We start from the raw sequence: 54,556 nt of genomic DNA, 5'->3' as shown, positions 1-54,556 counted from the left end.
AGCAGGAAGGGCATGGTCTCGTTCTTCAGGATGGCACGCAGGTTCAGGCCGATGCCCAGGGCGGGCAGCAGGCCGCCCACCACCTCCAGGGCGTGGAGGATGTTGGTGCCCTGCACCACGTTCAGGAAGCTCTCCATCAGAGGCACGCCGGCCATGAGGATGACCACGGCCACGATGACCTTGAAGACCAGCATCATCACGGCGCTGGGCAGCCAGTTCATGAGCATGACGCCCTTCTCATCGCCCTTGGCCGCATAGCTGTCGGCCCAGTGGACGAAGAAGGAGTCGATGGTCATCTTGCCGACCCACCAGATGGTGCCCAGCAGGCCCAGGGGAACGGCGATGGCCAGAGCCACTTCGGTGCTGACGTTGGTGGCGATGGCCAGGGCGGTGCCGATGTAGCCGGCCACGGCCATGTCGGAGGGCATGGAGCCCCCTACGTTCAGGTGGCCCAGATAGATCAGGTTGATGGTGGCGCCGATGATGGTGCCCGTCACGGGATCGCCCATGACCAGGCCCGTCAGGAAGCCTGCCACAATGGGACGCTGGAGCACGTAATATCCTTCACCGAAGAACCAGGGTGCGTCGGAGAGATAGTAGAGCACTCCGATAATCAGGGCTTGCAACCAACTCATAACAAATGACCTCCTCTTTTCATTCGCTCAGAATCCGGGACAATCTATCAGTACGGCAGGCAACGCCCTCCTTTCGTCCCCCGCCGTCGGTTCCCCGCGGAGTTTTCATGGGCGCGCAGGAGAAAATACAGGTGTTACAGCTTGACCTTGTCGATCTCGATGCACTTGCCGTCGGGCACGATCTGGCAGAACACCCGCACCCCCTTGGCGGCGATGGCCTGGAGCTGTTCCAGCTCGGCGGGAGAGACCTGGATGTTGCGCAGGATCATCTTCCGGCCGGCCACATAGCCCATGCCGCCCAGGTTGAGCTCCTTCATGGGGGCGCCGCCCTCCAGCAGGCGCTGCATCACATCGGGGGTCTTGGCCAGCACGATGGTGCGCAGTTCGGGGGGATCGTTGGCGATGGCCTCCAGGGCCTGCTCCACCGTGTAGATGTGTACGTCGTAATCCCGGGGGACCGCCATCTTCATGACCTGGCACAGGAACTGGTCCTGGGCGGTCTTGTCGTCCACCACGAAGATCCGGGTGGCCTGATAGACCTTGCTCCACCCCGTCATCACCTGTCCGTGGATCAGGCGGTCGTCAATGCGGTAAAATACCACGCTCATACGGTTCCCTCCCTTTCTGCGATCACCTGCTCGGCGTTGACAAAGCCCTCCCGTCCGGCCTCGGTGGCCGCTGCGATGAGCTCCCCGGCCTCCATCTCTTCCCGGAGGGTGAGCAGCTCCAGCAGGGCGGGCAGATTGTAACCCGACAGGGCGTGCACATGGTGCTTCATCACCATCAGCATGGCGGTGTTGGACGGCGTGCCGCTGGGCAGGTCGGCCAGGATCAGGGTGTGATCCGGGTCTCCGAAGGCGTCGATGGCCTGCTCCAGCTTGAGGGAGAAGGTCTCCACCGTGTCGCCCGGGTAGAGGCCGAACACCTCCAGGTTCTCCTGGGGGCCCAGGATCATCTCGGCCGCCTCCCGCACACCGGCTGCAAAGGCGCCATGGCTAATCAGAATCAAATTGATCACGCTGTTTCGTTCCTTTCCGCTTCAGGGATACGGTCAATCCCCGCTCAAATCGATGAGGACCCGGTAGGTCTCCGGGCTGGAGGCCCGCTCAAAGGCGATCTGGCAATCCTCCATGGCATAGCGCTCGGTGATGAAGGGCTCCACATCGATCAGATGATACCCCAGAAGCCGGGACGCTGTCCAGAAATGTCTGGCGGTGGGGCTGTAAGAGCCGGTGATGCGCTTTTCACTGTAATGGATCTTGTTGGGGTCGATCTGGATGGGTCCGCTGGGATGGAAGGAGCCGTAATATACCATACGGCCCCGCTTGGCCAGACATTCCAGATAATCCTGGGCCAGAGAGAGCACGTTGACGGTGTAGAAGCACACGTGGGCGCCCCGGCCGCCGGTCAGCTCCAGGATGGTCTGGATGGGATCGCACTGGGTGGGGTCCACCACCACGTCGGCCCCCATCTTTTTGGCCATCTCCCGCCGGGCGGGGTCGGGCTCCATCAGGATGGTGCGGGCGCCCCGCTTCTTGCACAGCACATTGTGGAGCTGGCCCATGATGCCGCCGCCCACAATGACCACGTCCTCGCCGAAGTCCACCTCGCCCTGGTCCAGGCTGCCCAGGCAGCAGGCCAGCGGCTCGGCAAAGGCGGCCACCGAGAGGTCGGCCTCCTTGTCCGGCAGGGCATAGACCCGCTCGGAGCCGATAGCCAGGTACTGGGCGAAGCCTCCCGTGCCGGGGATGCCGTCATAGAACCGTTTTTTCGCGTTGCCGGTACACTCGTTGTCATGGCCCCGGTAGCACTGCTCGCACTGTCCGCAGCTGTCGAAGGTCTTGACCACGACCTTGTCCCCCACCTTTACGTTGGCGAAGGTCCCCTCGCCGATGGCGGCCACAGTGCCCGAGATCTCATGGCCGGGCACGAAGGGAAGGGCCACGTCGCCGCCGGAGAAGATCCGCTGCTCCCAGGTGCAGATCAGCGCCTTCTCCACCCGCACCAGCACCTCGCCGGCGGCGGGGACGGGGGTATGGAGCTCTTTGACCTCCGCCTTGCGGGGCTCGGTCACGACGATGGCTTTCATGGTTTCCGGAATCATGTCGCTCCCCTCCTCTCTTACAGGCCCTGGATGTCGGCGGCCCGCTTGCCGTTGTGGACCAGATCCACCAGCGCCCGGGTCACGGCCTCGGGGTCGGGATGCTTCCACACGTTGCGGCCGATGGCCACGCCGGCCGCACCCACCGAGATGGCCTGCTCGATGCAGACGAAGAGGTCGGAGAGCTGGCTGGTCTTTTCCCCGCCCAGCACCACCACGGGCTGGTAGGAGGCCTCGATGACCCCCCGGAACTCCTCGGGCGTGCCGGTGAAGGTGGTTTTGATGATGCTGGCGCCGTACTCACAGCCGGTCCGGGCGGCCAGGCGGACGTTCTCCACCGTCTTGGGCACCTCATTGCCGAAGCCGCCGGGGAGCATCTCGGCCATGACCGGCATCCCCCAGGCCCGGCCCTGGGCCGAGAGCTCTGCCACGTTCTTCATGCAGTCCTGCTCGGTGGGAGTGCCGGGGAAGCCGTTGCAGGCCACCGCGTCGGCGCCCAGGCGCAGGGCGTCCTCCACCGAGAAGAGCATCCGGGGATGGCCGTTGGCGGCGCTGGGGATGGCGGAGTAGCCGCCGTCGCAGCGGAGGATCAGTCCCACATGGCGCAGTATGTCGGCGTACTTGCTGGCGATGCCGTAGGTGGTCAGCACGGCGTCGGCGCCGCCGGCCACGATGGCCTCCAGGATCTCACCGGTCCGGTCCAGGGCGGGGTTGACGTTCATCCCCATGCCGTGGTCCATGGCCACAATGACGGTGCGGCCGTCTTCCCGGAAAATCTTACCCAGTCGTCTCATAGTCACATTCCTCCTATTCCCGTCTCCCGGGGAAGGGCTCCTCCCTTCCCGCGGTTTGTTTACAGATTTTCCTCACAGATCTGCCGGAGCTGAGGAAACACCGTCTCCTCGTCCGGCCCCTCTACGGTGAGGGTAATGGTATCGCCCTGCTGAATGCCCATGCCCATCACTGCCAGGATGCGGCTGACATTGACCCGCTTATCGCCCTTGCAGACCTCGATGACCGACTCACACTGCTTGGCCAGCTTGACGAACATTCCGGCGGGGCGGGCGTGCATGCCCAGACTGCTTTTGACCGTATAGACATATTCTTTCACTGTGATTCCCCGTTTCTTTCCAATCAGAGGCCCCCGGCGGTCTTCTTCCGGTTGGTAGGACCAACCTAAGGGCTGCCTTGGTTCACATGCCCTATTATAACTGGCACTTTCCACCAAAACAATGTGGTCTGACACCAATTTGATTCGTGCAATTTTGGGAAGCGTTCACAAAAGCGACGGAAAACACCCGGTTCTTCTCTTGCCTTTTCAGTGAAAAAGACTATAATGATTGGGTGTCAAACCGGCCGTATAAAGGGAAAACGTGCCCGTCCGGCCTTTTTTTACCCAGACAGAGGAGGTACCAGCCATGCACCGAACACCCACCGCCCCCGACCCATCCCTGGATTTTACCCTGGGAGACCTCCTCCAGCTCAGCGCCATGGAGGGGGCCCTTCTGCGCGCCGGTGCGGATCAGACCGGCCGCGCCATTCTCCGCGCCAACGTGATCGAGGGGGCACAGCTCTCCGACTGGGGCGAGGCGGGGGACTGTATCATCAGCTCGGGCTATGCCTTCCGAGGGCAGGATGAGCTGCTGCTGACCCAGCTGCGGCGCATCCGGGACAAGGGGGTGGCCGTCCTGTGCCTCAAGCCCACCCGCTTCCGCCAGGGACTGCCCCAGGCCGTGGTGAAGGAGGCCCAGGCCCTGGACTTCCCCCTGGTGGAGCTGCCCATAACGGCCATCTTCTCCAACATCGTGCAGGAGAGCATGGAGGCCCTCTTCCAGCGGGAGACCCACTCCTTCCAGGTCATCCAGGACAAGATGGAGCGGCTGCTGGGGGCCTTTCTCCGCTCGGACGACCCGGAGCAGACCCTTCTGGCCGTGGAGGAGGTCATCGCCAACCCGGTGATGATCTTTGACGAGGAGAATGAGCTTCTGGTCTCCCCCCAGAGCCGCTCCCTCCTGCTGGAGCCCCTGCAGGACGACATCATCCGCCAGCTCTACAAGCGCACCAACCGCCACACCCTCACCATCCGGCGGGAGGGAAAGAGCGAACAGGTCCCCGTCCACTTCTTCGACATCGGCGGCCCCACGGGCATCCGCATCATCATCCCGGAGTACTACGGCCCCCTCAGCCCGGTGGACCAGCAGGTCATCAACCGGGTGCGCCACCTGCTGGCCGCCGAGATGAAAAACGCCCTGGCCCTGAAGAAGCTGCGCCGGAAGTACAAGCAGCAGTTCGTGGAGAACTGGCTCTTCGGCCGCCTGGGGGACGCCATCCACATCTGCGTTGCCGCCCAGAGCGACGGGTATCCGGTCCGGGCCGACCAGTCCTACTATGTGGCCATCGTCAACCTGAACACCACCCGCTCCGCCGGGCGTTTCCGCAGCCAGGACGTGAACGTGATCCGCCACATCATCCGCAATCTGGACTCCAACATCATGTTCACCGTGCTGGAGGGGAAGCTCATCCTGGTGGTGGAGGACCGCCCCGACGCGGCGGCCTCCCTGCGGGAGCTCTCCCTCCTCACGGAAAAGCTCAACTACATCATGGACAAGGGGGACATGAGCTTCTGTCTGAGCAGCGCCTATCCGGTCCAGGACCTGCCCAAGGCCTACCAGCAGGCCCGCACGGTGAGCAGCATCAGCCAGCGCTGCGGCATCCGGGATCACATCATCACCTACGACAAGCTGGGCATCCTCTACCTCCTGGCCCTCCTGCCCGAGGACGAGGCGGTGGAGCAGTATCAGAACAAATTCCTCCGCCCCCTCCGGGAGTACGACGCCAGCCACCGCACCGCCCTGCTGGAGACCCTGCGGGTCTATCTGGAGGCCGGGTGCAACACCCAGAAGACCGCCCAGCTCCTCCACAGCCACTACAACACGGTGGTCTACCGGGTGACCCAGATCGAGCGGCTGCTGGGCCTGCCCATCCACGACGTGGAGACCCAGCTCCAGCTCCGGGTGGCCTACAAGCTGGACCAGCTCCGCTCCGCGCCCCCCGCCGAAGGATAGCAAAACCGCCCCCGGTTCCGCTTTTGGGAACCGGGGGCGTCAGCGTGTCGAAGAACTTCGACACGCTTCTCAAAAATGCAGGCCCCTTCATGCACTCGCTTGCGCTCGCACACTTGCGGCCTGAGCAGAGTGTTTTCCGACGTACACGCCGCCGGAAAACACGATTTTGACTTTTTTCCGCCGTCTGCGGACGGCGGAACTCTGCGAGGCTCTTGCAGCGCCAATCGCAGATGTACACTTTTTTGACAGTCTGACGCCCTCTGTTCCACTCATGGGGAACAGAGGGCGTTTCCATTTCATCTTATCATCTTATTTCATGCTCTCGTCGGCAAAGCAGGCCCGCTTCAGCCCCAGGATGGGGGCGGCGCCCGACAGGGTGGTGCCGAAGAAGACCACCTCTTTGTCCAGGTCCAGGTAGTCCACGATGGTGCCGTTGCACAGGGTGCTGCCGGTGCAGAGCACCAGATCGGCCCAGGCCACCGTCTCCTCCCGGCACTTCTCTCCCGAGAGCACGGGGCAGCCGTCCTTCTCCTTGCCGATGTTGTCCGGGTTCAGGTCCAGCACCCGCAGGGGGAACCGCTGGGAGAGGGCCCCGATGAGGGCGGGCTGGAAGCCCACCAGGGCGATCCTGGGGGTGCCGTAGGTCTCGGCCACCCAGTCGGCCATGTGCCGGGCGCAGAACTCCGGGCCGCCGTCCTTGCAGTGGACCGTGTTGTCGGCCCGGCCCAGGGCCTTCATCACCGCGTTGAGGGAGGCGATAAAGAGCCCCCGGGCGTGGGGATCCCCCTCCAGATCCAGGGACAGGATGTCCCGGAGGGTGCCCTCAAACCGGGCGGGGGCGTCGGTAAAGGCCTGTCCCATGGCACCCCGGAAGGTGGCCATGAGCATGACCTCCTTTCCGGTGAGGATGGGGAAATCGGTGCGCTGGGTGTGGCCGATGGCCTCCTCGGGGGTGAGGCCCCGGGCGTTGATCTCCACCCGCTCGGCCTCCATTCCCTCCTCCGCCAGTACCCCCTCCAGGGAGCGGCGGAGGGTCTCATAGAGCTCCTTTGACGTCATAGATAGTCGCTTCCTTTCCGTCCGGCCAGGCGGCTCACCCCCTGCACCGACAGGGAGAGGAGCAGGAGGAGGAGCGCCGTGGCCAGCGCCTGATCATTCTCGCCCGTGGAGATGTGGAGATAGATGCTCCCGGGCAGGGTTTCCGTCTTCATCCGGGTCACCCCCACCAGCATGAGGGTGGCCCCAAACTCCCCGATGCCCCGGCTCCAGGCCAGCAGCACCGCCGAGGCGAGGCTTGGCACACACAGGGGGAGGGTCACATACCGGAATGCCTGCATCCGGGTGGCCCCCAGAGTCTGGGCGGTGAGGGGGAGCTCCGGGTCCACCCGCTCAAAGGCCTCGGCGGCCAGGTGGATCACAAAGGGCAGGTTGATGAGCAGGTGGACGGCCACGATCCCCTTGGGGTCAAAGACGATGCGCAGCCCCAGCTCCTTGAGGGCCTTCCCGGCGGGGGAGGACCACACCGTCAACAGGCACAGACCCAGCACCAGATACGGCAGAGACAGGGGGAGCTCCAGCACCGCCCGGGCCAGTCCCCGGCCGGGCAGCTCCCGGCAGGCGAGCAGGTAGGCGCAGGGGATGCCGATGAGCACGCACAGCAGGGTGGACACCGTGGTGGTCCACAGGCTCAGCCACAGGGCAAAGCGGGTCTCCCGCTGCCCCAGGGCCTCCCCCAGGTGGGGCAGTCCCCCGGCCACCACCGCCCACAGGTTGACCGCCACATACCCAGCACCGCCAGCAGCGGCACCAGGCTCACCCACTCCAGGGGGTGAAAGGGGGTCTTACTCCGCCAGCTCATAGCCGCAGCCGGTCCAGATGGAGCGGGCCGTCTCCCCGGCCAGGAACTCCTCCAGGGCATCGGCGGCCTCCGGGTCGTCCGAGCAGGTCAGCCGGGCGGCGGGGATGGTCTTGATGTAGGCTTCCATCTCCTCGCTGGGCACGATCTCGGCCTCTCCCTCCTTCACGTTCTCCTTCCACACCACCACCGCGTCGCACTCATCGGCGGCCAGGGCGGTGGTCATGGCGGGGGCGGTGGTGGTCTGGGAGACGATGTCCACCTGATCGGTCAGGCCGAAGTCAGCAAAGACCTGCTTGGCGATCTTTCCGATGGGGGTGGCCTCCGGGTCACCGATGACCACCCGCACCCCCTCCCCGGCCAGGTCGGCGGGGGAGGCGATCCCCTTGGGATTGCCCGTCTGCACCGCGATCACCGGGATGTGGCGCACCAGGGGGGTGGAGTCCTCCACCAGCTCGGCCACGGGCTTGACCTCCTGCTCCGAGCCGGCAATGAAGAAATCTCCCTCCTGGGCGGTGTTGATCTGGGTCTGGATCTGGGCGGCGTTGGCATAGGTCACCTCCACCGTGCAGCCGGTCTCCTCCTCAAAGGCCTGGGCGATGGCGGAGAAGGGCTCCTTCATGCCCGCCCCGCAGAAGATGAGCAGGCTGTGCCCCTCCAGGCTCTCCCCGGCGGGAGAGGCCGTGGGCGTGGCGGCCGGCGTGGCGGGCACGGCGGACGGCGTGGGGGACGCGGCCTGGGCGGTGAGGTATTTCAGGATGCGCGCCCGGGCGCTCTTCACCGAGAGAGCATCGATCTTGTAGTATTTCTTCATATTCTGGTTGCCCACGAAGAAGAGGAGGTTCTCCAGCAGGGCCAGCCGCAGCTCCACCGGCAGCCCCTCCCCCCGCAGCTCCTCCCAGGGCACCCACCACACCCGGCAGGGCTCTTGGGTGTAGACCGTGTAGGGACAGGTGCGCCGTGGGGTGCACAGCACCTCTCCCGCCACCAGATAGCCGGGCAGGAGCTGCTGGTAGAGAAATTCCGCCCCGTTCTCCTCCAGCTTGGCCGCCCGCATGGTCCCCTCCAGCAGGATCCCCAGGCGGGCGAGGGTCTCCCCCGCCTGGATCACGATGCGCCCGGCGGGGAGCTCCTCCACGTTACCCGCCAGCCGCTCCAGGGCCGCGCCCGCCGCGCCCCGGAACAGGACGCACTCCTTCAATTGCTCCAGATCCTCCACAAAACCGCCCTCCTCCGGCGTTTGGATAAAACAAAAAGCGACTTGTCGAAACAAGTCGCTTTTCTGTATGGTTGCGGGAGTAGGATTTGAACCTACGACCTCCGGGTTATGAGCCCGACGAGCTACCAAGCTGCTCTATCCCGCGATATGGTGCCGGAGACCGGGATCGAACCGGCACGGGATTTGAGTCCCACAGGATTTTAAGTCCCGGGCGTCTGCCAATTCCGCCACTCCGGCGTTCCAGTCTCGTGCACTTCCTGAGTGCTCAATTAGAATACCACACCCATCTGTGGATGTCAAGCTTTTTTTCCAACTTTTTTTCCGCCCCCCTTAGACACATTTTGAAACGGGAAACGCATATACTGGTCTGTACGTCCCATGGACGCCCGATTCCAGACCCAGAGAAAGGAGGAGCCCTCATGCCCGATCCCGATCCCCGCCCCGTTCCGCCCGCCGCCCCGCCCAGGGAGGATGTGGACGATCTCATCTTCCGTACCGAGCCCACCGGGCCGGACTGGCTGGTCAGCCAGCGCTGAATAAGGTACTCTTTTTGCGGATTATTCACAGTTTTACTTTACATCTCGCTGTTTCTTGTATATAATAGGAAAGCTAAACCATCATCAAATAGTGAGAGTGTGTATCATGCTTCAATTTGACGAATATAAGGTAAAACTGAATAACATCGTGCCCGACCTGGACGATCTGGACCAGGCCCTGGGGCTGGAGGCCGCCGCCCGTGAGGTGGAGATGCTCGAGTCGGAGAGCGCCTCCGACGGCTTCTGGAACAACCTGGAGAAGGCCCAGAAGGTCCAGCAGCGCATCTCCCAGCTCAAGGGCAAGCTGGAGGGCCAGGAGCGCCGCCGGAATGAGTGGTCTGACCTGATGACCCTGTGCGAGATGGGCAATGAGGAGGAGGACGACTCCCTCCTGCCCGAGCTGGAGGAGGGCTTTGCCAAGCTGGAGGCCGACATCGAGGAGGCCCGCCTCTCCTCCCTGCTCACCGGGGAGTATGACAACTCCAACGCCATCCTGACCATCCACGCCGGCGCCGGCGGCACCGAGGCCCAGGACTGGGCCCAGATGCTCTACCGGATGTACACCCGCTGGGCCGAGCGCCACGGCTATGCCTGCAAGACCATGGACTATCAGGACTGTGAGGAGGGCGGCATCAAGAGCGCTACCATCACCATCTCCGGCGAGAACGCCTACGGCCATCTGAAGAGCGAGCACGGCGTGCACCGTCTGGTGCGCGTCTCCCCCTTCGACGCCCAGGCCCGCCGTCAGACCTCCTTCTCCGCGGTGGAGGTCATGCCCGAGCTCCCGGACGACGTGGAGGTGGACATCCGTCCCGAGGACATCGAGATGCAGGTCTACCGCTCCTCCGGCGCGGGCGGCCAGCACGTCAACAAGACCTCCTCCGCCGTGCGCCTGATCCACAAGCCCACCGGCGTGGTGGTCTCCTGCCAGACCGAGCGCAGCCAGTTCCAGAACCGGGACAACTGTATGCGGATGCTCCGCTCCCGCCTGGTGCAGCTCAAGATGGAGGCCCATCTGGAAAAGATCTCCGACATCAAGGGCGTACAGCTCAAGATCGAGTGGGGCAGCCAGATCCGCTCCTACGTCTTCATGCCCTACCAGCTGGTGAAGGACAACCGCACCGCCTATGAGACCAGCAACATCAACGCGGTCATGGACGGCGACATCGACGGTTTCATCAACGCCTATCTGAAGGCCAGCGCCACCGGCAACTGGGCCACGAAATAAGCAGACAAATCCCCCCATCCCCGCTCCTCCTGGGAGCGTTCGGGATGGGGGGATTTCGTTTTTATTTCCTATCCGCGAATGGTCGGATCGAGCTCGTTCAGGATGACGCCGTCCCATGAAGCCCTTGCCGAACATTCTCTGTCATAGTACATCCACCTTTCTCTGCTTTTTATGAGGATAGACGAAACATATTTCAACTGGTTCCATTTTTGCAGGGGATTCGTATGGATGAAGGAAGCCCTCCCCATGGCGAAGAATCCTGAGGCATTTTACGCTGCGCCATAACCGGAAAAACAGCGTGTGGACTGCCCTGTTTGGGTACGCTCTCCCCCGCCGCGCAATGCGCGGCGGGGCTTTTTTCTGCCACCCGTTACAGCTTTGGGAAAAAGATAGAAAATTGTATTGGGGAGTGCTTGTATTCTCGTTACCAGTTTGTTACTATTAGAGATGTCGAAGGGTCCCGGTAAGATCCGGGGCACAATAAGACGAAAGGTGGAATGTCTGAAATGAAACAGAGCAAGAAGCTTCTTTCGCTGTCTCTGGCGGCAGCCATGACCATGGGTCTGGCCGCGCCCGCCATGGCCGCGGAAGAGACGGTCAAGCCTGAGGAGGGCAAGATCGTCATTCTCCACACCAACGATGTCCATTGCCAGATCGACCAGGCAAAGGGCGAGGACGGCGCAGTCACCAATCTGGGCTACGCCGGCGTGGCCGCCTACAAGGCGGAGATGGAGGCCCAGTACGGCGCCGAAAACGTCACTCTGGTGGACGCGGGCGACGCCATTCAGGGCGGCCCCATCGGCACCCTGTCCAAGGGTTCCTACATCGTGGACATCATGAACCAGGTGGGCTATGATCTGGCCATCCCCGGCAACCATGAGTTCGACTACGGCATGGAGAATTTCCTCACCCTGGCCAAGGACAAGGCCGAGTACTCCTATCTCTGCTGCAACTTTACCGACCTGAACGGCAAGGCCGTGCTGGACGCCTACAAGCTGGTGGATTACGGCGACGTGACCGTGGGCTATGTGGGCATCGACACCCCCGAGTCCTTCACCAAGTCCACTCCCACCTACTTCCAGAACGACAAGGGCGAGTACATCTACAGCTTCTCCCAGGGCAATGAGGGCAAGGACCTCTACGCCGCCGTGCAGAAGGCTGTGGACGACGCCACCAAGGCCGGCGCCGACTACGTGGTGGCCCTGGGCCACCTGGGCAACGAGGGCTCCACCGACGTGTGGACCTCCAAGTCCGTCATCGCCAACACCACCGGCATCGATGTGTTCATCGACGGCCACTCCCACGAGACCTATGACGAGACCGTCAAGAACAAGGACGGCGAGGAGGTCACCCTGGCCCAGACCGGCACCAAGCTGGCCAACCTGGGCAAGGTGGTCATCGACACCAAGACCGGCGATGTGACCACCGAGCTGGTCTCCGGCTATGACAAGCAGGACGCCGACACCGCCGCCTTCGTGGCCAAGGTGAACGACGAGTTCTCCGGCGTGCTCCAGAAGGTCGTGGCCAAGTCCGACGTGGCCCTCACCACCAAGGACCCCGCCACCGGCAACCGCGCCGTGCGCAACGCCGAGACCAACCTGGGCGACCTGTGCGCCGACGCCTACCGCGTGATGCTGGGCGCTGACGTGGCCTTCGTCAACGGCGGCGGCGTGCGCGCCGACATCGACGCGGGCGACATCACCTACGAGGACATCATCAATGTCCATCCCTTCGGCAACGAGGCCTGCCTGGTGGAGACCACCGGCCAGGACATCCTGGATGCTCTGGAGATGGGCGCCCGCCTGTATCCCGAGGAGAACGGCGGCTTCCTGCAGGTCTCCGGCCTGACCTACACCATCGATCCCTCCGTCCCCTCCGGCGTGGTCCTCAGCGATGAGGGCGAGTTCGTCAAGGTGGAGGGCGCCTACCGGGTCAACAACGTCATGGTGGGCGGCGAGCCTCTGGACGTGAACAAGACCTACACCCTGGCTTCCCACAACTACATGCTCAAGAGCGGCGGCGACGGCTTTGTGATGTTCAAGGACGACAAGCTGCTCAAGGACTCCGTCATGATCGACAACGCCGTGCTCATCAACTACATTGTGGACGAGCTGGGCGGCGTGGTGAGCGACGCCTACGCCGATCCCAAGGGCGACGGCCGCATCACCGTCAAGGAGGGCACTGCTGTGCAGCCCGCCCCCACCTTCACCGACGTGGCCGAGAATGCCTGGTACGCCCCCGCGGTCTCCTATGTGACCTCTGAGGGCATCATGAACGGCACCAGCAAGACCACCTTCGGTCCCACCGGCACCGTGACCCGCGGCATGGTCTATCAGACCCTGTACAACATGGCCGGCAAGCCCACTGTGACTGAGCCCGCCACCTTCACCGACGTCTCCGGCAAGTGGTATGCGGACGCTGCCGCCTGGGCCGAGGACGAGGGCCTCACCACCGGCGTGAGCAAGGGCGTCTTTGGCGGCGAGAGGGCCATGACCCGCCAGGAGCTGGCCAAGGTCTTTGCCGACTACGCTGCCCAGAACTGCATCCTGCCCACCGAGAGCGCTGACCTGAGCACCTACTCCGACGCCGACGCCGTGGCCTCCTGGGCCAAGGAAGGCGTGGAGGACGCCGTGGCTCTGGGCATCCTCTCCGGCAACAAGGGCAAGCTCAATCCCACCGGCACCGCTCAGCGCGCGGAGCTGGCTCAGATCCTCAAGAGCTTTGACGCGCTGGAGCCCACCTACACCGAGACTGTGGTCTCCATCCCCGTGGCGGCTCAGGACGGCATCCCCGCCCATGACATCCCCGCCACCGTCACCATGCCCACCGCCGCCTCCAAGGACGCCAAGGTCCCCGGCGTGGTCATGCTCCACGGCACCGGCTCCAACCGTGAGGAGGCCGGCAACGGCTACGCCATGGCCGCTCCCGTGATGGCCACTCAGGGCATCGCCACCATCCGCATCGACTTCATGGGCAACGGCGAGTCCAAGGCTGACTATGTCAACTACAACAACACCTCCGCCGTGATCGACGCCAAGGCCGCCGCCGACTACCTGGCCGGTCTGGAGACCGTGGACGCCTCCAACCTGGGCGTCATGGGCTGGAGCCAGGGCGGCACCGACGCCCTGCTGGCCGCCGAGGCCCATCCCGACACCTTCAAGGCCGTGGTCACCTGGTCCGGCGCCCTCTACCTGGGCATGACCGAGGACGAGGACTTCCAGGCCGCCTACGAGACCGCCAAGAAGGACGGCTACTATGAGCAGACCTACGACTGGCGCGAGCCCCTGCACATCGGCGAGCGCTGGTACAAGGAGATCGCTGAGACCGACATGCTGAAGGTCACCGCCGGCATCAAGGCTCCCATCCTGGCCATCAACGGCAAGAACGACACCACGGTCACCCCCGACAACGCCGAGAAGATCGTGGAGGCCTCTGCCAACGATGCCAGCGAGGTGCTGCTGGTGGACAACTGCGACCACACCTACAATGTGTTCTCCGGTGACTTCACCGCTCTCTTCCAGACGGTGGACGCCACCATCGCCTTCTTCCAGGCTCAGCTCATCCCCGCCGCTGCGGACGCTGCCGCCTGATCCAACTGCATCTTACCCAGTCTGCGGGGCCGGCCGAAGGGCCGGCCCCCTTTTGTCCCCACTTGATTAACGGAAAGGTATGTGAATCAGCCATGAAAAAAACGCTCACCCTGGCCCTGACCGGCGCCCTGGTCCTCTCTCTGGCTGCCCCCGCTCTGGCAGCGGAAACCTCCGCCTTTACCGATGTGGCGGAAAAAGCCTGGTATGCTGACGCGGTCTCCTATGTGACCGCCGAGGGCATCATGAGCGGCACGGGCAAGACCACCTTCTCCCCCGCCGCCACCGTGACCCGCGGCATGGTCATCCAGACCCTCTACAACCTGGCGGGCACTCCCGCCGTGGACGCCAAGACCTCCTTCACCGATCTGGACGGCAAGTGGTACGGCACCGCCGCCGTCTGGGCCGAGCAGGAGGGTCTGGCCGCCGTCCCCGCCGACAAGACCTTTGCCGGGGACCGGACCATCACCCGGGCCGAGCTGGCCGTCCTGCTCTCCCGCTATGCCGCCCTCACCGGCGTCTCCAGTGAGGAGGGGGGCATGGCCATGCGGGAGGCCCCCGACTATGACCAGATCCCATCCTGGGCGCTGGAGGGGATGAGCTTCTGCTACTACGCAGACATCCTCAAGGGTGACAGCCGTGGGTACCTCAACCCCAACGGGGCCGCCCAGCGCGCCGAGCTGGCCCAGATCCTCATGCAGTTCTCCTCCCTCACCCAGACGGAGGCCCCCGATCCCATGTCGGGCGCCGTCCGGGAGATCGAGAAGTACGGCCATGCGGTGCTGGACATCTCCATCGCCGACTTTGAGAAGGCCGGCTTTGCTCTGGGGGACACGGTGGACGTGGTCTTTGACAACGGCTACACCCTCTCCGGTATCCCCTACTTCAACGGCTACTACGTGGACAAGGGAGAGGCCATGCTCCGGGCCTATCCCGGCGATACCTACCTGGCCGTGTGCATCAACTACGGCAAGCTCAACGAGACCGCGGGCGTGCAGGTGGGCAGCACCGCCACCATCTCCCTGGCCCAGAAGGGCGCCGAGAGGGACACCCAGGAGCTCAACTCCCTGGTCTACACCGATGAGCGCTCCGACTACTCCAGTGACGCCGTCTTTGCCAACTTCCGGGCCGTCACCGTGGGCGACATCGCCGAGGGTGCTCTCTACCGCTCGGCCAGCCCGGTGAACAACGAGCACGGCCGTGCCTCCTATGCCGACGCCCTCATCCAGAAGGCCGGGGTCAAGACCGTCCTCAATCTGGCCGACCACAAGGAGGACATCGACGGCTATCTGGCCGCGGAGGACTTCGCCTCTCCCTACTACAAGAGCCTCTATGAGGCGGGCAGCGTCATCCCCCTGGGCATGCCGGTGGACTACTCCTCCGAGAGCTTCGGCGCGGATCTGACCGCCGGACTGGCCAAGCTCTCCCAGCAGCCCGGCCCCTATCTGGTCCACTGCACCGAGGGCAAGGACCGGGCCGGCTTCACCTCCGCCCTGCTGGAGTGCCTGATGGGCGCCAGCCTGGACGAGGTGGTGGCCGACTACATGGTCTCCTATGAGAACTACTACGGCGTCACCCAGGCGGGCCAGCCGGAAAAATACCAGCTCATCGTGAAGAACAACATTCTGGATATGCTGCGCACCATCGCCGGTGTGGAGAAGGACGCCGATCTCTCCGGCGTGGATCTCCAGGCCGCCGCGGAGGACTACCTCACCGGCTTCGGCATGACGGCCGAGCAGCTCACCGCCCTCAAGACCAATCTCTCCACCCCCGCCTCCCACTGATGGAACCAAGATGTATGGAAATGAAAGGTATGTGAAACAGCCATGAAAAAGCCTCTTTCTCTGGCGCTGACCGGCGCCCTGGCACTCTCTCTGACCGCCCCCGCTCTGGCGGCTGAGGTTGCCTCCTTCACCGACGTGGCCGAAAACGCCTGGTACGCCGACGCAGTCTCCTATGTGACCGCCGAGGGCATCATGAGCGGCACCGGCAAGACCACCTTCTCCCCCGCCGGCACCGTCACCCGCGGCATGGTCTACCAGACCCTCTACAACCTGGCCGGCAAGCCCGCCGTGGCCGAGAAGGCCACCTTCACCGACGTCTCCGGCACCTGGTACGCCGACGCCGCCGCCTGGGCCGAGGACGAGGGCCTCACCACCGGCGTGAGCAAGGGCATCTTCGGGGGCGAGCGCTCCATGACCCGCCAGGAGCTGGCCAAGGTCTTTGCCGACTACGCCGCCTCCAAGGGGGTCAATGCCGCCAATGCCGATCTGAGCACCTACGCCGACGCCGACGCCGTGGCCGCCTGGGCCAAAGACGGCGTGGAGCGGGCCGTGGCTCTGGGCATCCTCTCGGGCAGCCAGGGCAAGCTCAATCCCACCGGCACCGCCCAGCGCGCCGAGCTGGCCCAGATCCTCATGACCTTTGACGGCCTCACCGCCGAGACCCCCGCCGAGGACTACATTGCCGCCCACGCCGCTGACTTCTTCCTCACCGGCAAGACCGAGTATGCCATCCAGGGCATGATGGTCTCCAAGGACACCTCCTTCCACAACGATCTGGAAAATGTGGACTACACCGCCACCGACGACGGGGTGAGCGTGGTCCTCAAGGGCACCGTGGGTGAGCAGTGGATCGCCAAGCTGGACAAGGTCCTCAAGACCTACACCAAGGCTGACGGCTCCGCCCTCACCGCCGAGGACTTCACCGGCAGCAAGGACACCTTCATCGACCTCAAGACCAAGGCCGAGCCCGACACCAACTTCGCCTGCTTCGTGCCCGCCGACGTGCGCCTCACCGTGAACACCGCCTGGGGCGATGTGCTCCATGTGAACGATCCCTCCTCCGAGCACGGCTACGGCGACTATCTGGTCTGCCCCAACAAGGACGGCAAGCCCGACTTCTCCGACGTGTGGGTGGTCAACGGCGCCGTGTTCGGCAGCACCTATGACGTGAGCCGCGGCCCCGTGGTGGGCCGTGTGGCCGCCGTGGAGAAGTACGGCAACCTGGACCTGGACATCAAGCCCGAGGCCCTCTACACCGCCGGCCTGGAGCTGGGCGACGTGCTGGACGTGACGGTCAACGGCGTGAGCCTGGCCATCCCCTTCTGCACCGCCTACAGCGATGTGAATACCGGTGAGACCGTGGTGCGCGACAACCAGGAGAGCGACCTGCTGGTGGTGGCCATCAACATGGGCAACTTCGCCGAGACCTACGGCGTGGACGAGGGGGATGTGGTCTCCTTCGCCCTGGCCGAGAAGGCGGGTTACCTGGGCCAGTATCAGGCCCATCAGCTCCAGCGCACCAATGAGCGCAAGGACTATTCCTCCGACGAGGTCTTTGCCAACTTCCGCCCCGTGGTGATGGGTGACATCGCCGAGGGCGTGCTCTACCGCACCAGCAGCCCCGTGAACCCGGAGATCGGCCGTGCCTCCTATGCCGACGACCTCATCGAGAAGGCCGGTATCCAGACCGTCATCAACCTGGCCGACGATGACGCGGCCATCCAGGGCTACTTTGCCGCCGAGGGCTTCGACTCCCCCTACTACAAGGGCCTCTATGAGGGCGGCCATGTGATCGCCCTGAACATGGGCGTGGACTACAAGTCCCAGGACTTCCAGTCCAAGCTCAAGAGCGGCCTGGAGTTCCTCATCGCCAACGAGGGTCCCTATGCCTTCCACTGCAACGAGGGCAAGGACCGTGCCGGCTTCACCGCCATCCTGCTGGAGTCCCTGATGGGCGCCACCCAGGAGGAGATCGTGGCCGACTACATGGTCTCCTATGAGAACTACTACCACGTGCAGAAGGGTTCCGAGCAGTACAAGCTCATCGCCCAGGTGGCCGAGGGCATGCTCCGGGATATGGCCGGTCTGGAGAAGGACGCCGACCTCTCCAAGGTGGACCTGTCCAAGGCCGCGGAGGACTACCTCCTGGGCATTGGCCTGACCGCGGACCAGATCACCGCCCTCAAGACCAACCTCTCCACCCCCATCGTCGGGTCAAAGTCCGTACCGTTCCCCCAGGCCTAACGGCCAGGGCTCACTTCACTCCCTTGCCCCTCCTCTCCCAAACAAACCCGCTTCGCTGGGCTTCGTTTGGGTTCCCGGGCGGGCCACTCACTTGCAGCCTTAAGGGCCGCCCCGCTTGTTGTGGGGCGGCCCTTTTCTCCCCTCAAAAATGGGGGTTCCCCTTTGGGGCAGTTTGTAGTATGATGGCATTGTAACCAAAGTCACTTTCGAATATTGTTTATTTTTCAGACAGATAATACAAACCACAGGACAAGGAGGCTTATGCTATGGTCATCGGCGTGGTGAAAGAGATCAAGAACCGGGAATTTCGAGTGGGCCTGACCCCGGGCGCGGTCAGCTCCTTTACCCGGGCGGGGCACCGGGTGCTGGTGGAGCGGGGGGCCGGACTGGGTGCCGGCTTCTCCGACGAGGAATATGTGCAGGCCGGGGCCGAGCTGACCGACGGCGCCGCCCCGGTGTGGGCACAGGCCGGGATGATGGTCAAGGTCAAGGAGCCCATCCCCAGCGAGTACGGCTATTTCCGTCCGGGCCAGATCCTCTTCACCTACCTCCACCTGGCGGCCGACCAGCCCCTCACCCAGGCCCTGCTGGACGCCCAGGTGAAGGCGGTGGCCTATGAGACCATCGTGGGCCGGGACGGCTCCCTCCCCTGTCTGGCGCCCATGAGCGAGATCGCCGGGCGGATGTCCATTCAGGAGGGGGCCAAGTACCTGGAGAAGACCTACGGCGGCCGGGGCGTCCTCCTCTCGGGGGTGCCCGGGGTGGAGCGGGGCAATGTGGTCATTCTGGGCGGCGGCACCGTGGGCGCCAACGCCTGCAAGATGGCGGTGGGCCTGGGGGCCAATGTGACGGTGCTGGACGTGAATCTGGCCCGCCTGGCCTACCTGGACGACATCTTCCCCCGGCAGATCACCACCCTCTTCAGTACGCCCGATAACATCCGCCGCTCCATCGCCCAGGCCGACCTGGTGGTGTGCGCGGTGCTCCTCCCCGGCCGGGCGGCCCCCAAGCTCATCCGCCGGGAGGATCTGGCGGTGATGAAGCCGGGGGCGGTGCTGGTGGACGTGGCGGTGGACCAGGGCGGCTGTGCCGAGACCACCCACCCCACCACCCACGACGATCCTATCTTCACGGTGGACGGCGTGGTCCACTACTGTGTGGCCAACATCCCCGGTGCGGTGGCCCGCACCTCCACCCTGGCCTTGGTCAACGCCACCCTCCCCTACGGTCTGGCCCTGGCGGAACGGGGCGTGGAGGAGGCCTGTCGGGCCGACGCCGGCCTTCTGGCGGGCGTGAACTGCTATGCCGGACGGTGTACCTGCCGGGGCGTGGCGGAGGCTCTGAACCTGCCCTACACCCCGCCGGAGACCCTGTTCTAAATTTTGGTCCCCCGCTTCTTTCCCGAGGCGGGGGACCCTTTTGTTTTTCCTGCTCTTGCCAAGGACAGGCCTTCATGCTAAAATGAACTCGTTCGTTTATCCCTTTCACCGCTTCCCCTCTCCGGGGCCGGTGCCGCTCCTATCCATCCCACGACCGAACCGAAAGGGGAAATCCGCCATGATGTACTACATTGAAAGTCCCAGCAACGACCCCCACTTCAACCTGGCTCTGGAACAGTATGTCTTTGACCAGCTGGACCAGACCCACGACTATTTCATGCTTTGGCAAAACGACAACGCCATCATTGTGGGCAAGCACCAGAACACTCTGGCGGAGATCAACGCCGCCTATGTGAAGGAGCACAATATCCACGTGGTCCGGCGGCTCTCGGGGGGCGGCGCGGTCTATCACGATATGGGCAACATCAATTTCACCTTTATTGCCGACACGGGGGACGCCTCCAAGTTCGACTTCTCCACCTTCTGCCGCCCGGTTGTGAAGGCCCTGCACAGCATCGGCGTCCCGGCGGAGATCAACGGCCGCAACGACATGACTCTGGACGGGAAGAAGTTCTCGGGCAACTCCCAGTACATGAAGCACGGCCGGGTCATGCACCACGGCACCCTCATGTTCCACTCCGATCTGGAGGTGGTGAGCCAGGCTCTGGCGGTCTCCAAGGACAAGATCGAGTCCAAGGGCCTCAAGTCGGTGCGCAGCCGGGTGACCAACATCAAGCCCTATGTGCAGGAGGACATCACCACCGCCGACTTCTTCCGCATCCTGCGGGAGTTCATGTTTGAGGAGTATCAGCTCCAGCCCTACGTCCTCACGGAGGAGGACCTGGCCGCGGTACGGGAGCTCCAGCACCAGGTCTACGACCAGTGGGATTGGAACTTCGGCCGCTCTCCCGCCTGCCAGATCCAGAAGGAGCGGCGGGTGGAGGGCTGCGGCAAGCTGGAGATCCACATGGACGTGGCCCGGGGCGGGGACATCACCGCCCTCTCCTTCTACGGGGACTACTTCGGCAACGGGGACGGCCAGGAGCTGGCCGGACGGCTCATCGGGGTCCCCCTGGAGGAGTCGGCCCTCCGCGCCGCCCTGGAGGGTGTGGACATCGGCCACTACTTCAACGCCATGGATCTGGATACCTTCCTGTCCATCCTGCTCCAGTAAGCCCCACGGTCGGAGGATTATGCGCATCTCACACCGGAAGCCCACGTGAAAAGGAGGCAGCGCCATGAAACACATTCGATCCATCCTGTGTCTCTTCCTGGTTCTCTTCGCTTTGGCTGCATGCAGCCCCGCAAGGAAGGACCCTCTGCACCTGGGGATCAACGCGGTCATCACCCGGATCGACGCCGCAAATGAGACCATTACCGTCCGGGACAGTGACGAAGGCGGACCTTTGGGAGAGGCCTGCTCCATCGACTGCTCGGAAATCTTCCTCATCTATTGCAACTATGAGACCGGCGATGTGAAGGACATCTCCTTTGCGGATTTACAAGTTGGGGACGAGGTCCTTCTGAGTGTCCGAGAGTCGGTCCTGGATGCCTTCCAGGCCGGGGAAGGCGGGGAGAGCACCCTCCAGATCGAGCAGCTGCAATTGGGTACACAGAGACTTGAATGATGCGCAAGTTCCGGCAACAGAACGCAAACCTCCCCTGCCTATCGGGCAGGGGAGGTTAATCTGTGGGTAATGTGCATTTCTGCGCTTTGTCCGCAGCGCCTCGCAGAGTTCCGCCGTCCGCAGACGGCGGAAGAAGGTCCAAATCCGTTTTTTTGAGGACATATGCCTCGAAAAAACACTTCTCAGCCCACAAGCGCGCGCGCTTTGCGCGTGCGACGCAGGGGGCTGCATCCCTTCTCAAAAATGCCTGCATTTTTGAGAAGCGTGTCGAAGTCTCTCGACACGCGAAAAATCCCCTGCCCGATGGGCAGGGGATTTTTTCAGCTCTCTTACACCAGCTGGACGATCGCCATCTCGGCGGCGTCGCCGCGGCGGGGGCCGATCTTCACGATACGGGTGTAACCGCCGTTACGCTCGGCGTACTTGGGGCCGATCTCGTCGAACAGCTTCTTGGCCACATCCTCCTTGGTGATGAAGGCGAGGGCCTGACGGTAGCTGGCCAGGTTGTTCTTCTTGGCCAGGGTCACCATCTTCTCAGCCAGAGGGGCCACTTCCTTGGCGCGGCTCAGGGTGGTCTTGATCTGACCGTTCTCCAGCAGGTAGGTGGTCATAGCGCGCAGCATAGCCATACGCTGATCGGTGGGACGGCCCAGTTTACGATGTCCGGACATATCAGTCAACTCCTATCGGTATTTCGCGCGGCGAAATCCAGTGTAAATTCGTCCTGAGGGACCCTTGGGTCCCGCCGGGAAGCGCCCCGCCGGAGCGGGGCATCACCATTGGCGTATCCGGGAGGGGACGTTACATGCCCCCGGACTGCTTCCCTGATCCGCCTGTTTGTCAGGCTGGAATCAGTTGTTCTCCTCGCTGGCCAGGGACAGACCCATCATGGCCAGCTTGTTGATGACCTCTTCCAGGGACTTGCGGCCCAGGTTGCGCACCTTCATCATCTCGTCCTCGGTCTTGGAGATCAAGTCCTCGACGGTGTTGATGTTAGCACGCTTGAGGCAGTTGAAGGAACGGACGGAGAGGTCCAGCTCCTCGATGGTCAGCTCCAGCACCTTGTCGCGCTGCGCCTCGCTCTTCTCCACCACGGTGGACTTGGAGCCCATGGTCTCAGAGAGATCGGTGAAGAGGACGAAGTGATCGCACAGGATGCGGGCGCCCAGGCTGACAGCGTCCCGGGCGGTGATGGTACCGTTGGTCCACACCTCCAGGGTCAGCTTGTCAAAGTCGGTCTGATCGCCCACACGGGTGGGCTCCACGGTGTAATTGACCTTACGCACCGGGGTATAGATGGAATCCACCGGGATCAGACCGATAACGGTCTGAGCAGGCTTATTCCGGTCGGCGGGCACATAGCCGCGGCCGTGGGAGAGCGTCAGCTCCATGTTCAGGCTGGCGTCGGGACCCAGGGTCGCAATGTGGAGGTCGGGATTGAGGACCTCCACCTCGCCGTCGGCCTTGATATCCCCGGCGGTGACTTCGCACTCACCGCTGGCCTCGATGTAGACCGTCTTGACGCCTTCGCAGTGGAGCTTGGCGATGATGTTCTTCACGTTGAGAACGATCTCGGTCACATCTTCCTTGATGCCGGGGATGGTGGTGAATTCGTGCTGCACACCGGCGATCTTGATGGAGGTGACCGCCGTGCCAGGCAGAGAAGAGAGCAGGATGCGGCGCAGGGAGTTACCCAGCGTGGTGCCGTAACCGCGCTCCAGGGGCTCGACCACGTACTTGCCGTAGGAGCCGTCTCCCGGATTCTCTACACATTCAATGCGCGGCTTCTCGATTTCTACCATGTGTTACCCTCCTTTTCGCAGCGGCGGGCCGGGCAGCCCGCCGCCTGGTTTTACAGCTCACCAATAATCGAGGGTACGCGCTCTCTTACTTGGAGTACAGCTCGACGATCAGGTGCTCCTCGATGGGCAGATCCACGTCCTCGCGGACAGGCATCTTGGTGACGGTGCCCTTCAGGGAGTTCTTCTCGCGCTCCAGCCACTGGGGCAGCAGCACGGCGGGGGCGTCCTCGCCGGTCAGGCGCTTGAACTTCACGGAGGAACGGCTGGCCTCGCGGACCTCGATCACATCGCCGGCCTTCACCAGGAAGGAGGGGATGTCCACGCGCTGACCGTTGACGGTGAAGTGGCCGTGGCTCACCAGCTGACGGGCCTCACGGCGGGTCATGGCGAAGCCCAGACGGTAGACCACGTTGTCCAGGCGGCGCTCCACCAGGACGAGCAGGTTCTCACCGGTCTTGCCGGGCATACGAGCGGCCTTCTCATAGTAGGAGCGGAACTGCTTCTCCATGATGCCGTAAACGAACTTGACCTTCTGCTTCTCAGACAGCTGCAGAGCGTACTCGCTCTTCTTCTTTCTCATCTGGCCGCCGGGATTGCGGTTGCTCTCCTTCTTGGCGTAGCCCATAGCGGCAGGAGAAATGCCCAGCGCACGGCAGCGCTTGGCGATAGGCTGCATATTCTTTGCCATTTGTACTTCCTCCTTCTCTTACACGCGACGACGCTTGGGCGGACGGCAACCGTTGTGGGGGATGGGAGTCACGTCCTTGATCAGGGTGACTTCCAGGCCCACGGCCTGCAGGGCGCGGATGGCAGCCTCACGGCCGGCGCCGGGGCCCTTCACGTAGACCTCGACGGTCTTCAGGCCGTGCTCCATGGCAGCCTTAGCGGCGGTCTCGGCAGCGGTCTGGGCGGCGAAGGGGGTGGACTTACGGGAACCGCGGAAGCCCAGGCCGCCGGAGGAGGCCCAGGACAGGGCGTTGCCGCCCATGTCGGTCACGGTAACCATGGTGTTGTTGAAAGAGGAGCGGATGTGCACCTGGCCCTTCTCAACGTTCTTCTTTTCGCGGCGCTTGCGCACCACTTTCTTGCCGTTCTTAGCAGCAGTAGCCATTGCTTATCCCTCCTTACTTCTTCTTGTTCGCGACGGTACGCTTGGGACCCTTGCGGGTACGGGCGTTGGTCTTGGAGCGCTGACCGCGGACGGGCAGGCCCTTGCGGTGACGCAGGCCACGGTAGCAGCCGATCTCGGTCAGGCGCTTGATGTCCATCGCCACATCGCGGCGGAGGTCGCCTTCCACAGTGTAGTTGTGCGCAATGCACTCGCGCAGCTTGGCCTCTTCCTCGTCGGTCAGGTCCTTCACGCGGGTGTCGGGGTTGATCCCGGTCTCAGCCAGGATCTTATTGGCGCTGGTGCGCCCGATGCCAAAGATATAAGTGAGGCCGATCTCGATCCGCTTATCCTTCGGCAGGTCAATGCCAGCAATACGTGCCATACTGTTTCAGCACCTCCTAATTAACCTTGTCTCTGCTTATGCTTGGGGTTTTCGCAAATAACCATGACTTTGCCCTTGCGCTTGATGACTTTGCACTTCTCGCACATGGGCTTCACGGACGGTCTAACTTTCATTTTAGTTACCTCCATCTGGTAGCCTGATGGCCCCGGCGGGGTGGGGGCAAGGCCCCTCGACTGCCGGTCGTTGTTCGGTACATGCGCGGACATGGGATCATGTCGCCGCGCGTTGTCACGCTATGGCGCCCGTTCGGGGCGCTTCGCGCTTCTTGTCACGCTATGGCGGCTGCGCGACGCCACACTGCTTACCGCTCCGCGAAAAACACCTTGCGCCGTTGGCGCAACTGCTTTTTCGCCTGCGCGGTGCGCTGTGCGGCTGCTACGCACGCCTTCGCGCTTCGTTGTTTTACTTGCTTCGCCAGGTGATTCTTCCCCGGGTCACGTCGTAGGGAGACATCTGGACCGTCACCTTGTCGCCGGGCAGGATGCGGATGAAGTTCATCCGCAGCTTACCGGAGATGTGGGCCAGAATGATGTGGCCGTTTCCGATGTCCACGCGGAACGTGGTGTTGGGAAGGGACTCAACCACGACGCCCTCCACTTCGATCATATCGTCTTTTGCCAAAGCGTCATACCCTCCTTGATACAGCTCGGAAAGCGGCCAGCGCCCTCCGGAGTGCTCTGTCGGAAACCGTCTCGCCCAGGTGCACGCGCTGGATGGTGGGATTGAGGAAGGCTCCCCGGTTCTCCACCGAAACATGGCCCAGCTTCTTGCGCTTGGGTTTTGCGATTTTCCGTCTTTTACCGTCGGCCAGAAGGAGGAAGGAATCCTCCATTCCGACCACACAAAAGAGCTCGCCCTTGTCGTGACCAGCGGTGGACCGCACGATCCAGCCGGTATAATCGTACATAAGGCTCACTCTCCAGGACAGGTGAGCACTTCCGGCTCCCCGTCAGTGATGAGAATGGTGTTCTCATAATGGGCGGCCAGGGAGCCGTCAACGGTGACGGTGGTCCACTTGTCCTTCAGGACCTTGACGCGCCAGTCTCCGGCGCAGACCATAGGTTCGACCGCAAGGGTCATGCCCGGCTGGAGCCGGGGGCCATGGCCGGCGGGACCGAAGTTGGGGACCTCCGGGGCCTCGTGGAGCTTCATGCCCACGCCGTGGCCCACAAAGTCCCGCACCACCGAGCAGCCGTTCGCTTCCACGAACTGCTGTACGGCGTGGGAAATGTCATAGACGCGGTTGCCGGCCTTGGCCATCTTGAAGCCCTCCCAGAAGCTCTGTTCGGTCACTTCAATGAGGCGCTTTGCCTCTTCGGAGATCTCTCCGCAGGCAAAGGTAGCCGCACAGTCGCCGTGGAAGCCGTCGATGCAGGCTCCCACGTCCACGCTGACGATGTCGCCCTCCTGGAGCTTCCGGTGATCCGGAATGCCGTGGATGACGACGTCGTTCACCGAGATACAGGCCGAACCGGGAAACCCGCCGTAGCCCAGAAAAGAGGGCTTGGCGCCCTGGCTCTCGATGAACTTGCGCACCGCGGTGTCGATCTCCAGCGTGGTGACGCCGGGCCGCACCAGGGTGCCGGCCAATGCGCGGGCCTGGGCGGTAATCCGCCCGGCCCTGCGCATCCGCTCGATCTCACGGGGGGACTTGAGGGAAATCATTTCCATCCGAGTCACTTCCCCAACAGTTTCATAATGGCCTCGTTGGTGGCCTCGATGCCGCCCAGATCGGGAACGTTCTGGAGCAGGCCCTTGGCCTGATAGTAATCCTTCAGAGGCTCGGTCTCCTGATGATAGACCTCCAGACGGTGCTTGACCGTCTCAGGCTGATCGTCCTTCCGCTGCTCCAGCGCGCCGCCGCACTTGTCGCACACGCCCTCGGTCTTGGGGGGCGCGGCCACAATGTGGTAGGTGGCGCCGCAGCCGTGGCAGGTCCGGCGGCCGGTCATACGGGCCTCGATGACGCTGTCGGCGATCTCCAGAGAGAGCACCACGTCAAAGTGGATACCGGCCTTGTCCAGGGCCTCGGCCTGGGCGATGGTGCGGGGCACGCCGTCCAAGATGTAGCCATTGGCGCAGTCGGCCTCAGCCAGCCGCTCCTGGATGATGCCAATGATGACCTCATCGGGAACCAGCTTGCCGGCCTCCATATACTCCTTGGCCTTCAGACCCACGGGCGTGCCGTTCTTCACGGCAGCGCGCAGGATGTTGCCGGTGGAGATGGTGGGAATGCCCAGCTTCTGGCTGATGATCTCAGCCTGGGTGCCTTTACCGGCGCCCGGGGCGCCCAACAGAATCAGCTTCATATCCGATACACCTCGATTATTCCAGGAAGCCCTTGTAATGCCGCATGAGCATCTGGGCCTCCATGGCCTTGGTGGTCTCCAGCGCGACGCCCACGACGATGATGACGGAGGTGCCGCCGATGGCCAGAGAGCTGTTGTTCACCAGCGCACCAGTCACGATGGGGGCGATGGCGATCACAGACAGGTAGATGGCGCCGAAGAAGGTGATCTTCCCCAGTACCTTCTGAATGAAATCAGCGGTGGGCTTGCCGGGCCGGAAGCCGGGCACGAAGCCGCCGTTCTTCTTCAGGTTGTTGGCCACTTCCACGGGGTTGAACTGCATGGTGGAGTAGAAGTAGCTGAAGCCGAGGATCAGCAGGAAATACACCACGATGTAGAACACGCTCGTGGTATCAAAGATCTGCAGGAAGGTATACCAGCCGGTGCCGGGGGTGCGGGAAGAGGGGACGAAGGCCCCGATGGTGGCAGGCAGGCTGGCGATGGCCTGGGCGAAGATGATGGGCATAACGCCGGTCATGTTCACCTTCAGGGGCAGATGGCTGGACTGGCCGCCGTACATCTTCCGGCCCACCACGCGCTTGGCGTACTGCACCGGGATGCGGCGCTCGGCATTCTGGATGAACACGATGAAGACCACCATGGCCAGCATACCGATCAGGATCGCCACGATGCCCACGGGATGGAGCCGGAAAGCTCCCTCGGTGGTGACACCGTTGGCCCAGTTCTGCACACCCACGATCATATAACGGACCATGGAGGGGCCGCGGGACAGGATGCCCGCAAACAGGATGATCGAGATACCGTTGCCGATGCCAAACTCGGTGATCTGCTCACCCAGCCACATGATGAAGGCGGAACCGGCGGTGAAGGACACGATGATCACGATGGCGGCCCACCAGCCGGGAACACCGGTGGTGTCCAGCACGCTCACGCCGCTGGAAGCGCCGGCCGTCTTGATCAGGGTGTAGTAGCCGAAGCCCTGCAGCACCGCGATGGCCACGGTGACATACCGGGTGATGGCGGCGATCTTCTTGCGGCCCTCCTCGCCGCCCTCCTTCTGGAGACGCTCCAGAGCGGGGATGGCGACGGTCAGCAGCTGCACAATAATGGAGCTGTTGATATAGGGCTGCACACCCAGGGCGAACACAGTCGCCTGGGAGAAGGCGGTGCCATTCATCGCGCCCAGCAGACCGAAGATGGTGCCGCTCATGGCGTTCATCTGATTGGCGAATACCTCTCCGTTCACGAAGGGAACGGGGACGGCAGAGCCCAGGCGGAAGACCAGCAGCGCGAAGATCACAAAGAGGAGCTTCTTACGCAGATCCGGGATCTTCCAGGCATTGCGTACGGTTTCGATCACTTAGATCACCTCGTACTTTCCGCCCGCCGCGACGATCTTCTCCTTCGCGGAAGCGGAGAACGCGGAGGCACGGACGGTGAGCTTCTTGGTCAGAGTCCCGTTGCCCAGGATCTTGACGCCGTGCTCACACTTGGAGAGGATACCCTTCTCCAGCAGGTCGCAGACATTGACGGTAGCGCCGTCCTCAAACTTGTTGAGAGCGGAGACGTTGATGGCCTCCAGGCGCTCGGCAAAGATGTTGTTGAAGCCGCGCTTGGGCAGACGGCGGGTCAGAGGCATCTGGCCGCCTTCGAAGCCGACGCGGACGCCGCCGCCAGAGCGAGCCCACTGGCCCTTCTGACCACGGCCGGCGGTGGTGCCGTTACCGGAACCCTTGCCGCGGCCCTTGCGGAAAGCCTTCTTCACAGAGCCGGGCGCGGGAGAAAGTTCATGCAGTTTCATATCGCGCACCTCCTTACTTTTCCTCGGTGACCTGGAGCAGGTAACCGATCTGAGCGATCTTGCCGCGGGTAGCGACATTGTCGGGCTGTACGGTGGTGTCGCCGATCTTACGCAGACCCAGAGCCTCGGCAGTCGCCTTATGCTTGGCGATGCGGCCGTTCAGGCTCTTGACCAGCTTGATGTTCATGTTAGCCATTGTGATCGGCCCTCCTTAACCTACGATCTCGCTGACGCTCTTGCCGCGGACGCGGGCCACTTCCTCGGGGCTGCGAAGAGCCTTCAGGCCCTCGAAGGTAGCGGAAACCACGTTCTGCGGGTTGTTGGAGCGCAGGCACTTGGCGCGGATGTCGTGGATGCCGGCGGCCTCCATGACAGCGCGGACGGGACCGCCGGCGATGATACCGGTACCGGGGGCAGCGGGCTTCAGGAGCACGCGGCCGGCGCCGAACTCGCCGATGACCTCGTGGGGAATGGTGGTGCCGGACAGGCTCACCGTGCACATGTTCTTCTTGGCATCCTCAATGCCCTTGCGGATCGCCTCGGGCACCTCAGCGGCCTTGCCCAGGCCGAAGCCCACGCGGCCCTTCTCGTCGCCCACGACCATGAGAGCGGCGAACTTGAAGATGCGACCGCCCTTGACGGTCTTGGAAACGCGGTTCAGAGAAACGAGCTTCTCGGTGAACTCGCTGGGTTCTCTTTCAAATCTAGCCATGTTCGTTATCTCCTCCCCTTAAAATTCGAGGCCGCCCTCGCGGGCACCCTCGGCCAGAGCAGCCACCCGGCCGTGATACACGTAGCCGCCGCGGTCGAAGACCACAGTGCTGATGCCGGCGGCCTTGGCGCGCTCAGCAACAGTCAGGCCGACCTTCTTGGCAGCCTCACAGTTGGAGCCCTTGCCCTCAAAGCCCTTCTCCAGGGAAGAAGCGGAGACCAGGGTCTTGCCGTTGACATCGTCGATGATCTGGGCATAGATGTTGGTCTCGCTGCGGAACACGTTCAGACGGGGACGCTCGGGCGTGCCGGAAATCTTAGAGCGGACACGCTTATGGCGCTTAAGCCGCTGCGCCTTGGTATTGGGACGATTGATCATAGTGGCACACCTCCTTATTTCTTCTTGACGCCGGTCTTGCCTTCCTTGCGGCGGATGACCTCGTCAGTGTATTTGATACCCTTGCCCTTGTAAGGCTCGGGGGGTCTTTTCTCTCTGACTTCAGCGGCGAACTGACCGACCTGCTCCTTGCTGGCGCCGGAGACGACGATCTTGTTGGCGCTGGGGGTCTCGATGGTGATTCCCTCGGGAGCCTCCATAAAGACCTGATGGGAGAAGCCCAGGTTCATGACCAGCTTCTTGCCTTCCATGGCAACACGGTAGCCCACGCCGTTGACGTCCAGCTCCTTCTTGAAGCCCTCGGTCACGCCGACGACCATGTTGTGGATCAGGGTGCGGGTCAGGCCATGCAGGCTGCGGTTCTCCTTGGCATCGTTGGGACGGGTCACGAGGATCTCGTTACCCTCCTGGGCGATGTTCATATTGGGGTGGAACGCACGGGTCAGGGTGCCCTTGGGGCCCTTAACGGTCACGACGTTCCCATCGATCTTCACGTCCACACCGGCGGGGATGGAGATCGGCTTTCTTCCGATACGAGACATATTCTACTCTCCCTCCCTTACCACACGAACGCAAGGACCTCGCCGCCGACGTGGGCCGCACGCGCAGCCTTATCGGTCATGACGCCCTTGGAAGTGGACACGATAGCGATACCCAGACCACGGATGACGCGGGGCAGCTCATCAGCGCCAGCGTACACGCGCAGGCCGGGCTTGGACACGCGGCGCAGACCGGAGATGACCTTCTCCTTACCAGCGCCGTACTTCAGGGTGATGCGGATAACGCCCTGAGTGCCGTCGTCGATCAGCTGGAAGTTCTTGATGTAGCCTTCATCCAGCAGGATCTGAGCGATGGACTTCTTCATGTTGGACGCGGGTACGTCCACGGTGTCATGCTTTGCGTTGTTCGCGTTGCGGATGCGGGTCAGCATATCCGCAATGGGGTCGGTAATATGCATGAGTTTACCCTCCTTTTTAGAGTTACAGATCCGTGAGAAGATCTGTTAAGGCGGCAAGGTATCGGAGTTCGCAAGGCTCCGACCTTTTAACCGTCTGCTAGGGGATATTATATAGTGAAAAGCCCGCTGTGAAAAGGAAAAATTGTCCCAAATCCGCACTTTTGGAGAAATGCCCTAGGCACTGTCCCAGAACGGGGGTCTCTTATTCAAATTTCACAGCGTCGCTTGCACTATCCAGCCAGTTTATCACTTAAACGGAGAATTTTACGTCGAAAACCGCTCCGTAAGGAAGGGGCGGCGGCCCCAGAAGACCGGCGGGGAGCAGCGCTCGACCCACGGGGGTGGACTCCGGGCGAACCTCCCGTCACGCAACGCAAGCGCCAGACGTGTTCTCACACGTCGGGCGCGGCGTTAGCGTTACGATCGGTTGTTTACCAGGAGGCCTTCTTCACGCCGGGGATCTGACCCTTGTAGGCCAGCTCGCGGAAGCAGATACGGCAGATGCCGTAGTCACGCAGGTAGGCGTGGGGGCGGCCGCAGATCTTGCAGCGGTTGTAGCGGCGGGTGGAGAACTTGGGCTCCGCCTGCTGCTTCAGGATCATAGACTTCTTAGCCATTAACGTTCTCCTCCTTAGCGGGCGAAGGGCGCGCCGATCAGGGTCAGCAGCTCCTTGGCCTCTTCATCAGTCTGAGCGGTGGTGCAGAACACGATGTCCATGCCGCGGATCTTGTCGATCTTGTCGTACTCGATCTCGGGGAAGATCAGCTGCTCCTTGATGCCCAGGGCAAAGTTGCCGCGGCCATCGAAAGCGTTGCCGTTGATGCCGCGGAAGTCACGCACGCGGGGCAGGGCCACGTTGAACAGGCGGTCCACGAACTCCCACATACGGTCGCCGCGCAGGGTGACCTTGGCGCCGATGGGCATACCCTCGCGCAGCTTGAAGTTAGCGACGGACTTCTTGGCCTTGGTCACGATGGCCTTCTGGCCGGTGATCTTGGTCAGATCGCCCACCACGGCCTCGAGGACCTTGGCGTTGTCGCGGGCCTCACCGCAGCCGCAGTTGACCACGATCTTGTCCAGCTTGGGGATCTGCATGACGGACTTGTAGCCGAACTTCTGCATGAGAGCAGGAGCGACTTCTTCCTGGTACTTCTTCTTCAGGTTGGGCATGTTAGCCATAGTTGACTCCTCCTCTCTTAGATCTCGGCGCCGCACTTCTTGCAGATGCGGACCTTCTTGTCACCCTCGACCTTGTGGCCGATGCGGGTGGGCTTGTTGCACTTGGGGCAGACCTTCTGCACCTTGCAGGCGTAGATGGGGGCCTCGCGCTTGACGATGCCGCCCTGCTCGCCCTGCTTGCGGGGCTTGGTGTGACGGGTGGCGACGTTGACGCCCTCCACGATGACCTTGCTCTCCTTGGGCAGGACGGAGAGGATCTTGCCCTGCTTGCCCTTGTCCTTGCCGGACAGGACGACGACCAGGTCGTCTTTCTTGATGCTCATCTTGTTCATGTTATCTCCTACCCCCTTACAGCACTTCGGGAGCCAGGGACAGGATCTTCATGTAATCCTTGTCGCGCAGCTCGCGGGCCACGGGCCCAAAGATACGGGTACCCTTGGGGTTCTTGTCCTCCTTGATGAGGACGGCGGCGTTGTCGTCAAAACGGACATAGCTGCCGTCGCTGCGGCGGACACCCTTGACGGAACGGACGATGACGGCCTTGACGACCTCGCCCTTCTTCACGGTGCCGCCGGGCTGGGCCTTGCGCACGGAAGCAACAACGACGTCGCCGATGTTGCCGTACTTGCGCTTGGAACCGCCCAGCACGCGGATGGTCTTGATCTCCTTGGCGCCGGTGTTGTCGGCGACCTTCAGATAGCTTTCCTGCTGAATCATTCCGGCACCTCCTTACTTCGCCTTCTCGATGATCTCAACGACGCGCCAACGCTTGTCCTTGGACAGGGGGCGGGTCTCCATAACGCGGACGCGGTCGCCCACGCCGCAGGAATTCTGCTCGTCATGGGCCTTGAGCTTGTAGGTCCGCTTTACGATCTTCTTGTAGAGAGGATGGGCCACACGGTCGGCGATGGCCACCACAACGGTCTTGTCCATCTTGTCAGAGACCACCAGGCCGACTCTGGTCTTACGGGAAGAAGTTCTGTTTTCCATGATCTATTTCCTCCTTCTTACTGTTATCGGCCAGCGAGCTGCAGCTCGCGCAGGATGGTCTTGACTCGGGCAATATCCTTCTTGACCTCGGCGATCTTGGCGGGATTCTCGAGCTGATTGGTGGCATGCTGAAGACGGAGCTGGAACAGGTCCTTCTTCAGGTCGCCCAGCTTGGAGTTGAGCTCCTCGGCGTTCATCTTGCGGACTTCATTTGCCTTCATCATTATTCACCACCATTCTCGGTCTCGGCGGTCTCCTTCTTCACAATCTTGCACTTGACGGGCAGCTTGTGAGAAGCAAGACGCAGGGCCTCGCGGGCGACTTCCTCGGAAACGCCGGCGATCTCGAACATCACGCGGCCGGGCTTGACCACGGCCACCCAGTACTCGGGAGAGCCCTTACCGGAACCCATGCGGGTCTCGGCAGGCTTCTCGGTAATGGGCTTGTCGGGGAAGATCTTGATCCAGACCTTACCGCCACGCTTGGTGTGACGGGTCATGGCCACACGGGCGGCCTCGATCTGGTTGCTGGTGATCCAGCAGGGCTCGGTGGCCTGGAGGCCCCAATCACCGTAAGTGACGGTGTTGCCCTTGAGGGCCTTGCCCTTCATGCGTCCGCGATGCACGCGGCGGTATTTCACTCTCTTAGGCAGCAGCATTAGTTGGAGCCTCCTTCCTTAGCAGTGTTGGCGGGACGAGCGCCGCCCTGACGGAAACCGCCCTGGGGACGGCCGCCGTTGTTGCGGTTGAAACCGCCCTGGCGGTTGAAGCCGCCCTTGCGGTCGCCGTCGCGACGATCGCGGCGGGGACGGTCAGAGCGCTCCTTGAAATTCTTGGTGTCCAGGGTGCGGGGGGTGGTCCGCAGGCTCTGGGTGAGCACCTCGCCCTTGTAGATCCACACCTTCACGCCGATGCGGCCGTAGGTGGTGGCAGCCTCAGCGAAGCCGTAGTCGATGTCGGCGCGCAGGGTCTGCAGGGGGATGGTGCCATCGTGATAGTGTTCGGTGCGGGCGATCTCAGCGCCGCCCAGACGGCCGGAGCAGCAGGTCTTGATGCCGCGGGCGCCCATGCGCATCGCGCGGCCCATGGCGTTCTTCATCGCACGGCGGAAGCCGATGCGCTTCTCCAGCTGCTGAGCGATGTTCTCGGCCACCAGCTGAGCGTTCATGTCGGGGTTCTTGACCTCGACGATGTTCAGGGCAACGGACTTGCCGATCATCTTCTCGAGGGTCAGGCGCAGGCGCTCGATGTCGGCGCCGCCCTTACCGATGACCACGCCGGGGCGGGCGCAGTGCAGGTAGATGCGGACCTTGGCGTTGTCGCGCTCGATCTCGATCTTGGGGATACCAGCGCCGTACAGGGTCTTCTTCAGGTAATCGCGGATCTTCTTGTCCTCGACCAGCAGGTCGCCGACCTTCTCGTTGCGGGCGTACCAGCGGGAGTCCCAATCCTTAATGACACCCACGCGCAGGCCGTGGGGATTGACTTTCTGTCCCATTTTGTTCCTCCTCCCTTAGCGCTCGCTCACCGCGATGGTGATGTGAGAAGTGCGCTTGTTGATCCGGTACGCACGGCCCTGAGCACGGGGCATGATCCGCTTGATGATGGGACCGGGGGCGGCGTAGGTGGTGGACACGTAGAGCTTCTCAGGGTCCATCTGGTGATTGTTCTCAGCGTTGGCCGCGGCGCTCTTGAGCACCTTGAGCATCAGCTCGGAGGCGGCCTTGGGGGTGGCCATCAGGATGGCGGTGGCCTCAGCCACACTCTTGCCGCGGATCAGATCGCAGACGATCTGGACCTTGCGGGGAGAGATGCGGGCATACTTCAAAACAGCTTTCGCTTCCATGTTCTCTCCTCCTTACTTACCGGTCTTGCTGCCAGCGTGGCCCTTGAAGGTACGGGTGGGGGCGAACTCGCCCAGCTTGTGACCCACCATGTCCTCGGTCACGTAGACGGGCACATGCTTGCGGCCGTCATGGACGGCGAAGGTGTGACCCACGAAGGCGGGGAAGATGGTGGAGGCGCGGCTCCAGGTCTTGAGGACCTTCTTCTCGCCGGTCTGGTTCATTTCATCGACCCGCTTCAGCAGCTCGGGGGCGCAAAAGGGGCCTTTCTTGATACTTCTGCTCATCTTTTACTGCCTCCTTACTTCGCGTTGCGGTGCTTGACGATGAACTTCTCCGTGCGGTTCTTCAGCTTGCGGGTCTTGTAACCCAGAGCAGGCTTGCCCCAAGGAGTGACAGGGCCGGGACGGCCGACGGGGCTCTTGCCCTCACCGCCGCCGTGGGGGTGGTCATTGGGGTTCATGACGGAACCGCGAACGGTGGGACGCCAGCCCATGTGACGCTTGCGGCCGGCCTTACCGATCTGGATGTTCTCGTGCTCGATGTTGCCGATCTGGCCGATGGTGGCCAGGCACTCGGGACGGATATAGCGCACCTCGCCGGAGGGCAGACGGACCTGAGCCATGCCGTTCTCCTTGGCCATCAGCTGAGCGAACTCACCAGCGGCGCGGACCAGCTGGCCGCCCTTGCCGGGATACAGCTCGATGTTGTGGATCAGGGTGCCCAGGGGGATGTTGGCGATGGGCAGGCAGTTGCCGGGCAGGATGTCGGCGTCGGGACCGGTCATGATGATGTGGCCAGCCTTCATGCCGACGGTAGCCAGGATATAGCGCTTCTCGCCGTCCTCATACTGGATGAGGGCGATGTTGGCGGAGCGGTTGGGATCGTACTCCAGGCGCAGCACGGTAGCGGAGCCCTGCTTGTCGCGCTTGAAGTCGATGATGCGGTACTTCTTCTTGTTGCCGCCGCCGCGATGACGGACGGTGATGCGGCCGTAGCTGTTGCGGCCGGCGTTCTTCTTCAGAACCTCGGTCAGGCTGCGCTCGGGCTTAGCCTTCTTGTCGATCCCCTCGAAGGCGGACACAGTCATGTGACGGCGGGAGGGGGTAGTGGGCTTGAACGTCTTAATAGCCATGTTTCATTACCTCCTTACACCATGCCCTCGAAGAACTCGATGGTCTTGGAGTCCTCGGTGAGGGTGACAATGGCCTTCTTATAGGAAGGACGGCGGCCAGCGGGGAAGCGGCCGGTGCGCTTGGCCTTACCATCCATGTTGATGGTGTTGACCTTGGCGACCTTCACGCCGAAGATCTCCTCCACAGCCTTGGCGATCTCGATCTTGTTGGCGTCCTTGGCCACCTCAAAGGTGTACTTCTTCATCTCGAACAGAGAAGCGGACTTCTCAGTGATGATGGGACGCTTGATGATATCATAAGCGACGGTAGCCATTACGCGAACACCTCCTCGATGACGGCCAGGGCGGCCTTGTCGACAATGAACTTGTCGGCGTTCACGATGTCGTAAACGCTCAGGATCTTAGCGGTGGTGGTGGTCACGCCGGGGATGTTCCGGGCGGACTTGACCACGTTCTCGTTGACCTCGTTGGTCACGACCACGGACTTCTTGCCCGCCTCAACGGCGTTCAGGAAGTTGACCATGGCCTTGGTCTTGATCTCGCCCAGCTCCAGGCCGTCGACCACGATGACGTTGCCCTCAGCGGCCTTGGCGGAGAGGACGGACTTCAGAGCCAGACGCTTAACCTTCTTGTTCAGCGCATAGCTGTAATCGCGGGGCTTGGGAGCGAAGACGATACCGCCGTGGGTCCACTGGGGAGCACGGGTAGAGCCCTGACGGGCGCGGCCGGTGCCCTTCTGACGCCAGGGCTTGATGCCGCCGCCGGAGACCTCGGCGCGGGTCAGAGCGGACTGGGTGCCCTGACGGCAGTTGGCCAGGTGGTTCTTGACGACCTCGTGGACAACGACCTCGTTGGGCTCGATTCCGAAGATGGCGTCGGAGAGCTCCACTTCGCCGACCTTCGTGCCGGTCATGTTAACAACAGTTGCCTTAGGCATTTGGTTTCTCTCCTTTCTTAGCGGTTACGCGCAGACGCCTTCTGGGGATTGACGCGGGCGGAAGCCTTCTGCGGGTTGTTGCTGATGCCAGCAGCAGCGCCCTTCTCCTTGACGTTGATGACGCTGTTACGCAGGTACACAACGCCGCCCTTGGGGCCGGGGATGGCGCCGCGGACCGCGATGATGCCCAGCTCGGAGTCGACCTTGATGACATCCAGGTTCATCACGGTGACCTGCTCGCAGCCCATGTGGCCGGCGCCGATCTTGCCCTTGAAGATACGGGAAGGATCGGTGGCGGGGCCCATGGAGCCGGCGTGACGGTGCACAGGGCCGGTACCGTGGGTTTCCTTCAGACGATGGGCGCCGTGGCGCTTGATCACGCCGGCGTAGCCCTTACCTTTGCTGATGCCGGTGACATCCACGCGGTCGCCCTCGGCGAACACGTCGACCTTCACCTCATCGCCCACGTTCATCTCAGCGGCCTTGTCGAGCTTGAACTCCTTCAGGACCTTCTTGGGGGCGACGCCAGCCTTCTTGATGTGACCCAGCTCGGGCTTGGTGAGCTTGCGCTCCGCCACGTCCTCGTAGCCGAGCTGAACAGCAGTGTAGCCGTCCTTCTCCTCGGTCTTCTTCTGCACGACGGTGCAGGGGCCCGCCTCGATGACGGTGACCGGGATGACCTTGCCTTCGGCGTCGAAGATCTGCGTCATGCCGACCTTCTTACCGATGATGGCCTTTTCCATGTTTTTTCCTCCTTATAAGGTTATTGGTTGGGCGAGTTGAGCATTGGACTCTCATTGCTCGGCCAACTTGACCCGTCCATCTCAAAAACGCGATGGACAGCGGGTTCAACACATTTGGTTGCCGGTTTGAGGTTTGCTGCTTTGCTTACAGCTTGATCTCGATCTCGACGCCGGCGGGGAGCTCTAGGGACATCAGAGCCTCAACGGTCTTGGGAGAGGGCTTCAGGATGTCGATGAGGCGCTTGTGGGTGCGGCGCTCGAACTGCTCACGGCTGTCCTTGTACTTGTGGACGGCGCGCAGGATGGTCACGACCTCTTTCTTGGTGGGCAGGGGGATGGGGCCGGACACGGAAGCGCCGGTGCGCTTGGCGGTCTCCACGATCTTCTCAGCGCTCTGGTCGATGAGCTGATGGTCGTAGGCCTTCAGGCGGATGCGGATCATTTCTTTCTGAGCTGCCATGGTGTTTTTCCTCCTTAAACATACGAAGTGACGTTCTGTATTCCGTGCACGCTTCGTACGGTGAGAATCTTCTGTACACGTTTCCGTGCGTATCATTCTGTGACACGAAGAAAACCGGCGCAACAGCAGCCGGTTTCGTCCCTGCACAGCGATATACGCCGTGTACGGAACCTTCTCAGCCGCCCGATTCGCTCGGACATACTCCGCGGAAGTTACCGGCTCACGCCGCAATCTCCCGCATCATCGCAGTGCGCCTTTTCACAGGCGCCCTATTATTGTACTGGATACTGTGCCGGAAGTCAAGAGGTTTTTTGATTTTTTTCGTCCGCTTTTCGCCGATTCCGGGGCGCATCCCGCCCCTTTCCTTTGTGCAGCTTCGCAAAAGGGACGGAACCGCCCTTCCATTCCGTCCCTGTTCCATCGGGATCACCTGCTCTGTGCCTTCAGCGCCTCCTCCACCAGGGGGAGCATGGCCGCCCCGTCGATGGAGGTACGGGTGAAGTGCTCCAGGGCGAAGACCGCCTGCCAGATGAGCATGCCCAGGCCGTTGAGGGCTGTGAAGCCCCGCATCCGCGCCTGCCGGAGAAGCTCGGTCTCGGCGGGGGCATAGATAAGGTCGCACACCGCCGCTCCGGCTGGCAGGGCGTCCAGGAAGGAGAAGTCGGCAAACTGTCCCGTCGTCCCCTCCATGCCCAGATTGGTGCAGTTGACCACCAGGGAGCACTGGGCGGCCAGCTCGGCCAGGGTCTCCGGGCGGAAATCCGCGGGGATCATCCGCTCCCCCCAGGGGGCGCACAGGGCCCGGGCCTTCTCCGCCGTGCGGTTGGCCACATAGACGGCCCGGGCCGCTCCCTCCTGGCAGAGCTTGGGGGCCACCGCCTTGGCGGCGCCTCCCGCCCCCAGCACCAGCACCCGCTGTCCGGCCGTGTTCACCCCCGCGTGGCGGAGGGAGGCCAGAAAGCCCTTGCCGTCGGTGTTGAAGCCATAGTACTTCCCATCCCGGATACACACGGTGTTCACGGCGCCGTACATCCGGGCGTCCTCGTCCAGCTCGTCCATGAGGGGAAGGAGCTCCTCCTTGTGGGGCATGGTGGCGTTGAAGCCCGCGTAGCCCGCGAAGGCGGCACATTTGAGCCACTCCCCTGCCCTGCCCCGGGGGACCGGCTGGCAGAGATAGATATAGTCCAGTCCCAGGGCACGCAGCATGGTGTTCTGGATCAGGGGGGACTTGGAATGGAGCACCGGGTCCCCGATGACACAGAGTTTTTGAGTCGTATTGTGCAGCGTGACTTCCATGGCTGCGTCTCCTTTCTTGAAAATGGCTTGGGCGCTCTTCTGCTCCAGCCACGCCAGACTTTTATTGAAAGCTCTCTTTGCCTACTTTCTCTCTCGAGAGAAAGTAGGACAGGGCGGCCTCGTAGCCATAGAGGCCCAGGCCGCAGATCTGGCCCACACAGGCGGGGGCGGTGACACTCTTGTGCCGGAACTCCTCCCGCTGGTGGATGTTGGAGATATGGACCTCCACACAGGGCACGCTCACCGCCTTGAGGGCGTCCAGGATGGCGATGGAGTAGTGGGTGAAGGCCCCCGGGTTCATCACGATGGCGTCATAGACCCCGTCGGCGGCCTGGATGGCGTCGATGATGGCCCCCTCGTGGTTGGACTGGAAGCACACGGCGGTGGAGCCGTGGGCGGCGGCAAATTCCTCCAGCCGCCGGCACAGGCTCTCATAGCTGTTCTCCCCATAGATGCCCGGCTCCCGCTTGCCCAGCAGGTTCAGGTTGGGTCCGTTGATGATGAGAAATTTCATGTGAGCACCTCCAGAATGCGCGCCGCCGTCTCCTCCGGGGTGGCCTGTACCTCCACCTGGTGGTGGGCGCAGGCCTGATAGACCGGCTCCCGCTGTGCGTAGCGCGCCAGAAAGGCCTCCCGCCCCTGCTGTCCCAGGGGCCGGCCGGCCATGGATACCTTGTCGTAGATCTCCTCGGGGGGACGGTGGAGGAAGATGATCGTTCCGCTCTCCCGGAGGGGACCGATGCAGTCCTCCCGCAGGGGGAGGCCGCCGCCGCAGGCGATGACCAGTCCCGTCCGGCGGGAGAGCTCCTCAGACACCTGCCGCTCACAGTCCCGGAAATACCCCTCCCCCCGCTGCGCGAAGAGTGCGGGGATGGAGCAGCCCTCCCGGGCCTCGATGAGGGAATCAGTGTCGGCCAGCTCCCACCCCAGGCGGCGGGCCAGAAGCCCCCCCACGGTGGACTTGCCGCAGCCCATCATGCCGATGAGAATGAGATTTCCCCTCATTCCGCTCCCCCCTCATAGGCCTGGAAATTGCCCAGTACCCGCATCTCGCCCGAGAGCTGGGAGAGCTCATGGAGCACCCCGTCCATGGCGGGGGAGAGCAGATCACCCGAGAACTCCAGGAAGAAGAGGTACTCCCAGCTCCGCCCCGGGATGGGCCGGGACTCGATCTTCAGGAGGTTGAGCCCCTGCACCGCGAAGAGGGTGAGGATCTCGTGGAGGGAGCCGCTCTGGTGGGGCAGGTGGAAGAGGGCGCTGATCTTGTTGCGCCCGGGGCGCATCTCCATGACCGGGGAGACCACCACGAAGCGGGTGTGGTTGAGGGAATTGTGGTTGGTGCCCTCCACCAGGATGTTCAGGCCGTAGAGCCGGGCCGCCCGGCGGGAGCAGATGGCGGCGGCGGTGCGCTCCCCGCTCTCGGCCACCTGTTTGGCCGATCCGGCGGTGTCCAGGGTGGGGACCCGCCGCCAGTCCCGGTGGGTGTCCAGGAAGCGCTCGCTCTGCATGAGGCCCTGCTCGTGGGAGTAGACCGTGCGGATGTCCTCCAGCCCCACGCCGGGCAGGGCCATGAGGCAGTGCTCCACCTTTACGTCATACTCTCCCACCACATAGTAGCGGTACTGGGCCAGCAGGTCGTAGACCTGCCGGATGGAGCCGGTGGAGCTGTTCTCAATGGGGAGGACGGCGTAGTCGGCCTCTCCCCGCTCCAGGGCGGCGAACACGTCGGAGAACCAGGGACAGCCCCGGCTCTCCACGCCCTCGCCGAAGAAGCCCACCGCGGCCTCCTCGCTGTAACAGCCCGGCTCCCCCTGGTAGACCACCCGGGGGGAGGCCACCGGCGTGCGGGCGTTGGCCAGGGCCTCGGCATAGGCCGCGTAGCCCGGGTCCTCGGTCCCCTCCCGCACCAGCTTGCGCTGCTGGCGGCGGGAGATGGCCATGATGGTCTCATAGAGCTCGGCCAGATCGGCCCGGCGCACCGGGTCGTCGGTGAGGGCGGTCTTGGCGGCGATGACCCGCCGCTCCCGGGCGGCGTCCAGTACGGGCACCCCGTTCTTCTGCTTCCACTCCCCCACCTTGCCGGTGACCTCCATCCGGCGGAGGAAGAGCTGTACCAGCTCCCCGTCGATGGCGTCGATCTCCTGGCGGTATTGTTCCAGATCGTTCATCCTCACGTGCTCCTCTCTCTAGTCCAGTCCCAGCACCTGGCAGGCGGCCAGGGCGGCGGCGGCCTCCACCACGGGCACGGCCCGCAGCACCACGCAGGGGTCGTGACGGCCCTCCACCACCAGCTCCCGCTCCTCCATGGCGCTCAGACTCACGGTCCGCTGGGGTTTGGAAATGGAGGGTGTGGGGCGGAAGACCACCTCAAACTCCACCGGCATCCCGTTGGTGATGCCGCCGTTGACGCCGCCGGTGTGGTTGGTGGCGGTGCGCACCGCGCCCCCCTCCAGACAGAAGGGGTCGTTGGCCTCGCTCCCCTGCATGGCGGCAAAGCCGAATCCGGCCCCGAAGGCGATCCCCTTCACCGCGGGGATGGCAAAGAGGTACTGGGAAAAGATCCCCTCCACATTGCACCCGAAGTCAGGGGCGCCCCGTCCGGCGGGCATGCCCTCCACAGTGCAGCGGACACAGCCCCCCACCGAGTCGCCCTCACGCTTGGCCTCCAGGATACGTGCCCGGGCCTGCTCGGGCGTGGGCTCGGATATGCCGCCGATGTTGGAGACCCGGGCGGTCACCGTGACTCCCCGCTCCCCCAGGGCCAGCTTGGCCACCGCCCCGGCAAAGACCAGGGGCGCGGTGAGCCGTCCGGAGAAATGTCCCCCGCCCCGGTAGTCGTTGTATCCCCCGTAGCGGAGCTGTCCGGTGTAGTCGGCGTGCCCCGGCCGGGGCATGTCCCGGAGCTTGCTGTAATCCCGGCTCCGGGTGTCGGTGTTGCGGATGACGGCGCACAGCGGAGTGCCGGTGGTCCGGCCCTCAAAGACGCCGGAGAGGATCTCCACCTCGTCGGCCTCCCGCCGGGGGGTGGAGGTGTCGTCCTGCCCGGGCGCACGGCGTTTGAGCTCGGCGCGGATGAAGTCCCAGTCCAGGGCCAGCCCGGCGGGCACCCCCTCCAGGGTCACGCCGATGGCCGGGCCGTGGGACTCGCCGAAGATGGTGTATCTCATACCGCTTCCTCCTCCCGGCGGATGGCTCCGCCCAGCCGCGCATACTCCTCCCAGAAGTTGGGGTAGGACTTCTTCACGCACTCCGCTCCGGTGATGGTCACGGGGGCCTCGCACCGGATGGCGGCGATGGCGGCCATCATGGCGATGCGGTGGTCATTGTGGCCCGACACGGTGACCCCTCCGGCCAGGGACGCCCGGCCGTGGATGATGAGAGAATCAGGGTACTCCTCCACCTGGGCGCCCAGGGCATTGAGTACATCGGTCACCGTGGCCAGGCGGTCGCTCTCCTTGATGCGCAGGCGGGCGGCATTCACCAGATGGGTGTCGCACCCGGGGGTGAGGGCGGCCAGGGCGGCCACCGGGGGCACCAGGTCGGGGCACTGGCTCATGTCCAGCTCCACCGTCCGGCGGCCCTCCCGGGCGGCGGGCGTCTCCCCCGCCTCCCGGACCAGCTCCTCCCCGCACAGGGCGGCATAGTGGGCGGCGATACGCATATCCCCCTGACAGGAGAGGGGATTGAGCCCCTGGATGTCCAGCTCGCACCCCATCCCGGCGGCGGCAAACCAGAAGGCGGCGTTGGACCAGTCCCCCTCGATGGTCAGGTCCTGATGGCGGTAGATCTGGTTCCCCTTGACCCGGAAGGTCCGCGCCCCGTCATATTCTACCTCCACGCCGAACCGCTCCAGGGCGTCCAGGGTCATGTCCACATAGCCCCGACTCTCCAGCTCGGTGGTGAGATGGATCTCACTGTCCCCGTCCAGGAGGGGGAGGGCGTAGAGCAGACCCGTGATGAACTGGGAGGACACGTCCCCCCGGATGGCGTAGATACCCGGGGTAAGGCGTCCCTCTACCGTGAGCACGCTCTCCTCCAAGCTCCAGGCGATCCCCTTCTCCCGGAAGAGCTCAAAATAGGGCTCCTGGGGCCGCTCCATGAGGCGGCCATGCCCGGTGAAGCTCCCCTTCCCCTTGAGGGCGAGAGCCACCGGGATGAGGAAGCGGAGGGTGGAGCCGCTCTCCCCGCAGTCCATGACGGTGGGGGCGGGGTCCTCGTGGCCGTCCACCAGGTCGGCGCCCCGGATGACGGTGCCGTCGGCCGAGGCGTCGGCGTCCAGGGTGCGCATGCACCGCAGGGTGGCCTGGATGTCCTCCGAGAGGGACACGTTGGACAGATGGCAGAACCCGTCGGACAGGGCGGCGGCGATGATGAGCCGGTGGGCCTGGGACTTGGACGGGGGCGGGGTGATGGCCCCCGCCAGCTTCTTGGGGGTAATGGTCACGTTCATTTCAGTTCCTCCAGCAGGGCGGCCTTGGTCATCCGGTGGGGGACCGCCTTCCCCATCTCCTCCAGCAGGAGGACCTGGATGTCTCCCCCGCTTCCCTTCTTGTCCAGCCCCACAGCGGCGGCATACTCCTCCGCCGTGCAGGGGATGGCGGTGGGCAGGGCGAAGGCCTTCAGCAGAGCGGCGATGCGCTCCCCCGTCCCGGCGGGGGTGATTCCCAGCTTCTCGCCCAGGGCGGCGGCCCGCACCATCCCGGCGGCCACCGCCTGACCGTGGGTCCAGCGGGTGTAGTTCCCCGCCAGCTCGTAGGCGTGGCCCAGAGTGTGCCCGAAGTTGAGGACCAGCCGGGCGCCCACGTCCCGCTCGTCCTCCACCACAACGCTGCGTTTTAAATCACAGCAGGTATACAGGACGTGTTCGATCTCTGCCATGATTTCCCCCCGGCTGGGCCGCTGGGCCAGGAAATCGAAGAAGACAGCGTCCTGAATGCAGCCGTACTTGATGACCTCCGCCATGCCGTCGGCGAACACGCCGTCGGGGAGGGTCTCCAGCACCTCCGGGTCCATGAGGACCAGCTTGGGCTGCCAGAAGGCCCCGGCCAGGTTCTTCCCGGCCCGCAGGTCCACCGCCACCTTGCCCCCCACGGAGGAGTCCACCTGGGCCAGCAGGGTGGTGGGGATCTGGATGAAGTCCACCCCCCGCAGGATGGTGGCGGCCGCAAAGCCCGCCAGATCGCCTACCACGCCGCCGCCCAGGGCCACAACCGCGTCGGTGCGGGTGAGGCCGAAGTCCATCATGTTCTCCCAGAGCTCGGTGAGCATGGCGGGGGACTTGCTGCTCTCCCCGGCGGGGATCTCCTGGCAGGCCGTCTCAAAGCCGGCCTCCTCCAGGCTCTTCACCACCCGTCCCAGGTGGAGGGGGGCCACATTGGAGTCGGTCACCACAAAGAGGCGGGTACACCGGGGGAGCACGCCGCGGCACAGCTCGCCCGCCCGGTCCAGGGCGCCCCGTTCGATGTGGATGTCATAGGCCCGTCCGGGCAGGTCTACCCTCAGTGTTTTCATGGCCGCTCCTCTCTCAGTTCTGGCCCTCACGCCAGGCGCGCAGGCTCTCCACCTTCTTCATGAGGGTGTCGAACTTCTCGGGGGTGAGGGACTGCTGTCCGTCGCACTTGGCGTGGGCGGGATCGTTGTGGACCTCCACGATGAGGCCGTCGGCCCCAATGGCGGTGGCGGCCAGGGCCAGGGGCTCCACCATCCAGTACATGCCCGCCGCATGGGAGGGGTCCACGATGATGGGCAGGTGGCTCATCTGCCGGATGGCGGGGATGGCGGAGAGGTCCAGGGTGTTGCGGGTGTAGGTCTCAAAGGTACGCACGCCCCGCTCGCAGAGGATGACGTTCTCATTGCCGGCGGCCATGATGTACTCGGCGGACATGATCCACTCCTCGTAGGTGTTGGCCAGGCCCCGCTTCAGGAGGACGGGCTTGGAGAGCTTGCCCACCTCCTTGAGCAGGTCGAAGTTCTGCATGTTCCGGGCGCCGATCTGCACCAGGTCCACCTTCTCCTCGAAGAGCTCGGCATACCGGGGGGCCATGATCTCAGAGACGATGGGCAGTCCGGTGGCCGCCTTGGCCTCCAGCAGGAGGTCCAGGCCGCTCTCCCCCATGCCCTGGAAGGAGTAGGGGGAGGTGCGGGGCTTGAAGGCGCCGCCCCGGAGCATGGCCGCGCCGGAGGCCTTCACGTCCCGGGCGATGGAGGTGACCTGCTCGGCGCTCTCCACCGAGCAGGGCCCGGCGATGACGGCGAAGTGGCCCCCGCCGATCTTCACGCCCTGCACGTCCACCACGCTGTCCTCGGGATGGAACTTCCGGTTGGCTTTCTTATAGGGCTCCTGCACCCGCATGACCCGCTCCACGTGGGGATTGATGGAGATCTTGTCCATGTCCACGGCGGTGGTGTCGCCCACCAGGCCCAGGATGCTGCATCCCACGCCGTTGGTGATGCCCACCTGGAGGCCCATCTCCTCAAAGCTGTGGGCCAGGGCCTGGATCTCCTGCTGCTGCGTGCCGGGTTTCATTACGACTACCATAGTATTTCCATCCTTTCTATATCCGGGTCCTTCCGGCCCGTACACCTGTGCTTTACATAACAAAAGGCGCTCATTGATGAACTCAATGAGCGCCCACAAATTGCGGCAAAGAATAGACCTTCGGCAGGTCCCCCACTCATCTCATCCCTCTTATTTCCCCATGCCAAAAAAGCCGGCGCCCATAAATCGGGCCCAGCCAAAGGAAACAAAATAGGATGCAGTTGTGAGGGGCTGCTGTCTCATGGTTACTTCCTCACTTTAACAGGTTGAGGTCATTATAACCCCATTTTTCCGGAAATGCAACACGGAATTTTTCTCCCGCTACTCCCTCCGGCGAGGGTAAGGCCTTTGCTCGTCGGTCAGCCCCAGGAGATAGTCCACGCTGGTCTTGTGGAACTGGGCCAGCTTCTGCAAAATCTCCGTGGGGATATCCACATCCCCACGCTCATAGTTGCTGTAAATGCGCTGACTACAATTGAGGATCTCAGCCAGCTCTCTCTGGGATAGGTCTTTATCTTCTCTCAGATCTCGTATACGTGCATACGCCACAGCTCCCATCTCTCCTTAGCTCTTCCGGCGGGGGTAAGGCCTTTGCTCGTCGGTCAGCCCCAGGAGATAGTCCACGCTGGTTCCGTAAAACTGAGCCAGTGCAGCTACCACTTCCAGCGGATAGTTCAGGGTACCCGTCTCATACTGGGAATAGGTATTCTGTTTGATGTGGAGCACCTCCGCAATCTCCTGCTGCGTCAGATCCCGGTCGATCCTCAGATTTCGGATGCGCTCATAGCGCAGTGGTTCTATTCTCATAATAAAATCACCCACGCCATCTTAGAATATCTGATTTTCAGATATTGCTTTTTATCTGAAAACCAGATATTCTAAGCATGAGGTGATTTCATTGGATTTATACAAAGAGATCCTGATCCACGCACTGGCACAAGAGCGAATCGAGGTGCGCTTTCCCGAGCTGAAGCTGGACGCACAGACGCTGGTGGAATCGGTCTGCTACCGCGCCCTGGAGGAGATCCGCGCCATTCTTCGGGACGATACGCTCTCCGATCCGGCTTGCTTCCACAGGATCGAGGCCATCGTCACCACACTGGAGTCCATCGGCAGTCACGGCGGCGACCGGCATGATTTCGGCTGACAGGAACCCCCGCTCTCCATACAGCAAACGAGGGCCGTCCCGGTGGGACGGCCCTCGTTCCATATCTCGCTTACCGTTTTGTATTTAGTACGCCACGCCCCAGTACACCATGTGCTTGGCGGGCTTGCCGCAGATGGGGCACACATCGCCCAGGTGCTCCTGCTCCAGGGGGATGCAGCGGGAGGAGACGCCGGCCTCTTCCTTCATCTTGAGCTCGCACTCCAGATCGCCGCACCACATGGTCTTGGCGAAGCCGCCCTGGCTGGCCATCTTCTCCTTGACCTCCTCCAGGGAAGAGCAGGCGTAGGTGTTGTCCTCCAGGTTCTTCTTGGCCTTGTCGAAGAGACCCTGCTGCACCGCGTCCAGCATGGTCTTGACGGTCTCCTCGATGTTGTCCAGGGACACAAAGCTCTTCTCGCCGTTGTCCCGGCGGGCCAGCACGCACTGGTTCTTCTCCATGTCCTTGGGGCCCATCTCCAGGCGCAGGGGCACGCCCTTCATCTCGTACTCGGCAAACTTCCAGCCGGCGGACTGCTCGGAGGCGTCCATCTTCACCCGGATGCCGGCGGCCTTCAGGCGGTTCATGACGGCCTCGTTGGCCTCCAGAACACCCTCCTTGTGCTGGGCCACGGGGATGATGATGACCTGGGTGGGGGCGATGCGGGGGGGCAGGACCAGACCGTTGTTGTCGCCGTGGGTCATGATGACGCCGCCGATCAGGCGGGTGGACACGCCCCAGGAGGTCTGGAAGGGATGGTGGGGCTTGTTGTCCTTGCCGGTGAAGGTGATGTCAAAGGCGGTGGCAAAGCCGTCCCCGAAGTAGTGGGAGGTACCGGCCTGAAGGGCCTTCTTGTCGTGCATCATGCACTCCACGGTGTAGGTGGCCTCAGCGCCGGAGAACTTCTCCTTGTCGGTCTTGCGGCCCTTCACCACGGGCATGGCCAGGTAGTTCTCGCAGAAGTCGGCGTAGATGTTGAACATGCGCTCGGTCTCGGCGATGGCCTCCTCGGCGGTGGCGTGCATGGTGTGGCCCTCCTGCCACAGGAACTCCCGGTGGCGCAGGAAGGGGCGGGAGGTCTTCTCCCAGCGCAGGACGGAGCACCACTGGTTGTAGAGCTTGGGCAGGTCCCGGTGGGAGTGGATGATGTTGGCATAGTGCTCGCAGAACAGGGTCTCCGAGGTGGGCCGGATGCAGTAGCGCTCCTCCAGCTTCTCCGAGCCGCCGTAGGTCACCCAGGCGCACTCAGGGGCAAAGCCCTCCACGTGGTCCTTCTCCTTCTGGAGCAGGCTCTCGGGGATCAGCATGGGGAGATACACGTTCTCATGTCCGGTCTCCTTGAACTTCTCGTCCAGGATCTTCTGAAAGTTCTCCCAGATGGCGTAGCCGTAGGGCCGGAGGATGAACATACCCTTGATGGAGGAGTAGTCGATGAGCTCCGCCTTCTTGCACACGTCGGTGAACCACTTGGCGAAGTCCACCTCCATATCGGTGATCTGCTCCACCTGCTTTTTGTCCTGTGCCATATTTTTTCTCAATCCTTTTTTGTCAGTTTGGTGTCGGTTCTCTTCATTTTATTCACTTCTTCCCCAAAAGTCAAGGCGCACCTGGGGAAAAGACGCGGCCCGCGGGGGCTGTAAGCCCGCGGGCCGCCATGCAAGCTGTGTTTTAGGTCCGGATGACCAGCGTGGCCCGGAAGGTCAGGCCGTCATAGGAGCCGTAAATGGTCACGTTCTGGTTGGTCTCGAACTGCCGCAGGGAGAGCTCTCCCCCCGTCACGGAGAGGAGCTGGGCATCGGAGACATCCACGGTGATAACACTCTGGTCCTCGCCCCGCCGCTGAATGAGCATCTCCTCGCTGGTGCTGTTCACATAGAGCACGGTGCCGTCGATCTGGTTGGAGGAGACGGCGCTCTTGTCCACCTCGATGGAGAGGATCTGGTCCCCGTCCAGCACCATGGCGATCTGATAGCCCGGCTTGAGGGAGTCGATGGACACGGCCTTGCCGTCCTGGGTCACCGACACCCCGGCGCTCACCCGGTAGGAGGCGGTCCCCCCATTGGAGAGGGCCACCTCGATGAGGGTGCCGCTGGTGTCCATGGTCACCTTCTGGATGATGCCGCTGGCGTTGGCGCTCTGGGGCGTGGCGTCGATGGAGCTGACCTCCTGGTAGCGCACGGTGACCACCACCGAGTCGCCGTTTTTCAGCCGGTCGATGGAGCTGCGCGCGTCGTTGCGGTAGACCTCCGGGGGATCGGTCAGGTCGATGTCAAAGGTGAGGACCTGTCCGTCGGCGCGGGTGACCTCCATCACCATGGGAGAGCCGTAGGTGATGGACGTGATGACGCCCTCCTCGGTGGAGGAGCCGGGATAGGCCAGGACCTCGGCGGCCTCGGTGCCCGAGAGGCGCAGGGTCACATAGGCGTTCTTCTCCAGCTTGGAGAGGGTGGTGGCCTTGCCGTCATAGGTGATGACCGCGCCGCTGGCCACCGTGTAGGTCACGCTCTTCCCGCTCTTGAACTCGTTGATGGTGAGCTTGCCGGGGGTCTGGGAGTAGCTCACGCTGCGGATGGAGCCCTGTACATAGTCGGAGGCGGTATCCACATTCAGGGCGGAGACGGTGGAAACCTCGTCGTTGGAGACCCGCAGGGTCACATAGTCTCCCACATGTCCGGTGCTCAGTTTGCCCACCGCGCCGTTAATGGTGACCCCCGCTCCGGAGGGCACGGTATAGCGGGTCTTCACCCCGCTCATGCTGGTGACCTGTACCGTGTAGGACCCGTCGCTGTTGCTCTTCACCTCGGAGAGCAGGCCATTTTCCTGCCGGGTGCCGCCGGTGAGGCGCAGGGCGGCCAGATGGCCCTGGGCATCCACCATGCACTCGGCCCGGGCATAGCCCGCCCCGTCGTCCAGCAGCTCCACGCCGCCGGTGCCGTTGCCCACCTGCACTTCGGTAAAGCGGTCGGCCCGGAAATCGCGCACGCCGCTGCCGGTCTGCACGGTGACGGTATGTCCCTCCATATCCGACACGCTGCCCGACAGCGTCTCCAGCGCGCCGCTGACCCAAACGGCGGTGGGGGTGCCGCTGCTGTTGAGCTTCACCCGGGCATAGGAGCCGTTTTTCAGGGCGCCGCCGGTGGACTTCATATTGTTCTCATAGATGGTGACCCCGGCGGGGAGGGTGAGGGTGCGCGCGCCGCTCAGGGGGCTCTGGATGGTGAGGACGGTGGTCCCGCCGCTGCTCACCGAGGTGGAGGTGATGGTGCCGCCCACCCAGTCATAGGTGGTGTAGTCGGCCAGCTCCACCGTGATGCCCTTCTCCTTCATAAAGTCCATGGCACGGCGCATCAGAGAGGTCATCGAGGCACGGTTCACGCTGCTCTTGGGGAGGAAGCGGTTGAGCTCGTCCCCCTTGAGGATGCCGTAGTCGGTGAGGAGATACACATAGGGCCGCAGGTCCCGGGAGATACTGTCCTGGTCGGCAAAGGTCAGCTCGTACTCGGTCAGGCTCTCGGCCGCGCCGTCGATCTGCATGGCCCGGGCCAGGTAGAGGGCCACCTTCTCCCGGTGGATGGCGTTGAGCAGCCCGCTCCCGTTGGCCAGGGCCTTGAGCTCGGCGCTCGTAATGATCCCGGTCTCCAGGCACACCGCCAGATCGGGGGCCGCCCAGGTGAGCATATCGGCGGGCACGATCTCCTTCAGGGTATCCTCCCAGGCCTGGGCGATCTTGGTCTTGGTGGCGCTGTCGACGCCGGTCACCCGGGCACAGAAGAGCAGGGCCTCCACCGCGCTCATGGCGGCGTCGGGCTTGAAGGTCCCGTCGTTATATCCGCTGACCAGCCCCAGGGAGGAGAGATATTCCACATCGGCCTTGGCCCAGTGGCCGTTCAGATCGGTAAAGGTCGCCGCCGCCGCGGGCGCTGCGCTCAGACTCACCGTCATGGTCAGGGCCAGGGCTGCGGAGAGCCATCTTGTTCCTTTCATTCCATACACCTCCGGAAAATGACGTTGGGATGTTTCCAATCATCAGACGCATTTCAGCAGGGAAAGTTCCACTTATTTCAAATTATATCCGCTCTCCATATAAAAAGCAACCTGCCCGGGTCATTTTGTCCAAAAGGCCGCTCCTTCGACCGGAAAATACACGGTTGCGGCCGCCTATCTTCCTGTGATAAAATAAAATGCATATGTAACCACTTTGCGGTGCAAAAAAACCACCTCATCCTATGGATCAGGAGGCTGTATATGAAGGATATTTCCGACAAATCCCGGACCTGGACCGCTGCCGCGCTGGTGCTGGTCTGTCTGGCCGTGATCGGATGTGCTACGGCCTATACGCTGCGTGTACTCCACCTGATGCGCTCGGATACCGACCAGTATCTCCTGGAAAATGCGAAGAACGCCGTTCTCACGGTGACCAGCCGGGTCGAAGAGGATTTTTATAACCTGAACCTGGCGGCCGAGACCTGCGCCAACCTGCCCGATCGGGAGAATCGGCTGACCCACCTGCGCAATCTGGCCGGTGGGCAGACCCTGGACAAGCTGGCGCTGGCCGAGCCGGACGGGACGCTCTACCTCACCAACGGCAATTCGTTTTCCATGGCGGGCAACTCCATTGTGGAGCAGGCCCTCCAGGGCTCTGAAGTACTGGAGATCAGCCCGGAATTCTCCCTGGAAAACCAAACAGAGTATCTGGTGTACGCCGTGCCCATCGTAGGCCACGACAATTCCATTCTGGGTGCTCTCATCTGGCGGGACACCCAGCGGTTTGTGACCCGCTGGTTCCCCCAGAACCAGTCCGACCGCATCACCATTGTAGAGTCTGACGGCTCCATCATTCTCTCGGAGCAGTGTGGCGAAAATGTCTTTGACCTTCTCTCCCGCACCGTGCCCGAGCGGGACTGTTCTCTGGATCAGCTTCGCTCCGACCTCTCCGAGGGCCGCCAGGGCATCTTTTACTATCACAACACGGTGGAGGAGGCGGCCATCACCTACTTCCCCCTTCCGTTCGGGAACTGGTTTTTGCTGCTGCGTACGCCGCTGGAGAGCATGAACCGCTCCCTCTCCCAGGCCATGCTGCTGGGCATCCTTCTGTGCTTCCTGCTGGGGGCGGCCTTCCTGCTGTTCCTGTACTTTTTCCTCCGGGCGCAGCAGCGGCATACCCAGCTGCTGGAGCAGCTGGCCTTCTCCGATCCCGTCACCGGGGGTGACAATGCCCTGCGCTTCTCCATGCGGGTGGAAAAGATCCTCCCGGAGGCCCCTCCCGCCTCCTATGTCCTGGTCAGCGCGGATATCCAGGCCTTTGGTCTGGTCAACCGGATCTTTGGAGAGAGCGCGGGGGACCGGGTCCTCTCCCACCTGTGCCGCTCCTTCCAGGACCGCCTCCAGCCCGGAGAGCTGGTGGCCCGGGACACCCAGGATCAATTCCTTCTCCTCCTTCACGCGGACCTTCCCGCCGCGCTGGAGGCCCGGCTGGAGGAGATGGCACGCCATGTCAACCGCTTCAACGAGCACACCCCCACCCCCTACTATCTCCATCTCACCATCGGTCTGTGTCTGGTTAACGATCCATCCCATCCCCTCTCCGATCTGTTGGACCAGGCCAACCTGGCCCGGAAGCGTGCCCGGCAGCACTCCACAGACAAGCTCTCCACCTGTGCCTGGTACCGTCCGGAGGACCAGGAGCAGCGCCTGCGGGAGCAGAACATCTGCAATCAGATGGAGCGCGCGCTGGAGAACGGCGATTTCAAGATCTATCTCCAGCCCAAATTCTCCCTGGCCGGCCGCCGGGTGGTGGGGGCGGAGGCCCTGGTCCGCTGGCAGGACGGGGAGCAGGCCTTTTTCCGCCCGGACTCCTTTATCCCGTACTTTGAGCGCAACGGTTTCATCACCCGGCTGGACCGGTATATGTTTGAGCAGAGCTGTATCCAGCTGCGCCAGTGGCTGGACGCCGGGCTGAAGCCGGTGCCCATCTCGGTGAACTTCTCCCGGGCCAACCTGGCCGTGGGCACTCTGGCCGCCTATCAGGCCATCCAGGAGCGCTACGGCGTGCCCCCCTCCCTGTTGGAGTTTGAGCTCACCGAGACCATGATGGGGGAGAATCCCACCTTCTTCTCCGAGGTGGTGGAGGCCATGCATCAGATGGGCTTCCAGTGCTCCATCGACGACTTCGGCAGCGGCTACTCCACCCTCTATATGCTCCAGCAGGTCCAGGTGGACACCATCAAGCTGGACAAATCCCTCTTTGACGGGCTGCGTTCCCAGCCGGAATGTCCCCGCACCGCCATTGTGGTGGAGGCCGTCCTTCAGCTGGCCCGCCGCCTTGGCCTCAAGACGGTGGCCGAGGGGATCTCCACCCAGGAGCAGCTGGAATTTCTCAAGCACTATCCCTGCGACATGGTACAGGGATATTACTTCTCCCACCCCCTCCCTGCGGAGGAGTTCTGCCGGCGGTTCCTCCGCCCGGCCGACGCTCCGCCGGAAGTGGAAGCACCGTAAGCAAGCGGCCCGGGACGGTTTTTCCGTCCCGGGCCCTTTCTGTTTTCTCCTCAATTTTCTTCCAGCAGGCGGTCAATGGCCCTTGCCACACCGTCTTCCCGGTTGCTGGCGGTGATCCGGCGCGCCAGGGCGCGGATGGCCTCGGTGGCATTTCCCATGGCGATGGGCATTCCCACCGCCGTCAGCATGCCCCGGTCGTTGTCACTGTCCCCGATGGCGGCGCACTCCTCCAGCGCGATCCCCAGCCCTTCGGCCAGGGCGGCCAGTCCGGTCCCCTTGTCCACACCGGCGGGGACGATCTCAAAATTATAGGGCGCCGAGGAGGTCAGCTCCACATCGGCATACTCTCCCAGCTCCGCCAGCAGGGGCGGGAAGGTCTCCGGCGCACCCTGGGCATAGATCTTGCTCAGGGGCAGCCCCTCCCGCTCCAGGACGGCGCCGGGGCTTCCCTCCACCCGCTTGCACCGGTGGAACCCGGCGCTGGGATAGGTGCGGAAGATCTCATCCCCCTTGGGATTGACCAGCAGCTCCTCCCCGGCGAAGAGCATAAGGCCCAGCTCCTCCCGCTCCAGCCGCTCCACCAGGGCCAATCCGGTCTCCCGGGGCATGTCCCACCGGCGGGTGTTGCGCCGCAGAGCCAGATCGGCCAGGGCCGCGCCCCCCTGGCAGACCAGCACGCGGTCGCACCCGGCCTGGTCGGCCACATCCTCCGACTCCTGCCAGGAGCGGCCGGTGCACAGCACGACCTTCATCCCCGCCGCCCGGGCCCGGGCGATAGCCTCCCGATTGGCGGGACTCACCCGGCCGTCCGGACCGATCAGGGTCCCGTCAATATCCAGTGCGATGAGCCGATACATACCCCACGTCTCCTTTTCTCCGCTCCGTGCACTCAGGCTACGGCCAGCGCCAGCAGGCCGATCACCCAGAGATGCAGCGGGTAGAATCCATAAAACAGATATTTGGACGCCGCTGTTTTGGGTCCACGCTCCCCATTATAGAGCATCAGAAAGGGAATCGCCAGAACAAAGAGGAAATCGG

General features: G+C 63.1%; 65 protein-coding genes and 2 tRNA genes (2 of these 67 cut by a window edge). 10 read left to right on the top strand and 57 right to left on the bottom strand.

Annotation, left to right across the window (positions count from 1 at the left end; translation table 11 throughout):
* The 6 genes from INF37_RS12555 to INF37_RS12530 all read right to left on the bottom strand — a co-directional run.
* Positions 1-635: the 5' portion of a PTS mannose/fructose/sorbose/N-acetylgalactosamine transporter subunit IIC gene (locus tag INF37_RS12555; protein ID WP_101691787.1), read on the bottom strand. It extends 124 nt beyond the left edge of the window; 635 of the gene's 759 nt are visible here — the first part of the coding sequence; the start codon lies at positions 633-635; the stop codon falls past the left edge of the window.
* A 134-nt stretch (positions 636-769) separates the two neighbouring features.
* Positions 770-1,243 (bottom strand): PTS system mannose/fructose/N-acetylgalactosamine-transporter subunit IIB, encoded by a 474-nt coding sequence (locus tag INF37_RS12550; protein ID WP_101691786.1) that lies wholly within the window; start codon positions 1,241-1,243, stop codon positions 770-772.
* Positions 1,240-1,653, bottom strand: a complete 414-nt coding sequence (locus INF37_RS12545) for a PTS sugar transporter subunit IIA (RefSeq protein WP_101691785.1) — start codon at positions 1,651-1,653, stop codon at positions 1,240-1,242. The genes INF37_RS12550 and INF37_RS12545 overlap by 4 nt, the downstream gene beginning before the upstream one ends.
* A gap of 33 nt (positions 1,654-1,686) precedes the next feature.
* Positions 1,687-2,739, bottom strand: coding sequence for a zinc-dependent alcohol dehydrogenase (locus tag INF37_RS12540; protein WP_193538621.1), 1,053 nt, complete (start codon positions 2,737-2,739; stop codon positions 1,687-1,689).
* 17 nt (positions 2,740-2,756) lie between these two features.
* Positions 2,757-3,530, bottom strand: a complete 774-nt coding sequence (locus INF37_RS12535; RefSeq protein ID WP_193538619.1) for a class I fructose-bisphosphate aldolase — start codon at positions 3,528-3,530, stop codon at positions 2,757-2,759.
* 59 nt (positions 3,531-3,589) lie between these two features.
* The gene (locus tag INF37_RS12530) at positions 3,590-3,847 is read right to left on the bottom strand and encodes an HPr family phosphocarrier protein (RefSeq protein WP_180956748.1); all 258 of its coding nucleotides are present in this window, start codon (positions 3,845-3,847) and stop codon (positions 3,590-3,592) included.
* A gap of 307 nt (positions 3,848-4,154) precedes the next feature.
* On the opposite strand from INF37_RS12530, the gene INF37_RS12525 reads away from it, so the two are divergent.
* Positions 4,155-5,801: a PucR family transcriptional regulator gene (locus INF37_RS12525; RefSeq protein ID WP_193538617.1), complete on the top strand. Its 1,647-nt coding sequence runs from the start codon at positions 4,155-4,157 to the stop codon at positions 5,799-5,801.
* A gap of 309 nt (positions 5,802-6,110) precedes the next feature.
* Here the strand turns inward: INF37_RS12525 and INF37_RS12520 are convergent, their stop codons facing one another.
* The 5 genes from INF37_RS12520 to INF37_RS12500 form a co-directional block, all read right to left on the bottom strand.
* Positions 6,111-6,860 carry a Rossmann-like domain-containing protein gene (locus tag INF37_RS12520; RefSeq protein ID WP_193538615.1) on the bottom strand — a complete coding sequence of 250 codons (750 nt, stop codon included), beginning with the start codon at positions 6,858-6,860 and terminating at the stop codon, positions 6,111-6,113.
* On the bottom strand, positions 6,857-7,582 hold the full coding sequence (locus tag INF37_RS12515) for an ABC transporter permease (protein WP_193538613.1): 726 nt from the start codon (positions 7,580-7,582) through the stop codon (positions 6,857-6,859). Before INF37_RS12515 ends, INF37_RS12520 begins: the two co-directional genes overlap by 4 nt.
* 60 nt (positions 7,583-7,642) lie before the next feature.
* A complete protein-coding gene (locus INF37_RS12510; RefSeq protein WP_193538611.1) occupies positions 7,643-8,875 on the bottom strand; it encodes a substrate-binding domain-containing protein in 1,233 nt (410 codons plus the stop codon).
* A gap of 68 nt (positions 8,876-8,943) precedes the next feature.
* Positions 8,944-9,020 (bottom strand) — tRNA-Met (locus INF37_RS12505).
* Between the two features lie 3 nt (positions 9,021-9,023).
* A tRNA-Leu gene (locus INF37_RS12500) sits at positions 9,024-9,112 on the bottom strand.
* A gap of 405 nt (positions 9,113-9,517) precedes the next feature.
* Between INF37_RS12500 and prfB the strand changes: the two genes are divergently transcribed.
* The 7 genes from prfB to INF37_RS12465 all read left to right on the top strand — a co-directional run bounded on the left by prfB (position 9,518) and on the right by INF37_RS12465 (position 21,261).
* Complete coding sequence (gene prfB / locus INF37_RS12495; protein WP_186963490.1) at positions 9,518-10,639, top strand: peptide chain release factor 2; 1,122 nt, start codon at positions 9,518-9,520, stop codon at positions 10,637-10,639.
* Between the two features lie 506 nt (positions 10,640-11,145).
* On the top strand, positions 11,146-14,229 hold the full coding sequence (locus INF37_RS12490; protein ID WP_193538609.1) for an alpha/beta fold hydrolase: 3,084 nt from the start codon (positions 11,146-11,148) through the stop codon (positions 14,227-14,229).
* Positions 14,230-14,321: 92 nt separating this feature from the next.
* On the top strand, positions 14,322-16,010 hold the full coding sequence (locus INF37_RS12485; RefSeq protein WP_193538607.1) for an S-layer homology domain-containing protein: 1,689 nt from the start codon (positions 14,322-14,324) through the stop codon (positions 16,008-16,010).
* A 42-nt stretch (positions 16,011-16,052) separates the two neighbouring features.
* Complete coding sequence (locus tag INF37_RS12480) at positions 16,053-18,254, top strand: S-layer homology domain-containing protein (RefSeq protein WP_193538605.1); 2,202 nt, start codon at positions 16,053-16,055, stop codon at positions 18,252-18,254.
* Positions 18,255-18,520: 266 nt separating this feature from the next.
* Positions 18,521-19,633 carry an alanine dehydrogenase gene (ald, locus tag INF37_RS12475; RefSeq protein ID WP_101691688.1) on the top strand — a complete coding sequence of 371 codons (1,113 nt, stop codon included), beginning with the start codon at positions 18,521-18,523 and terminating at the stop codon, positions 19,631-19,633.
* A 178-nt stretch (positions 19,634-19,811) separates the two neighbouring features.
* Complete coding sequence (locus INF37_RS12470; protein WP_328821078.1) at positions 19,812-20,807, top strand: lipoate--protein ligase; 996 nt, start codon at positions 19,812-19,814, stop codon at positions 20,805-20,807.
* A gap of 64 nt (positions 20,808-20,871) precedes the next feature.
* Positions 20,872-21,261 carry a hypothetical protein gene (locus INF37_RS12465; RefSeq protein WP_193538603.1) on the top strand — a complete coding sequence of 130 codons (390 nt, stop codon included), beginning with the start codon at positions 20,872-20,874 and terminating at the stop codon, positions 21,259-21,261.
* 329 nt (positions 21,262-21,590) lie between these two features.
* Here the strand turns inward: INF37_RS12465 and rplQ are convergent, their stop codons facing one another.
* From rplQ to INF37_RS12255, 42 genes are all read right to left on the bottom strand, one after another.
* Positions 21,591-21,932, bottom strand: a complete 342-nt coding sequence (gene rplQ, locus INF37_RS12460; protein ID WP_101691686.1) for a 50S ribosomal protein L17 — start codon at positions 21,930-21,932, stop codon at positions 21,591-21,593.
* A 180-nt stretch (positions 21,933-22,112) separates the two neighbouring features.
* A complete protein-coding gene (locus INF37_RS12455) occupies positions 22,113-23,063 on the bottom strand; it encodes a DNA-directed RNA polymerase subunit alpha (RefSeq protein ID WP_101691685.1) in 951 nt (316 codons plus the stop codon).
* Positions 23,064-23,148: 85 nt separating this feature from the next.
* Positions 23,149-23,751, bottom strand: coding sequence for a 30S ribosomal protein S4 (gene rpsD / locus INF37_RS12450; protein WP_101691684.1), 603 nt, complete (start codon positions 23,749-23,751; stop codon positions 23,149-23,151).
* 18 nt (positions 23,752-23,769) lie between these two features.
* The gene (rpsK, locus tag INF37_RS12445; protein ID WP_101691683.1) at positions 23,770-24,174 is read right to left on the bottom strand and encodes a 30S ribosomal protein S11; all 405 of its coding nucleotides are present in this window, start codon (positions 24,172-24,174) and stop codon (positions 23,770-23,772) included.
* Positions 24,175-24,187: 13 nt separating this feature from the next.
* Positions 24,188-24,556, bottom strand: a complete 369-nt coding sequence (gene rpsM, locus INF37_RS12440; protein ID WP_101691682.1) for a 30S ribosomal protein S13 — start codon at positions 24,554-24,556, stop codon at positions 24,188-24,190.
* Positions 24,557-24,576: 20 nt separating this feature from the next.
* A complete protein-coding gene (gene rpmJ / locus INF37_RS12435; protein ID WP_008982609.1) occupies positions 24,577-24,690 on the bottom strand; it encodes a 50S ribosomal protein L36 in 114 nt (37 codons plus the stop codon).
* Between the two features lie 289 nt (positions 24,691-24,979).
* Complete coding sequence (gene infA / locus INF37_RS12430; protein ID WP_087259922.1) at positions 24,980-25,198, bottom strand: translation initiation factor IF-1; 219 nt, start codon at positions 25,196-25,198, stop codon at positions 24,980-24,982.
* A 4-nt stretch (positions 25,199-25,202) separates the two neighbouring features.
* Entirely contained in the window at positions 25,203-25,484 is a 282-nt protein-coding gene (locus tag INF37_RS12425) for a KOW domain-containing RNA-binding protein (RefSeq protein ID WP_101691681.1), read from the bottom strand.
* A 5-nt stretch (positions 25,485-25,489) separates the two neighbouring features.
* On the bottom strand, positions 25,490-26,242 hold the full coding sequence (gene map / locus INF37_RS12420; protein WP_101692045.1) for a type I methionyl aminopeptidase: 753 nt from the start codon (positions 26,240-26,242) through the stop codon (positions 25,490-25,492).
* Between the two features lie 11 nt (positions 26,243-26,253).
* Positions 26,254-26,886, bottom strand: a complete 633-nt coding sequence (locus INF37_RS12415; protein ID WP_101691680.1) for an adenylate kinase — start codon at positions 26,884-26,886, stop codon at positions 26,254-26,256.
* A gap of 16 nt (positions 26,887-26,902) precedes the next feature.
* Positions 26,903-28,246, bottom strand: a complete 1,344-nt coding sequence (gene secY / locus INF37_RS12410; RefSeq protein ID WP_101691679.1) for a preprotein translocase subunit SecY — start codon at positions 28,244-28,246, stop codon at positions 26,903-26,905.
* Entirely contained in the window at positions 28,247-28,687 is a 441-nt protein-coding gene (gene rplO / locus INF37_RS12405) for a 50S ribosomal protein L15 (protein ID WP_101691678.1), read from the bottom strand. It lies immediately after the preceding gene.
* 13 nt (positions 28,688-28,700) lie between these two features.
* Positions 28,701-28,883, bottom strand: a complete 183-nt coding sequence (gene rpmD / locus INF37_RS12400; RefSeq protein ID WP_101691677.1) for a 50S ribosomal protein L30 — start codon at positions 28,881-28,883, stop codon at positions 28,701-28,703.
* A gap of 15 nt (positions 28,884-28,898) precedes the next feature.
* Positions 28,899-29,399: a 30S ribosomal protein S5 gene (gene rpsE, locus INF37_RS12395; RefSeq protein WP_101691676.1), complete on the bottom strand. Its 501-nt coding sequence runs from the start codon at positions 29,397-29,399 to the stop codon at positions 28,899-28,901.
* A gap of 18 nt (positions 29,400-29,417) precedes the next feature.
* Positions 29,418-29,777, bottom strand: coding sequence for a 50S ribosomal protein L18 (rplR, locus tag INF37_RS12390; RefSeq protein ID WP_186963505.1), 360 nt, complete (start codon positions 29,775-29,777; stop codon positions 29,418-29,420).
* Between the two features lie 14 nt (positions 29,778-29,791).
* The gene (gene rplF / locus INF37_RS12385; protein ID WP_101691674.1) at positions 29,792-30,337 is read right to left on the bottom strand and encodes a 50S ribosomal protein L6; all 546 of its coding nucleotides are present in this window, start codon (positions 30,335-30,337) and stop codon (positions 29,792-29,794) included.
* A gap of 17 nt (positions 30,338-30,354) precedes the next feature.
* On the bottom strand, positions 30,355-30,753 hold the full coding sequence (rpsH, locus tag INF37_RS12380) for a 30S ribosomal protein S8 (RefSeq protein WP_087259939.1): 399 nt from the start codon (positions 30,751-30,753) through the stop codon (positions 30,355-30,357).
* Positions 30,754-31,184: 431 nt separating this feature from the next.
* The gene (locus INF37_RS12375) at positions 31,185-31,370 is read right to left on the bottom strand and encodes a type Z 30S ribosomal protein S14 (RefSeq protein WP_006573415.1); all 186 of its coding nucleotides are present in this window, start codon (positions 31,368-31,370) and stop codon (positions 31,185-31,187) included.
* A 14-nt stretch (positions 31,371-31,384) separates the two neighbouring features.
* The gene (gene rplE / locus INF37_RS12370; protein ID WP_180956766.1) at positions 31,385-31,924 is read right to left on the bottom strand and encodes a 50S ribosomal protein L5; all 540 of its coding nucleotides are present in this window, start codon (positions 31,922-31,924) and stop codon (positions 31,385-31,387) included.
* Between the two features lie 26 nt (positions 31,925-31,950).
* Positions 31,951-32,265 (bottom strand): 50S ribosomal protein L24, encoded by a 315-nt coding sequence (gene rplX, locus INF37_RS12365; protein ID WP_101691672.1) that lies wholly within the window; start codon positions 32,263-32,265, stop codon positions 31,951-31,953.
* A 16-nt stretch (positions 32,266-32,281) separates the two neighbouring features.
* The gene (gene rplN, locus INF37_RS12360) at positions 32,282-32,650 is read right to left on the bottom strand and encodes a 50S ribosomal protein L14 (RefSeq protein ID WP_101691671.1); all 369 of its coding nucleotides are present in this window, start codon (positions 32,648-32,650) and stop codon (positions 32,282-32,284) included.
* A gap of 12 nt (positions 32,651-32,662) precedes the next feature.
* Positions 32,663-32,923, bottom strand: coding sequence for a 30S ribosomal protein S17 (rpsQ, locus tag INF37_RS12355; protein ID WP_101691670.1), 261 nt, complete (start codon positions 32,921-32,923; stop codon positions 32,663-32,665).
* Positions 32,924-32,946: 23 nt separating this feature from the next.
* Positions 32,947-33,144: a 50S ribosomal protein L29 gene (gene rpmC, locus INF37_RS12350; protein WP_180956764.1), complete on the bottom strand. Its 198-nt coding sequence runs from the start codon at positions 33,142-33,144 to the stop codon at positions 32,947-32,949.
* 2 nt (positions 33,145-33,146) lie between these two features.
* Positions 33,147-33,581, bottom strand: a complete 435-nt coding sequence (rplP, locus tag INF37_RS12345; RefSeq protein WP_101691668.1) for a 50S ribosomal protein L16 — start codon at positions 33,579-33,581, stop codon at positions 33,147-33,149.
* Positions 33,581-34,420, bottom strand: coding sequence for a 30S ribosomal protein S3 (gene rpsC / locus INF37_RS12340; RefSeq protein WP_101691667.1), 840 nt, complete (start codon positions 34,418-34,420; stop codon positions 33,581-33,583). The genes rplP and rpsC overlap by 1 nt, the downstream gene beginning before the upstream one ends.
* A gap of 15 nt (positions 34,421-34,435) precedes the next feature.
* Positions 34,436-34,768 carry a 50S ribosomal protein L22 gene (gene rplV, locus INF37_RS12335; protein WP_101691666.1) on the bottom strand — a complete coding sequence of 111 codons (333 nt, stop codon included), beginning with the start codon at positions 34,766-34,768 and terminating at the stop codon, positions 34,436-34,438.
* Between the two features lie 12 nt (positions 34,769-34,780).
* Positions 34,781-35,053, bottom strand: coding sequence for a 30S ribosomal protein S19 (rpsS, locus tag INF37_RS12330; RefSeq protein ID WP_101691665.1), 273 nt, complete (start codon positions 35,051-35,053; stop codon positions 34,781-34,783).
* Between the two features lie 14 nt (positions 35,054-35,067).
* Complete coding sequence (gene rplB / locus INF37_RS12325) at positions 35,068-35,901, bottom strand: 50S ribosomal protein L2 (protein ID WP_101691664.1); 834 nt, start codon at positions 35,899-35,901, stop codon at positions 35,068-35,070.
* Positions 35,902-35,915: 14 nt separating this feature from the next.
* Positions 35,916-36,215 carry a 50S ribosomal protein L23 gene (gene rplW, locus INF37_RS12320; RefSeq protein WP_101691663.1) on the bottom strand — a complete coding sequence of 100 codons (300 nt, stop codon included), beginning with the start codon at positions 36,213-36,215 and terminating at the stop codon, positions 35,916-35,918.
* Positions 36,215-36,838 (bottom strand): 50S ribosomal protein L4, encoded by a 624-nt coding sequence (rplD, locus tag INF37_RS12315; protein WP_101691662.1) that lies wholly within the window; start codon positions 36,836-36,838, stop codon positions 36,215-36,217. The genes rplW and rplD overlap by 1 nt, the downstream gene beginning before the upstream one ends.
* A gap of 17 nt (positions 36,839-36,855) precedes the next feature.
* Positions 36,856-37,581 (bottom strand): 50S ribosomal protein L3, encoded by a 726-nt coding sequence (gene rplC, locus INF37_RS12310; protein ID WP_101691661.1) that lies wholly within the window; start codon positions 37,579-37,581, stop codon positions 36,856-36,858.
* 145 nt (positions 37,582-37,726) lie between these two features.
* Positions 37,727-38,041, bottom strand: coding sequence for a 30S ribosomal protein S10 (rpsJ, locus tag INF37_RS12305; RefSeq protein WP_006573401.1), 315 nt, complete (start codon positions 38,039-38,041; stop codon positions 37,727-37,729).
* A gap of 426 nt (positions 38,042-38,467) precedes the next feature.
* Positions 38,468-39,337, bottom strand: a complete 870-nt coding sequence (gene aroE / locus INF37_RS12300; RefSeq protein WP_193538601.1) for a shikimate dehydrogenase — start codon at positions 39,335-39,337, stop codon at positions 38,468-38,470.
* A 61-nt stretch (positions 39,338-39,398) separates the two neighbouring features.
* Positions 39,399-39,851, bottom strand: coding sequence for a type II 3-dehydroquinate dehydratase (aroQ, locus tag INF37_RS12295; RefSeq protein ID WP_101691659.1), 453 nt, complete (start codon positions 39,849-39,851; stop codon positions 39,399-39,401).
* Positions 39,848-40,342: a shikimate kinase gene (locus INF37_RS12290; protein WP_193538599.1), complete on the bottom strand. Its 495-nt coding sequence runs from the start codon at positions 40,340-40,342 to the stop codon at positions 39,848-39,850. The genes aroQ and INF37_RS12290 overlap by 4 nt, the downstream gene beginning before the upstream one ends.
* The gene (locus INF37_RS12285; protein WP_193538597.1) at positions 40,339-41,505 is read right to left on the bottom strand and encodes a bifunctional chorismate mutase/prephenate dehydratase; all 1,167 of its coding nucleotides are present in this window, start codon (positions 41,503-41,505) and stop codon (positions 40,339-40,341) included. The genes INF37_RS12290 and INF37_RS12285 overlap by 4 nt, the downstream gene beginning before the upstream one ends.
* A gap of 18 nt (positions 41,506-41,523) precedes the next feature.
* On the bottom strand, positions 41,524-42,504 hold the full coding sequence (locus INF37_RS12280; protein ID WP_193538595.1) for a chorismate synthase: 981 nt from the start codon (positions 42,502-42,504) through the stop codon (positions 41,524-41,526).
* Positions 42,501-43,787: a 3-phosphoshikimate 1-carboxyvinyltransferase gene (gene aroA / locus INF37_RS12275; protein WP_193538593.1), complete on the bottom strand. Its 1,287-nt coding sequence runs from the start codon at positions 43,785-43,787 to the stop codon at positions 42,501-42,503. The genes INF37_RS12280 and aroA overlap by 4 nt, the downstream gene beginning before the upstream one ends.
* Positions 43,784-44,848: a 3-dehydroquinate synthase gene (gene aroB, locus INF37_RS12270; RefSeq protein WP_193538591.1), complete on the bottom strand. Its 1,065-nt coding sequence runs from the start codon at positions 44,846-44,848 to the stop codon at positions 43,784-43,786. Before aroB ends, aroA begins: the two co-directional genes overlap by 4 nt.
* 13 nt (positions 44,849-44,861) lie before the next feature.
* The gene (aroF, locus tag INF37_RS12265) at positions 44,862-45,875 is read right to left on the bottom strand and encodes a 3-deoxy-7-phosphoheptulonate synthase (RefSeq protein WP_101691653.1); all 1,014 of its coding nucleotides are present in this window, start codon (positions 45,873-45,875) and stop codon (positions 44,862-44,864) included.
* 321 nt (positions 45,876-46,196) lie between these two features.
* Entirely contained in the window at positions 46,197-46,424 is a 228-nt protein-coding gene (locus INF37_RS12260; protein WP_328821077.1) for a helix-turn-helix domain-containing protein, read from the bottom strand.
* Between the two features lie 15 nt (positions 46,425-46,439).
* Positions 46,440-46,682 carry a helix-turn-helix domain-containing protein gene (locus tag INF37_RS12255; protein WP_193538587.1) on the bottom strand — a complete coding sequence of 81 codons (243 nt, stop codon included), beginning with the start codon at positions 46,680-46,682 and terminating at the stop codon, positions 46,440-46,442.
* Positions 46,683-46,773: 91 nt separating this feature from the next.
* On the opposite strand from INF37_RS12255, the gene INF37_RS12250 reads away from it, so the two are divergent.
* Entirely contained in the window at positions 46,774-47,022 is a 249-nt protein-coding gene (locus INF37_RS12250; protein WP_101691650.1) for a hypothetical protein, read from the top strand.
* An 84-nt stretch (positions 47,023-47,106) separates the two neighbouring features.
* On the opposite strand, the gene proS is transcribed toward INF37_RS12250, so the two are convergent.
* Together proS and INF37_RS12240 are read right to left on the bottom strand one after the other, a co-directional pair.
* Positions 47,107-48,546, bottom strand: coding sequence for a proline--tRNA ligase (gene proS, locus INF37_RS12245; RefSeq protein WP_101691649.1), 1,440 nt, complete (start codon positions 48,544-48,546; stop codon positions 47,107-47,109).
* 142 nt (positions 48,547-48,688) lie between these two features.
* Positions 48,689-51,004 (bottom strand): S-layer homology domain-containing protein, encoded by a 2,316-nt coding sequence (locus INF37_RS12240; protein WP_193538585.1) that lies wholly within the window; start codon positions 51,002-51,004, stop codon positions 48,689-48,691.
* Positions 51,005-51,265: 261 nt separating this feature from the next.
* On the opposite strand from INF37_RS12240, the gene INF37_RS12235 reads away from it, so the two are divergent.
* Positions 51,266-53,518 (top strand): bifunctional diguanylate cyclase/phosphodiesterase, encoded by a 2,253-nt coding sequence (locus INF37_RS12235; RefSeq protein ID WP_193538583.1) that lies wholly within the window; start codon positions 51,266-51,268, stop codon positions 53,516-53,518.
* Between the two features lie 50 nt (positions 53,519-53,568).
* Here the strand turns inward: INF37_RS12235 and INF37_RS12230 are convergent, their stop codons facing one another.
* The gene (locus INF37_RS12230) at positions 53,569-54,375 is read right to left on the bottom strand and encodes a Cof-type HAD-IIB family hydrolase (RefSeq protein WP_193538581.1); all 807 of its coding nucleotides are present in this window, start codon (positions 54,373-54,375) and stop codon (positions 53,569-53,571) included.
* 32 nt (positions 54,376-54,407) lie between these two features.
* A protein-coding gene (locus INF37_RS12225) for a TraX family protein (protein ID WP_215654309.1) crosses the window boundary here: on the bottom strand, positions 54,408-54,556 show its end. It continues 340 nt past the right edge of the window; 149 of the gene's 489 nt are visible here — the last part of the coding sequence; the start codon falls outside the window, past its right edge — the gene reads right to left on this strand; it ends in the stop codon at positions 54,408-54,410.

This window comes from Pseudoflavonifractor gallinarum, assembly GCF_014982855.1.
Lineage (GTDB): Bacteria > Bacillota > Clostridia > Oscillospirales > Oscillospiraceae > Pseudoflavonifractor_A > Pseudoflavonifractor_A gallinarum.
This window is presented reverse-complemented; position numbering and strand designations above follow the sequence as displayed.

Coding starts and splice junctions, on each gene's coding strand:
- INF37_RS12550 (WP_101691786.1), bottom strand. CDS start 1,243: ATGAGCGTGGTATTTTACCGCATTGACGACCGCCTGATCCACGGACAG.
- INF37_RS12540 (WP_193538621.1), bottom strand. CDS start 2,739: ATGATTCCGGAAACCATGAAAGCCATCGTCGTGACCGAGCCCCGCAAG.
- INF37_RS12535 (WP_193538619.1), bottom strand. CDS start 3,530: ATGAGACGACTGGGTAAGATTTTCCGGGAAGACGGCCGCACCGTCATT.
- INF37_RS12525 (WP_193538617.1), top strand. CDS start 4,155: ATGCACCGAACACCCACCGCCCCCGACCCATCCCTGGATTTTACCCTG.
- INF37_RS12520 (WP_193538615.1), bottom strand. CDS start 6,860: ATGACGTCAAAGGAGCTCTATGAGACCCTCCGCCGCTCCCTGGAGGGG.
- prfB (WP_186963490.1), top strand. CDS start 9,518: ATGCTTCAATTTGACGAATATAAGGTAAAACTGAATAACATCGTGCCC.
- INF37_RS12490 (WP_193538609.1), top strand. CDS start 11,146: ATGAAACAGAGCAAGAAGCTTCTTTCGCTGTCTCTGGCGGCAGCCATG.
- INF37_RS12485 (WP_193538607.1), top strand. CDS start 14,322: ATGAAAAAAACGCTCACCCTGGCCCTGACCGGCGCCCTGGTCCTCTCT.
- INF37_RS12480 (WP_193538605.1), top strand. CDS start 16,053: ATGAAAAAGCCTCTTTCTCTGGCGCTGACCGGCGCCCTGGCACTCTCT.
- ald (WP_101691688.1), top strand. CDS start 18,521: ATGGTCATCGGCGTGGTGAAAGAGATCAAGAACCGGGAATTTCGAGTG.
- INF37_RS12470 (WP_328821078.1), top strand. CDS start 19,812: ATGATGTACTACATTGAAAGTCCCAGCAACGACCCCCACTTCAACCTG.
- INF37_RS12465 (WP_193538603.1), top strand. CDS start 20,872: ATGAAACACATTCGATCCATCCTGTGTCTCTTCCTGGTTCTCTTCGCT.
- rplQ (WP_101691686.1), bottom strand. CDS start 21,932: ATGTCCGGACATCGTAAACTGGGCCGTCCCACCGATCAGCGTATGGCT.
- INF37_RS12455 (WP_101691685.1), bottom strand. CDS start 23,063: ATGGTAGAAATCGAGAAGCCGCGCATTGAATGTGTAGAGAATCCGGGA.
- rpsD (WP_101691684.1), bottom strand. CDS start 23,751: ATGGCAAAGAATATGCAGCCTATCGCCAAGCGCTGCCGTGCGCTGGGC.
- rpsK (WP_101691683.1), bottom strand. CDS start 24,174: ATGGCTACTGCTGCTAAGAACGGCAAGAAAGTGGTGCGCAAGCGCCGC.
- rpsM (WP_101691682.1), bottom strand. CDS start 24,556: ATGGCACGTATTGCTGGCATTGACCTGCCGAAGGATAAGCGGATCGAG.
- rpmJ (WP_008982609.1), bottom strand. CDS start 24,690: ATGAAAGTTAGACCGTCCGTGAAGCCCATGTGCGAGAAGTGCAAAGTC.
- INF37_RS12425 (WP_101691681.1), bottom strand. CDS start 25,484: ATGTACGATTATACCGGCTGGATCGTGCGGTCCACCGCTGGTCACGAC.
- map (WP_101692045.1), bottom strand. CDS start 26,242: ATGATTTCCCTCAAGTCCCCCCGTGAGATCGAGCGGATGCGCAGGGCC.
- INF37_RS12415 (WP_101691680.1), bottom strand. CDS start 26,886: ATGAAGCTGATTCTGTTGGGCGCCCCGGGCGCCGGTAAAGGCACCCAG.
- rplO (WP_101691678.1), bottom strand. CDS start 28,687: ATGAAACTGCATGAACTTTCTCCCGCGCCCGGCTCTGTGAAGAAGGCT.
- rpmD (WP_101691677.1), bottom strand. CDS start 28,883: ATGGCTAACATGAACATCAAGCTGGTCAAGAGCCTGAACGGCCGCATC.
- rpsE (WP_101691676.1), bottom strand. CDS start 29,399: ATGGCTAGATTTGAAAGAGAACCCAGCGAGTTCACCGAGAAGCTCGTT.
- rplR (WP_186963505.1), bottom strand. CDS start 29,777: ATGATCAATCGTCCCAATACCAAGGCGCAGCGGCTTAAGCGCCATAAG.
- rplF (WP_101691674.1), bottom strand. CDS start 30,337: ATGTCTCGTATCGGAAGAAAGCCGATCTCCATCCCCGCCGGTGTGGAC.
- rpsH (WP_087259939.1), bottom strand. CDS start 30,753: ATGCATATTACCGACCCCATTGCGGATATGCTGACCCGCATCCGCAAC.
- INF37_RS12375 (WP_006573415.1), bottom strand. CDS start 31,370: ATGGCTAAGAAGTCTATGATCCTGAAGCAGCAGGCGGAGCCCAAGTTC.
- rplE (WP_180956766.1), bottom strand. CDS start 31,924: ATGCCCAACCTGAAGAAGAAGTACCAGGAAGAAGTCGCTCCTGCTCTC.
- rplX (WP_101691672.1), bottom strand. CDS start 32,265: ATGAACAAGATGAGCATCAAGAAAGACGACCTGGTCGTCGTCCTGTCC.
- rplN (WP_101691671.1), bottom strand. CDS start 32,650: ATGATTCAGCAGGAAAGCTATCTGAAGGTCGCCGACAACACCGGCGCC.
- rpsQ (WP_101691670.1), bottom strand. CDS start 32,923: ATGGAAAACAGAACTTCTTCCCGTAAGACCAGAGTCGGCCTGGTGGTC.
- rpmC (WP_180956764.1), bottom strand. CDS start 33,144: ATGAAGGCAAATGAAGTCCGCAAGATGAACGCCGAGGAGCTCAACTCC.
- rplP (WP_101691668.1), bottom strand. CDS start 33,581: ATGCTGCTGCCTAAGAGAGTGAAATACCGCCGCGTGCATCGCGGACGC.
- rpsC (WP_101691667.1), bottom strand. CDS start 34,420: ATGGGACAGAAAGTCAATCCCCACGGCCTGCGCGTGGGTGTCATTAAG.
- rplV (WP_101691666.1), bottom strand. CDS start 34,768: ATGGAAGCGAAAGCTGTTTTGAAGTATGCCCGCATCTCTCCCCGCAAG.
- rpsS (WP_101691665.1), bottom strand. CDS start 35,053: ATGAGCAGAAGTATCAAGAAAGGCCCCTTTTGCGCCCCCGAGCTGCTG.
- rplB (WP_101691664.1), bottom strand. CDS start 35,901: ATGGCTATTAAGACGTTCAAGCCCACTACCCCCTCCCGCCGTCACATG.
- rplW (WP_101691663.1), bottom strand. CDS start 36,215: ATGGCTACCGTCGCTTATGATATCATCAAGCGTCCCATCATCACTGAG.
- rplD (WP_101691662.1), bottom strand. CDS start 36,838: ATGCCTAAGGCAACTGTTGTTAACATGACCGGCACGAAGGTCGGCGAA.
- rplC (WP_101691661.1), bottom strand. CDS start 37,581: ATGGAAAAGGCCATCATCGGTAAGAAGGTCGGCATGACGCAGATCTTC.
- rpsJ (WP_006573401.1), bottom strand. CDS start 38,041: ATGGCAGCTCAGAAAGAAATGATCCGCATCCGCCTGAAGGCCTACGAC.
- aroE (WP_193538601.1), bottom strand. CDS start 39,337: ATGGAAGTCACGCTGCACAATACGACTCAAAAACTCTGTGTCATCGGG.
- aroQ (WP_101691659.1), bottom strand. CDS start 39,851: ATGAAATTTCTCATCATCAACGGACCCAACCTGAACCTGCTGGGCAAG.
- INF37_RS12290 (WP_193538599.1), bottom strand. CDS start 40,342: ATGAGGGGAAATCTCATTCTCATCGGCATGATGGGCTGCGGCAAGTCC.
- INF37_RS12285 (WP_193538597.1), bottom strand. CDS start 41,505: ATGAACGATCTGGAACAATACCGCCAGGAGATCGACGCCATCGACGGG.
- INF37_RS12280 (WP_193538595.1), bottom strand. CDS start 42,504: ATGAGATACACCATCTTCGGCGAGTCCCACGGCCCGGCCATCGGCGTG.
- aroA (WP_193538593.1), bottom strand. CDS start 43,787: ATGAACGTGACCATTACCCCCAAGAAGCTGGCGGGGGCCATCACCCCG.
- aroB (WP_193538591.1), bottom strand. CDS start 44,848: ATGAAAACACTGAGGGTAGACCTGCCCGGACGGGCCTATGACATCCAC.
- aroF (WP_101691653.1), bottom strand. CDS start 45,875: ATGGTAGTCGTAATGAAACCCGGCACGCAGCAGCAGGAGATCCAGGCC.
- INF37_RS12255 (WP_193538587.1), bottom strand. CDS start 46,682: ATGAGAATAGAACCACTGCGCTATGAGCGCATCCGAAATCTGAGGATC.
- proS (WP_101691649.1), bottom strand. CDS start 48,546: ATGGCACAGGACAAAAAGCAGGTGGAGCAGATCACCGATATGGAGGTG.
- INF37_RS12240 (WP_193538585.1), bottom strand. CDS start 51,004: ATGAAAGGAACAAGATGGCTCTCCGCAGCCCTGGCCCTGACCATGACG.
- INF37_RS12235 (WP_193538583.1), top strand. CDS start 51,266: ATGAAGGATATTTCCGACAAATCCCGGACCTGGACCGCTGCCGCGCTG.
- INF37_RS12230 (WP_193538581.1), bottom strand. CDS start 54,375: ATGTATCGGCTCATCGCACTGGATATTGACGGGACCCTGATCGGTCCG.